The organism is Streptomonospora halophila, assembly GCF_039542725.1.
GTDB classification, from domain to species: Bacteria; Actinomycetota; Actinomycetes; order Streptosporangiales; family Streptosporangiaceae; genus Streptomonospora; species Streptomonospora halophila.
Genome location: NZ_BAABIK010000003.1, coordinates 198,397 through 255,765 on the forward strand (window position 1 = coordinate 198,397; position 57,369 = coordinate 255,765).

The 57,369-nt window shown below is 72.4% G+C and carries 51 protein-coding genes (1 of these 51 only partly in view); 40 read left to right on the forward strand and 11 right to left on the reverse strand.

The genetic code is table 11. From position 1 onward, the window contains the following. Positions 1-97: 97 nt before the first annotated feature. Complete coding sequence (locus tag ABEA15_RS04420; RefSeq protein ID WP_345555595.1) at positions 98-3,502, reverse strand: UvrD-helicase domain-containing protein; 3,405 nt, start codon at positions 3,500-3,502, stop codon at positions 98-100. Between the two features lie 597 nt (positions 3,503-4,099). Here ABEA15_RS04420 and ABEA15_RS04425 point away from each other — a divergent pair. From ABEA15_RS04425 to ABEA15_RS04440, 4 genes are all read left to right on the forward strand, one after another. Beyond that, positions 4,100-4,375, forward strand: a complete 276-nt coding sequence (locus ABEA15_RS04425) for a hypothetical protein (RefSeq protein ID WP_345555596.1) — start codon at positions 4,100-4,102, stop codon at positions 4,373-4,375. Positions 4,376-4,603: 228 nt separating this feature from the next. Then, positions 4,604-4,942, forward strand: a complete 339-nt coding sequence (locus ABEA15_RS04430) for a histone-like nucleoid-structuring protein Lsr2 (protein ID WP_311542977.1) — start codon at positions 4,604-4,606, stop codon at positions 4,940-4,942. Between the two features lie 450 nt (positions 4,943-5,392). Next, positions 5,393-7,903 carry an ATP-dependent Clp protease ATP-binding subunit gene (locus tag ABEA15_RS04435; protein WP_345555597.1) on the forward strand — a complete coding sequence of 837 codons (2,511 nt, stop codon included), beginning with the start codon at positions 5,393-5,395 and terminating at the stop codon, positions 7,901-7,903. Positions 7,904-8,098: 195 nt separating this feature from the next. Further along, the gene (locus ABEA15_RS04440) at positions 8,099-8,956 is read left to right on the forward strand and encodes a thioredoxin-like domain-containing protein (protein WP_345555599.1); all 858 of its coding nucleotides are present in this window, start codon (positions 8,099-8,101) and stop codon (positions 8,954-8,956) included. Positions 8,957-9,002: 46 nt separating this feature from the next. On the opposite strand, the gene ABEA15_RS04445 is transcribed toward ABEA15_RS04440, so the two are convergent. Then, positions 9,003-9,878, reverse strand: coding sequence for an HhH-GPD family protein (locus ABEA15_RS04445; RefSeq protein WP_344141998.1), 876 nt, complete (start codon positions 9,876-9,878; stop codon positions 9,003-9,005). 96 nt (positions 9,879-9,974) lie between these two features. Here ABEA15_RS04445 and ABEA15_RS04450 point away from each other — a divergent pair, with 96 nt between their 5' ends. Continuing rightward, positions 9,975-10,745, forward strand: a complete 771-nt coding sequence (locus tag ABEA15_RS04450; protein WP_345555600.1) for a hypothetical protein — start codon at positions 9,975-9,977, stop codon at positions 10,743-10,745. A gap of 440 nt (positions 10,746-11,185) precedes the next feature. Here ABEA15_RS04450 and radA read toward each other — a convergent pair whose 3' ends face one another. After that, the gene (gene radA / locus ABEA15_RS04455) at positions 11,186-12,547 is read right to left on the reverse strand and encodes a DNA repair protein RadA (RefSeq protein WP_344141995.1); all 1,362 of its coding nucleotides are present in this window, start codon (positions 12,545-12,547) and stop codon (positions 11,186-11,188) included. Between the two features lie 252 nt (positions 12,548-12,799). On the opposite strand from radA, the gene ABEA15_RS04460 reads away from it, so the two are divergent. Beyond that, positions 12,800-13,732, forward strand: a complete 933-nt coding sequence (locus ABEA15_RS04460) for an SGNH/GDSL hydrolase family protein (RefSeq protein WP_345555601.1) — start codon at positions 12,800-12,802, stop codon at positions 13,730-13,732. A 32-nt stretch (positions 13,733-13,764) separates the two neighbouring features. Here ABEA15_RS04460 and ABEA15_RS04465 read toward each other — a convergent pair whose 3' ends face one another. Then, complete coding sequence (locus tag ABEA15_RS04465; RefSeq protein ID WP_345555602.1) at positions 13,765-14,463, reverse strand: class I SAM-dependent methyltransferase; 699 nt, start codon at positions 14,461-14,463, stop codon at positions 13,765-13,767. Positions 14,464-14,613: 150 nt separating this feature from the next. Here ABEA15_RS04465 and ABEA15_RS04470 point away from each other — a divergent pair, with 150 nt between their 5' ends. Continuing rightward, positions 14,614-15,543, forward strand: coding sequence for a sugar phosphate isomerase/epimerase family protein (locus ABEA15_RS04470; protein ID WP_344141992.1), 930 nt, complete (start codon positions 14,614-14,616; stop codon positions 15,541-15,543). A gap of 336 nt (positions 15,544-15,879) precedes the next feature. Here the strand turns inward: ABEA15_RS04470 and ABEA15_RS04475 are convergent, their stop codons facing one another. Then, entirely contained in the window at positions 15,880-16,803 is a 924-nt protein-coding gene (locus ABEA15_RS04475) for a phosphoribosylaminoimidazolesuccinocarboxamide synthase (RefSeq protein ID WP_345555603.1), read from the reverse strand. Between the two features lie 138 nt (positions 16,804-16,941). Here ABEA15_RS04475 and ABEA15_RS04480 point away from each other — a divergent pair, with 138 nt between their 5' ends. The 11 genes from ABEA15_RS04480 (at position 16,942) to ccsB (ending at position 27,875) form a co-directional block, all read left to right on the forward strand. Further along, positions 16,942-17,787: an ABC transporter ATP-binding protein gene (locus tag ABEA15_RS04480; RefSeq protein WP_345555604.1), complete on the forward strand. Its 846-nt coding sequence runs from the start codon at positions 16,942-16,944 to the stop codon at positions 17,785-17,787. After that, positions 17,784-18,512 (forward strand): ABC transporter permease, encoded by a 729-nt coding sequence (locus ABEA15_RS04485; protein WP_345555605.1) that lies wholly within the window; start codon positions 17,784-17,786, stop codon positions 18,510-18,512. The genes ABEA15_RS04480 and ABEA15_RS04485 overlap by 4 nt, the downstream gene beginning before the upstream one ends. Positions 18,513-18,617: 105 nt before the next feature. Beyond that, on the forward strand, positions 18,618-19,553 hold the full coding sequence (locus ABEA15_RS04490; RefSeq protein ID WP_345555606.1) for a proline dehydrogenase family protein: 936 nt from the start codon (positions 18,618-18,620) through the stop codon (positions 19,551-19,553). 105 nt (positions 19,554-19,658) lie between these two features. After that, on the forward strand, positions 19,659-20,453 hold the full coding sequence (proC, locus tag ABEA15_RS04495) for a pyrroline-5-carboxylate reductase (protein WP_345555607.1): 795 nt from the start codon (positions 19,659-19,661) through the stop codon (positions 20,451-20,453). Positions 20,454-20,590: 137 nt separating this feature from the next. Next, positions 20,591-21,772, forward strand: a complete 1,182-nt coding sequence (locus ABEA15_RS04500; RefSeq protein WP_344141986.1) for an acetoin utilization protein AcuC — start codon at positions 20,591-20,593, stop codon at positions 21,770-21,772. Positions 21,773-22,022: 250 nt separating this feature from the next. Next, on the forward strand, positions 22,023-22,820 hold the full coding sequence (locus ABEA15_RS04505; protein WP_345555608.1) for a phosphatase: 798 nt from the start codon (positions 22,023-22,025) through the stop codon (positions 22,818-22,820). Positions 22,821-23,056: 236 nt separating this feature from the next. Further along, entirely contained in the window at positions 23,057-23,260 is a 204-nt protein-coding gene (locus ABEA15_RS04510; RefSeq protein ID WP_156000746.1) for a helix-turn-helix domain-containing protein, read from the forward strand. 441 nt (positions 23,261-23,701) lie between these two features. Continuing rightward, positions 23,702-24,355, forward strand: coding sequence for a TlpA family protein disulfide reductase (locus ABEA15_RS04515; protein WP_345555609.1), 654 nt, complete (start codon positions 23,702-23,704; stop codon positions 24,353-24,355). Continuing rightward, a complete protein-coding gene (locus tag ABEA15_RS04520) occupies positions 24,352-25,176 on the forward strand; it encodes a cytochrome c biogenesis CcdA family protein (protein WP_345555610.1) in 825 nt (274 codons plus the stop codon). The genes ABEA15_RS04515 and ABEA15_RS04520 overlap by 4 nt, the downstream gene beginning before the upstream one ends. Continuing rightward, positions 25,173-26,807 carry a cytochrome c biogenesis protein ResB gene (gene resB, locus ABEA15_RS04525; RefSeq protein WP_386698945.1) on the forward strand — a complete coding sequence of 545 codons (1,635 nt, stop codon included), beginning with the start codon at positions 25,173-25,175 and terminating at the stop codon, positions 26,805-26,807. Before ABEA15_RS04520 ends, resB begins: the two co-directional genes overlap by 4 nt. A 3-nt stretch (positions 26,808-26,810) precedes the next feature. Continuing rightward, positions 26,811-27,875: a c-type cytochrome biogenesis protein CcsB gene (gene ccsB, locus ABEA15_RS04530; RefSeq protein WP_344141981.1), complete on the forward strand. Its 1,065-nt coding sequence runs from the start codon at positions 26,811-26,813 to the stop codon at positions 27,873-27,875. Positions 27,876-28,000: 125 nt separating this feature from the next. On the opposite strand, the gene ABEA15_RS04535 is transcribed toward ccsB, so the two are convergent. Beyond that, entirely contained in the window at positions 28,001-28,351 is a 351-nt protein-coding gene (locus tag ABEA15_RS04535; RefSeq protein ID WP_344141980.1) for a PLD nuclease N-terminal domain-containing protein, read from the reverse strand. A gap of 117 nt (positions 28,352-28,468) precedes the next feature. Beyond that, positions 28,469-28,669 (reverse strand): BldC family transcriptional regulator, encoded by a 201-nt coding sequence (locus ABEA15_RS04540; RefSeq protein WP_040275033.1) that lies wholly within the window; start codon positions 28,667-28,669, stop codon positions 28,469-28,471. A 379-nt stretch (positions 28,670-29,048) separates the two neighbouring features. Here ABEA15_RS04540 and ABEA15_RS04545 point away from each other — a divergent pair, with 379 nt between their 5' ends. Further along, positions 29,049-29,492 carry a DUF4229 domain-containing protein gene (locus ABEA15_RS04545; RefSeq protein WP_345555611.1) on the forward strand — a complete coding sequence of 148 codons (444 nt, stop codon included), beginning with the start codon at positions 29,049-29,051 and terminating at the stop codon, positions 29,490-29,492. Between the two features lie 58 nt (positions 29,493-29,550). Here ABEA15_RS04545 and ABEA15_RS04550 read toward each other — a convergent pair whose 3' ends face one another. Next, positions 29,551-30,807 carry a hypothetical protein gene (locus tag ABEA15_RS04550; RefSeq protein ID WP_345555640.1) on the reverse strand — a complete coding sequence of 419 codons (1,257 nt, stop codon included), beginning with the start codon at positions 30,805-30,807 and terminating at the stop codon, positions 29,551-29,553. A gap of 291 nt (positions 30,808-31,098) precedes the next feature. Here ABEA15_RS04550 and ABEA15_RS04555 point away from each other — a divergent pair, with 291 nt between their 5' ends. The 18 genes from ABEA15_RS04555 to ABEA15_RS04640 all read left to right on the forward strand — a co-directional run bounded on the left by ABEA15_RS04555 (position 31,099) and on the right by ABEA15_RS04640 (position 51,911). After that, the gene (locus ABEA15_RS04555) at positions 31,099-31,809 is read left to right on the forward strand and encodes a demethylmenaquinone methyltransferase (RefSeq protein WP_344141978.1); all 711 of its coding nucleotides are present in this window, start codon (positions 31,099-31,101) and stop codon (positions 31,807-31,809) included. 366 nt (positions 31,810-32,175) lie between these two features. After that, complete coding sequence (locus tag ABEA15_RS04560) at positions 32,176-33,501, forward strand: geranylgeranyl reductase family protein (protein WP_386698870.1); 1,326 nt, start codon at positions 32,176-32,178, stop codon at positions 33,499-33,501. A 150-nt stretch (positions 33,502-33,651) separates the two neighbouring features. Continuing rightward, positions 33,652-34,011: an NADH-quinone oxidoreductase subunit A gene (locus tag ABEA15_RS04565; protein ID WP_344141975.1), complete on the forward strand. Its 360-nt coding sequence runs from the start codon at positions 33,652-33,654 to the stop codon at positions 34,009-34,011. Positions 34,012-34,098: 87 nt separating this feature from the next. Next, positions 34,099-34,659: a NuoB/complex I 20 kDa subunit family protein gene (locus tag ABEA15_RS04570; protein WP_344141973.1), complete on the forward strand. Its 561-nt coding sequence runs from the start codon at positions 34,099-34,101 to the stop codon at positions 34,657-34,659. Then, positions 34,656-35,441, forward strand: a complete 786-nt coding sequence (locus ABEA15_RS04575) for an NADH-quinone oxidoreductase subunit C (RefSeq protein ID WP_345555612.1) — start codon at positions 34,656-34,658, stop codon at positions 35,439-35,441. The genes ABEA15_RS04570 and ABEA15_RS04575 overlap by 4 nt, the downstream gene beginning before the upstream one ends. Then, on the forward strand, positions 35,438-36,736 hold the full coding sequence (locus ABEA15_RS04580) for an NADH-quinone oxidoreductase subunit D (RefSeq protein ID WP_345555613.1): 1,299 nt from the start codon (positions 35,438-35,440) through the stop codon (positions 36,734-36,736). Before ABEA15_RS04575 ends, ABEA15_RS04580 begins: the two co-directional genes overlap by 4 nt. Beyond that, on the forward strand, positions 36,733-37,437 hold the full coding sequence (gene nuoE, locus ABEA15_RS04585) for an NADH-quinone oxidoreductase subunit NuoE (RefSeq protein WP_344141969.1): 705 nt from the start codon (positions 36,733-36,735) through the stop codon (positions 37,435-37,437). Before ABEA15_RS04580 ends, nuoE begins: the two co-directional genes overlap by 4 nt. Beyond that, positions 37,434-38,732, forward strand: a complete 1,299-nt coding sequence (gene nuoF, locus ABEA15_RS04590; protein ID WP_345555614.1) for an NADH-quinone oxidoreductase subunit NuoF — start codon at positions 37,434-37,436, stop codon at positions 38,730-38,732. Before nuoE ends, nuoF begins: the two co-directional genes overlap by 4 nt. Positions 38,733-38,784: 52 nt before the next feature. Next, positions 38,785-41,304, forward strand: a complete 2,520-nt coding sequence (locus tag ABEA15_RS04595) for an NADH-quinone oxidoreductase subunit G (protein ID WP_344141966.1) — start codon at positions 38,785-38,787, stop codon at positions 41,302-41,304. Beyond that, the gene (gene nuoH, locus ABEA15_RS04600; protein ID WP_345555615.1) at positions 41,301-42,665 is read left to right on the forward strand and encodes an NADH-quinone oxidoreductase subunit NuoH; all 1,365 of its coding nucleotides are present in this window, start codon (positions 41,301-41,303) and stop codon (positions 42,663-42,665) included. Before ABEA15_RS04595 ends, nuoH begins: the two co-directional genes overlap by 4 nt. Next, positions 42,658-43,209 carry an NADH-quinone oxidoreductase subunit NuoI gene (nuoI, locus tag ABEA15_RS04605; RefSeq protein ID WP_345555616.1) on the forward strand — a complete coding sequence of 184 codons (552 nt, stop codon included), beginning with the start codon at positions 42,658-42,660 and terminating at the stop codon, positions 43,207-43,209. Before nuoH ends, nuoI begins: the two co-directional genes overlap by 8 nt. After that, positions 43,206-44,162: an NADH-quinone oxidoreductase subunit J gene (locus ABEA15_RS04610; protein ID WP_345555617.1), complete on the forward strand. Its 957-nt coding sequence runs from the start codon at positions 43,206-43,208 to the stop codon at positions 44,160-44,162. The genes nuoI and ABEA15_RS04610 overlap by 4 nt, the downstream gene beginning before the upstream one ends. Then, positions 44,150-44,449 (forward strand): NADH-quinone oxidoreductase subunit NuoK, encoded by a 300-nt coding sequence (gene nuoK / locus ABEA15_RS04615; protein WP_311542944.1) that lies wholly within the window; start codon positions 44,150-44,152, stop codon positions 44,447-44,449. The genes ABEA15_RS04610 and nuoK overlap by 13 nt, the downstream gene beginning before the upstream one ends. A gap of 23 nt (positions 44,450-44,472) precedes the next feature. Next, positions 44,473-46,419 carry an NADH-quinone oxidoreductase subunit L gene (gene nuoL / locus ABEA15_RS04620; RefSeq protein WP_344142039.1) on the forward strand — a complete coding sequence of 649 codons (1,947 nt, stop codon included), beginning with the start codon at positions 44,473-44,475 and terminating at the stop codon, positions 46,417-46,419. After that, entirely contained in the window at positions 46,420-47,988 is a 1,569-nt protein-coding gene (locus ABEA15_RS04625) for an NADH-quinone oxidoreductase subunit M (protein WP_344141959.1), read from the forward strand. 127 nt (positions 47,989-48,115) lie between these two features. Then, entirely contained in the window at positions 48,116-49,759 is a 1,644-nt protein-coding gene (nuoN, locus tag ABEA15_RS04630) for an NADH-quinone oxidoreductase subunit NuoN (protein ID WP_344141958.1), read from the forward strand. Positions 49,760-49,897: 138 nt separating this feature from the next. Next, positions 49,898-50,911 carry a polyprenyl synthetase family protein gene (locus ABEA15_RS04635; RefSeq protein WP_344141957.1) on the forward strand — a complete coding sequence of 338 codons (1,014 nt, stop codon included), beginning with the start codon at positions 49,898-49,900 and terminating at the stop codon, positions 50,909-50,911. 289 nt (positions 50,912-51,200) lie between these two features. Beyond that, the gene (locus ABEA15_RS04640) at positions 51,201-51,911 is read left to right on the forward strand and encodes a PRC-barrel domain-containing protein (RefSeq protein WP_345555618.1); all 711 of its coding nucleotides are present in this window, start codon (positions 51,201-51,203) and stop codon (positions 51,909-51,911) included. Between the two features lie 147 nt (positions 51,912-52,058). Here the strand turns inward: ABEA15_RS04640 and rarD are convergent, their stop codons facing one another. Then, the gene (gene rarD / locus ABEA15_RS04645; RefSeq protein WP_345555619.1) at positions 52,059-53,057 is read right to left on the reverse strand and encodes an EamA family transporter RarD; all 999 of its coding nucleotides are present in this window, start codon (positions 53,055-53,057) and stop codon (positions 52,059-52,061) included. 103 nt (positions 53,058-53,160) lie between these two features. Between rarD and msrA the strand changes: the two genes are divergently transcribed. Together msrA and ABEA15_RS04655 are read left to right on the forward strand one after the other, a co-directional pair. After that, on the forward strand, positions 53,161-53,823 hold the full coding sequence (gene msrA / locus ABEA15_RS04650; RefSeq protein WP_345555620.1) for a peptide-methionine (S)-S-oxide reductase MsrA: 663 nt from the start codon (positions 53,161-53,163) through the stop codon (positions 53,821-53,823). Positions 53,824-53,889: 66 nt separating this feature from the next. Continuing rightward, complete coding sequence (locus ABEA15_RS04655) at positions 53,890-54,645, forward strand: hypothetical protein (RefSeq protein WP_345555621.1); 756 nt, start codon at positions 53,890-53,892, stop codon at positions 54,643-54,645. Between the two features lie 235 nt (positions 54,646-54,880). Here ABEA15_RS04655 and ABEA15_RS04660 read toward each other — a convergent pair whose 3' ends face one another. Together ABEA15_RS04660 and ABEA15_RS04665 are read right to left on the reverse strand one after the other, a co-directional pair. Next, positions 54,881-55,666, reverse strand: a complete 786-nt coding sequence (locus tag ABEA15_RS04660; RefSeq protein ID WP_345555622.1) for an ABC transporter permease — start codon at positions 55,664-55,666, stop codon at positions 54,881-54,883. Further along, positions 55,663-56,628, reverse strand: coding sequence for an ATP-binding cassette domain-containing protein (locus tag ABEA15_RS04665; protein WP_386698880.1), 966 nt, complete (start codon positions 56,626-56,628; stop codon positions 55,663-55,665). Before ABEA15_RS04665 ends, ABEA15_RS04660 begins: the two co-directional genes overlap by 4 nt. Before the next feature lie 85 nt (positions 56,629-56,713). Between ABEA15_RS04665 and ABEA15_RS04670 the strand changes: the two genes are divergently transcribed. Then, positions 56,714-57,369 carry the 5' portion of a TetR/AcrR family transcriptional regulator gene (locus ABEA15_RS04670; RefSeq protein WP_345555623.1) on the forward strand. It continues 130 nt past the right edge of the window, so only the first 656 of its 786 coding nucleotides appear in the window; the start codon lies at positions 56,714-56,716; its stop codon lies off the right edge, out of view.

The following is a 57,369-nucleotide window of genomic DNA, read 5'->3' on the forward strand; positions in this document are numbered from 1 at the left end:
CCTGGGCAACACCCGGATGCTGGTGCACCTCAACGAGCCCGGCACCCCGCGCACGCACTGACGTGCGCGCCGCCCGCGCCGGGGCGGCGCGCACGCCTCACAGCAGGCGCATCTGCTTCTCGCGCGGCCGCCGGCGCGTGGCCGACTCCTCGTCGACCGGCATGGTCAGGCCCGGGTCGATCGCCTCCAGGAACGCCGAAGGTGCCGTGTCGTAGGCGGTGCCCCGCCGGGTGCGGCGCCGTGACCGCGAGAGGTAGAGCCGCTGCCGGGCGCGGGTGAGCCCGACGAAGAACAACCGCCGCTCCTCGTCCTCGCCGGCGGCGCCGCGCGCCTCGCCCGGCAGCCGGAAGGGCAGCAGCCCGTCGTCGCAGCCCACGAGGAACACCACGGGGAACTCCAGGCCCTTGGCCGCGTGCAGGGTCAGCAGCGCCACCCGGTCGGCCCGGGGGTCCAGCGCGTCGACCTCGGCGCCCATGGCCAGCGCCGACAGGAACTCGCCCAGGTCCCGCCCGCACTCGGCGGCCAGCGGGAGCACCAGCTCGCCGGCCGTGCGCAGGTCGGCGCAGCGCTCCTCGGAGTCGGCGTCACCGGCGTGGCGGTCGCACAGCAGCGCCACCGCCGAGCGCACCCGCTCCACCAGCGGCCCGTCGGGATGGCGGGCCAGCTCGTCGGCGAGCATCCGCACGCCCGGCCGCGCCAGCAGCCGGTCGTGCGAGCGCTTCTGGTAAGGCACGCCCGCGGCGTTGAAGGCGCGCATGATCGCCTCGCTCTGGCCGTCGGTGCGGTAGAGGACGCAGAAGTCGCTGAAGGACAGGCCGCCGTCGCCGTCTCCGGTGACCCGGCCGCTGTCCAGCGAGTGCCAGGAGGTGCCGCCCAGCAGCCGGTCGATGGAGCGCGCCACGAACGAGGCCTCCCCCCGCTCGTCGGCAGCCGTGTGCAGGCCGATGCGCGGCGGGTCGGTGAAGTCGCCGACCGCCCGCAGCTCGCGGCCCGGTACCAGCGAGGCGGGGGCGATGGCCTGGACCGCGGCGTCGACGATCGCGGCGTTGGAGCGGTAGTTGCGGCTGAGCCGGACGGTGGCGGCGCCGGGGAAGTCCTCGGTGAAGCGCAGGAAGAAGCCGACGTCGGCGCCGCGGAATCCGTAGATCGCCTGGTCCGGGTCGCCGATGGCGGTCAGGTTCCCGTCGGGCGGGGTGAGCAGGCGCAGCAGCGCGTACTGGCGCTCGTCGACGTCCTGGTACTCGTCGACGCTGATCCAGGGCCAGCGCCGCCGGTACCGGTCGGCCAGCGCGTCGTCGGCGCCGAGCAGGCGCACCGGCAGGGCGACCAGGTCGGTGAAGTCGACCAGGTCGAGCTCGCGCAGCCGGCGCTCGTACGCGGCGTCGACGTCGGACGCGGGAGGCCCGCCCGCGTCCCGGCGGGACAGCAGCCGCCGCCCCTCCTGCTCGGAGCCCGCGGCCTCGGCCGCCACCTCCAGCTGCCGCGCGGTGTCGGCGATGCCGAAGGAGGCCGACAGCCCGGCGCGCTCGTGCTGCTCGCGAAGGATGAGCAGGCCCAGCCGGTGGAACGTGGCGACGGTGAGGTCGCGGGCGCGCTCGCTCAGCAGGTCTTCGAGTCGCTCGGCCAGCTCCTCGGCGGCGCGGCGGGTGAACGTGATGGCCAGGAAGCCGTCGGCGGGGACGTCCCGTTCGGTGACGAGATGGGCGATGCGCCGGGTGAGCGTGCGGGTCTTGCCGGTGCCCGGACCGGCGACGATCAGCAGCGGGCCGCCGAGGGCCTCGGCCGCGGCGCGCTGCTCGGGGTCGAGCCCGTCGAGCAGGCTGCGGGGGGCGGGGGCGGCGTCCGCGTACCCGTCGTCGGGGAACAGCTCGTCGGAATCGGGGCCGTTCGCCTCTAGCGTCGCCGTGGCGCGCGCCGCGGGCGGGGCTGAGGCGGCCGCTGCGGCGCCGGGGGCGGTTGCGGCGGGGGAGGGCGCGGGTTCGGAAACCGTGGCGGCCGTGCCGGTCCCCGAGGCGGCCGCGCGGGGCTCGTCGGAACCCTTCCGCGGGCGGCCGCCGCGGCCGGCGGGACCGCCTGCGCCGCCGCGCGGGCCGGGGCCGTCGCCGCCGTCGGCGCCCCCGCTCCGGTCGGGGCCGGCGCCGTCGCCGCTCGGGTCCGACGGCCGCCGGGGCCCGCGGCGCGGGGCGGTCCGGGAGGGGGAGGGCCCGGCGAGCTCGCCGGCGTCGAACAGCGCGGGCGCGGCGTCGGCGGCGGCCAGCTCCCCGGGCTCGAACATGTGGATCGTGCCGTACTCGCCGTCGTAGCCGGCGTCGCGGACGACCGCCCCCGCGCGCAGCCGGGTGACGGCCTCGCCGAGCAGGGTGCCGCCGACGCGGGCGACCTCGTCGGCGGGCACGGCGGAGAGGATGTCCAGCTCGGCTCCGAGCTCGCCCACCAGCCGGGCGACCTCGCCCTGCACGCGCTTGCTCTTGGGGCCCACGCCGGCGATCTCGCTGACGATCTCGGGCAGCGGCACGAGGCTGGTGAACCCGGCCGCGCCGTCGGGGCGGTGCCCGACCGGGCGGTCGGCCAGTTCGAACACGCGGTGGGAGACCCCCACGGTCAGCGGCTTGGCGCAGACCGGGCAGAGGCCGCCGCGCTCGCGGGTGGCGTCGGGGTCCAGGCGCACCCCGCATTTGCGATGGCCGTCGAGGTGGTATTTGCCTTCCTCGGGGAAGAACTCGACGGTGCCGCGGAATCCGTCGCCGGTCTCCAGAGAGCGGCGTATCGCGTAGTAATCGAGATCGGTGTCGAAGCGCGTGGCCTCGCGGGCGAGCATCGGCGGCGAGTGCGCGTCGGAATTGCTGACCTGCGTATAACCGTCCAGCGAGGAGACGGTCCAGTTCATCTCCGGGTCGCTGGAGAGCCCGGTCTCGACGGCGAAGATGTGCTCGGCGAGGTCGGCGTAGCAGTCCGCGACGGCGTCGAATCCGGATTTCGAGCCGAGAACGGCGAACCAGGGGGTCCACACGTGCGCCGGCACGAGATAGCTTCCCGGGTCGCTGGCGAGGGTGATCTCCAGGAGGTTGCGCGAATCGAGGCCCAGGATGGGGCGCCCGTCGGAGGCGAGATTGCCGATCCGGGCCAAATCCGCGGTGATGGCCTCGGCCGCCTGCATCGTGGGCGCGTAGAGCAAATGGTGTACCTTTCGGGTCCGTTCGCCCCGTTTATAGATGGTGGAGATCTCCACCGACAGCATGAAGCGCGACGGATTCCGACATGCGGGCGGCAGAGTGCGCAGCACCTCGGCTTCGATATCAGGGGCCAGGCGGAACAGGCCCGGCTCGGCCGGGACCAGTTTGGTGCGCAACTCCTCGCGCCAGGCGGGGTGAGTGAAATCACCGGTACCCACCACTCCGACGCCCTTGCGCGCCGCCCACCACGCCAGGTGCTCCAGGTCGCAATCCTTGCTGCAAGCCCGCGAGTACTTGGAGTGAATATGCAGATCTGCGTGGAACTCCACGGTGAGGTCCTCTCAATGCCCACGGTGACCGGACCGCGCGGTGAACGCGCGGAAGTCGCGCCGGCTCCGGACCGCGGATGCCGGACTCGCCCGAGTCAGGGTGCCACGATCCCACAACCGGACGGGACGCTTCGAGGCTTATGCGGGCCGGGGTGGGAGAGGTGTATACGACCGGGTAATGTGTCCAATGCGGTGGAGATCTGCGATGCGCCTGCCAGGGAGTCTTCGCTTCCCCCTCCTCCGCTGGGAGGGCGGCCGACCATATGCCCGACCCGCCGCGGCATCCAATCCCATGCGTGTTCGGCTGCTTCGGCCACAGGAGGCCGTCATTTTTATGGCGATTCGGTTGCGGCCGACTGCCCGCAGGCGGCCGCACGCGTCTCGCTGCGCCCCGAAACCCCTTATGCAGCGGGCTTTCGGGTGAGCGGCTAAAGCTTCCCGCGGTCGGTGTCCGCGCGGGCGCGAAGGATGTCTATGATGACGGTGTCCGCGCCCGTTGTATGAGCGGGCGACTCGGCCCGCCGCCGATCCGACTCGGCGGCACCCCTCCGTGGGGTAATTGCTGCATAAAGTGACACCAAGGAAGGGGTGCGCTCGATGGGCGACGTTTTGTCGGCGCTGCTCCCCCCGGCTGTGGTCGCGGCCGTCTTCTGCACGTTCGTGGTGAAGCTGCTCCGTAAGGAGATGGCTCCCAGAACGTCGGACGGGCGACTCGTGAGCGAGGCGGACACGTCATCCGGCCGCGGAACCGCGAGTGCCGCAACGGCGTCTCAGCCGGAGGCGGAGGGCTTCGCGGCTGAAGGCGGGGCAAAGAGCGCAGAGGCTTCTGGGCCGGAACTTCCAGACGGGGGGCCCGCGCGGGAGGACCGCTAACCGGTTACGCGCGGGAAAGGAGCGGTGCGCGCCTCGCGTTAACGACTCCCACGGCTGGTCCGGGAGGCGCGGCCCGTATCGGGGGCCGGGCCGCGATTTGCTCCGCGCTCGCGGCCCCGGCATAGGCTGGTCCGGTTTTCGGTGGCGTGGAGAATTGTCTTCCGCGTTCTCTCGGGATAGCTTTATATTCAGGTGCCACTGCACCGCTCTGCTGGAAAGGTTCTATCCATGGCACAAAAGGTTCAGGTGCTTCTCGTCGACGATCTGGACGGCGGCGAGGCCGAGGAGACCGTTTCGTTCGGGGTCGACGGTTCCTCCTACGAAATCGACCTCAGCGCCGGCAACGCCACCAAGCTGCGCGAGGCCCTGGCGCCCTACGTCGAGGCCGCTCGCAAGGCACCGTCCAAGACCAGCGGGCGCGGCGGCAAGCGCCAGCAGCGCAACGCCCCCAGTCGCGAGCGCAGCGCCGAGATCCGCGCGTGGGCGAAGGCGGCCGGCAAGCAGGTCAACGAGCGCGGCCGGATCCCTGCGGCCATCGTCGCCGAGTACGAGGCAGCACAGCGCTGAGCCCTCGACCGGCGCCGGCTCGCGAGCGGCGGTTGCGCGGACCTCTCCGGCACCCGGGAGACCCGCGCAAGGCCATTACCCGCCGGACCGGTCGGCGGCCGCCGCTGTTCGCTGAGAGCAAATACGCGCGCGAATGCGTGTCCACGGCCCGTGTGCCCTCGATATACCGGGGTACGCGGGCCGTTCGCTTGCGGCGTAGTCGGAACACTGGGCCCCCGTTAGGTAGTTGGATGAGGATGAACGCCCTATCGTCGGGGAAAGTCTCAGGCATGGAAGGTCGGCAGCGTCCTTCCGTGCAGGATGTGTTCGTCGGGCGGGCCGCGACGCCGGCCGCTTGGTGGACGGGTGCGGCAGCGCCTCCACGGGGCTTTCCCCTGAGGGGCCGAAATGCGGAAAGCGAGGGTCGGAACTTCCGTCCCTGCCTGACCGCTCTGTGAGGAGCGACGAGACATGTTCGAGAGGTTTACCGACCGCGCACGGCGCGTGGTGGTCCTGGCCCAGGAAGAGGCCAGGATGCTCAACCACAACTACATTGGTACAGAGCACATCCTGCTCGGCCTCATCCACGAGGGTGAGGGCGTCGCTGCGAAGGCTCTGGAGAGCCTGGGAATCAGCCTCGAAGCGGTTCGGCAGCAGGTAGAGGAGATCATCGGCCAGGGCCAGCAGGCCCCCTCCGGCCACATCCCCTTTACCCCCCGCGCCAAGAAGGTCCTGGAGCTCTCCCTCAGGGAAGCCCTGCAGCTCGGGCACAACTACATCGGTACGGAGCACATCCTGCTCGGCCTCATCCGCGAGGGCGAGGGCGTGGCCGCCCAGGTGCTGGTCAAGCTCGGCGCCGACCTCAACCGGGTGCGCCAGCAGGTCATCCAGCTCCTGCACGGCTACCAGGGCAAGGAGCCGCAGGCCACGGGTGCCTCCTCCGAGTCCACCCCCTCCACCTCCCTGGTGCTGGACCAGTTCGGGCGCAACCTCACCCAGGCCGCGCGCGAGAGCAACCTGGACCCGGTCATAGGGCGGGATCAGGAGATCGAGCGCGTGATGCAGGTGCTGTCGCGCCGGACCAAGAACAACCCGGTGCTCATCGGTGAGCCCGGTGTCGGCAAGACCGCCGTCGTCGAGGGGCTGGCCCAGAAGATCGTCAAGGGCGAGATCCCCGAGACCCTCAAGGACAAGCAGCTCTACACGCTCGACCTCGGCGCGCTGGTGGCCGGCAGCCGCTACCGCGGCGACTTCGAGGAGCGGCTGAAGAAGGTCCTCAAGGAGATCCGCACCCGCGGCGACATCATCCTCTTCATCGACGAGCTGCACACGCTGGTGGGCGCCGGCGCGGCCGAAGGGGCGATAGACGCGGCGTCGATCCTGAAGCCGATGCTGGCCCGGGGCGAGCTGCAGACGATCGGCGCGACCACGCTGGACGAGTACCGCAAGCACCTGGAGAAGGACGCGGCGCTGGAGCGCCGCTTCCAGCCGATCCAGGTCGACGAGCCCACGATCTCGCACACGATCGAGATCCTGAAGGGCCTGCGGGACCGCTACGAGGCGCACCACCGGGTGTCGATTACCGACAGCGCCCTGGTGGCCTCGGCCCAGCTGGCCGACCGCTACATCAGCGACCGCTTCCTGCCGGACAAGGCGATCGACCTCATCGACGAGGCCGGCTCGCGGATGCGCATCCGCCGCATGACCGCGCCGCCGGACCTGCGCGAGTTCGACGAGAAGATCGCCGACGTCCGCCGCGACAAGGAGTCGGCGATCGACGCCCAGGACTTCGAGAAGGCGGCGTCGCTGCGCGACGACGAGAAGAACCTGCTCACGCAGAAGGCGACGCGGGAGAAGGAGTGGAAGGCCGGCGACATGGACGTGGTCGCCGAGGTGGGCGAGGAGCTCATCGCGGAGGTCCTGGCCACCGCCACCGGCATTCCGGTCTTCAAGCTCACCGAGGAGGAGTCCTCCCGGCTGCTGCGCATGGAGGAGGAGCTGCACAAGCGGGTCATCGGCCAGGAGGACGCCATCAAGGCGCTCTCGCAGGCCATCCGGCGCACCCGCGCCGGTCTGAAGGACCCCAAGCGCCCCGGCGGCTCGTTCATCTTCGCCGGCCCCTCCGGCGTCGGCAAGACCGAGCTGTCCAAGACGCTGGCGGAGTTCCTCTTCGGCGACGAGGAGTCGCTGATCCAGCTCGACATGAGCGAGTTCATGGAGAAGCACACCGTCTCGCGGCTGTTCGGCTCGCCTCCCGGCTACGTCGGCTACGAGGAGGGCGGCCAGCTCACCGAGAAGGTGCGCCGCAAGCCGTTCTCCGTGGTCCTCTTCGACGAGATCGAGAAGGCCCACAACGACATCTTCAACTCGCTGCTGCAGGTCCTGGAGGAAGGGCGCCTCACCGACGCCCAGGGTCGCAACGTCGACTTCAAGAACACGGTCATCATCATGACGACCAACCTCGGCACCCGCGACATCTCCAAGGGCGCGGCGATGGGCTTCGCCAAGGAGGACGACGCCCAGACCAACTACGACCGGATGAAGGCCAAGGTCCAGGAGGAGCTCAAGCAGAACTTCCGGCCCGAGTTCCTCAACCGCGTCGACGACGTCATCGTGTTCCACCAGCTCACCGAGCAGGAGATCATCGACATCGTCGACCTGATGGTCAACGCCCTGGACGAGCGGCTCAAGGACCGCGACATGGGGCTGGAGCTGCGCCCGGCGGCCAAGCAGATGCTGGCCGAGCGCGGTTACGACCCCGTGCTGGGCGCCCGACCGCTGCGCCGGACGATCCAGCGCGAGATCGAGGACGCGCTGTCGGAGAAGATCCTCTTCGGTGACCTCAAGCCCGGCCAGATCGTGGTGATCGACGCCGAGGGCGAGGGGACCGACGGAAAGTTCACCTTCCACGGCGTGCCCAAGCCCGAGTCCGTCCCGGACACTCCCGCTGTGGAGGAGACCGCGGCCGGCAAGGGCGAGTAGCGGCCGGATCCGGTTGAGCCGGATCCCTCCGGCGCCGGTGCGCCGGCGCTGACCAAGGGGGGCGGTCCTTCGGGGCCGCCCCCTCCGCTTTTCGCGGGCGGATCAGGCGCTCCCGGAGTGCTCCCGGGGCTCTGTTCCCGGCGGCGGGCCCGGGCGGGCGTGCCGAGCACCGCGTCCGCTCGATAGGCTTCGGCCGTGGTCCCCCCTGAGAGCAACCCTCCGCACCAGCCTCCGCAGCCCGCCGGCGCGCAGCCGCCACCTGGCGGCGCGGGAGTTCCGGGAGGTCCGGAGCAGCCCTCCGGTCCGCAGCACGCGCACCCGCACGGGGCGCCGCCCGGCCAAGGCGGCTACGGGCCCCCGCACGGATACCCGCAGGGGCCGCCGCCGGGCCCGCCCGGCCGGCCGCCCCACGGATACGGGCCCCCGCCGGGCGGAGGCGGGCAGAAGGGCTCGTCGGGCGCGCTGTGGTGGGTCCTGGGCGGCTGCGCGCTGGTCCTCGTGCTCGTGGTGGTCGGCGGCGGAGTGGCCGGCTACCTCTTCCTGCGCGGGGGCGGCGGCTCCGCCGCGCCCGAGGAGGACCTGCCCGGCAGCCACCGGCCCGGCGACATCGCCGGTGTGCGGACCTTCACCGACGTCCCGCGCGAGCACACCGAGGAACTCGTGTCCTACGAGGTGTATCCGCCGCCCGGCGGCAAGCACCACCCGGTGTGGCAGAACTGCGGCGTCTACCGGAAGGAGCTGAAGCCCGAGCACGCCGTGCACTCCCTGGAGCACGGCGCGGTGTGGGTCAGCTACAAGGACAACCAGCCCGGCGACGTCCGGATGACGCTGGAAGGGCTGTACCGCGAGGGGGACTACCTGCTCGTCAGCCCCGCGCACACCCTCCAGCGCGAGAACATCGTCCTGGTGGCCTGGGGCAAGCGCCTGGTCGTGGACGAACCCGACGACCACCGCATCGCGGAGTTCCTGAACACCTACGTGCAGGGGCCGCAGACCCCCGAGCCCGGTGCGCCCTGCAGCGGCGGCACCGACGAGACGCTGGAGACGGCCTGAGCGGGGCGGCCCCGCGGGGCCGCCCCGGCCCGCCGGCCCGATCGGGTCAGTTCGGCAGCGCGTAGGTGCCGTCGTCCAGCGGGTCCACCAGGCCGTCGGCGACGAGCGCGTCCAGCGCGCGCTCGCGCTGCACCGGCTCCTGCCAGACCACGTCCAGCGCCGACTTCGGCACCGGCGCGGGCGACTCCCGCAGCACCGCCAGCAGCCGCCCCCGCACCTGCCGGTCGGTGCCCGCGTAGGTCTGGCCGCGGCGCGGCGGACCCTCGTATGCGGGCTTGCCGGCCAGCCGCCAGGCGCACTGTGCGGCGATGGGACAGTCGGCGCAGGCGGGGGAGCGGGCCGTGCACACCAGCGCGCCCAGCTCCATCACGGCCACCGCCCAGCGGGCGGCCACCGCCGCGTCCGGCGGCACCAGCGACTCCGCCAGCGCCACCTCCGCCTTGGTCTGCGTCTTGGGCGGGTATTCCGCACCCGTGTGGGCCCGGGCCAGCACCCGCCGCACGTTGGTGTCGAGCACCGCGTGCCGCTGCCCGAAGGCGAAGCTGGCCACCGCGGCCGCGGTGTAGGCGCCCACCCCGGGAAGCGCGAGCAGGTCGGCGTGGGAGGAGGGGACCTCGCCGCCGTGCCGCTCCACGATGGCGCAGGCGGCGGCGTGCAGGTTCAGCGCCCGACGGGGGTAGCCCAACCGGTTCCACATCCGCACCGCCTCGCCGGAGGGCTCCTCGGCGAGGTGCGCCGGACTCGGCCAGCGCCGCATCCACGCCTCCCACGCGGGAAGCACCCGCACGACCGGCGTCTGCTGCAGCATGATCTCGCTGACCAGGATCGACCAGGGGGTGGCGTCGTCGCGCCGCCAGGGCAACTCGCGGGCATTGGTCTCGTACCACGCGAGAACGGCTGTGCTGTAAGGGTTGTCGAACATGTCAATCGATGTGTGGATCGGCGGGTTGAGTAGGTACGGCGGCGGTAAACCCGGAATACTGCGCCCATGGCGTCAAGTGCTGGACAACCGGGGCCGGTGAGTCCCGAGACATATTGGAGAAGGCGAGTCTTCGTTCTGGTGGGGCTCTTCGTCGTCGTGGCGCTGATCACCTACGCCTGCACCAGGCCGTCATCACCCGGCGAAGGCGGCGAGGCCTCCGGCACCGGCGGCGCTCCGAGCCCGACGCCCGAAGAGTCGTCGCCCAGTGTCTCACCTCCCGCGTCCCCGAGCGCCTCGCCCAGCCCTTCCGCCGGCGCCGGCCAGGACGCCGGGGGCGGCGGTGAAGGCGGCGGCGACGGCGGCGGAGACACCGGGAGCGGAGGAGGCGACTCCGGCGACGAGTCGGGCGGCGGATCCGACGGGGGCGGCGGCTCCGGCGGGTCCGAGGGCGTCGCCGCCCCCGAGGCGCCCGGCGACCCCTGCCGGCCGTCCGACGTGGTGGTGACCATCAAGACCGACAAGAGCGACTACGACTGGAACGACAAGCCGAAGTTCAAGCTGACCCTGGTCAACACCGAGGACCAGACCTGCACCGTCGACGTCGGCCCCAAGAGCCTGGAGCTGCGCGTCACCTCCGGCGACGACCGGATCTTCTCCACCGCCGACTGCGCCGGCGGATCCTCCTCCGACAAGCAGAAGCTGCAGCGCGGCGTGCCCTACACCACGACCGTCACCTGGGACCGCAAGCGCTCCTGGAAGGACTGCCCCGACCGCGACGTGACGGCCAAGCGGCCCGGGACCTACGTGGTGCAGCTGCACAGCAGGTACGACCAGAAGGCCGAACCGCAGGTGTTCCGGCTGAACTGAGCGCCGCCTGCTCACCGCCGCCGTCCGGCGGACGAGGGCCGGGTGCTTCGCCGCACGGCGGACCGCCCGGCCCTCGTCCGCACCCGGTCCGCCGGAGAGCGGGCGTCATGCGCCGGCCGGCGCGAACAGCAGGTCGAGGCGGCGGCGCAGGATCGCTCCGGACTCCCACCGCTCGGTGATCCGCCGGGCGGGCGGCGCGCCGGCGCGCCGGGGCTCGCTGGGCTGGTGACCGTCGCCTGAGGCCGCGGCTCGGGAGCGCTCACCGGGGACTGCGTCGGCTCGTTTCCGGTCGTCGCCGCGGTGCCGTCGGGTGTTGCCGCTTCGGTGCGCGCCGCCCGCATCGCGCGGCGGCGCCGCGGGGGACTTTCGTCAGGGGCGAGCGGGACGCGCGAGCGGCCGGCCGCGCCGCGGCGGTGGTCCCCTCCGCCGGCGGGGGCGGGTCAGCTCGGCTGGGGTGCGGGGAAGGCCGAGCGGAGCGCGCCGCCGACGTCGTCGACGCCCACGATCTCGATCCCCTCGACCGGCTCCTCGCTGTGGCGCGGCACGATCGCCCGCGTGAACCCCAGCCGCTGGGCTTCGACGAGCCGCCGCTGCACGCCGGTGACCGCACGCACGTCGCCGGCCAGCCCGACCTCGCCGATGGCGACCACGCCGCGCGGCAGCGGCTCGTCGCGCACCGAACCCGCCACCGCCAGCGCCAGCGCCAGGTCGACCGAGGGCTCGCCCAGCCGCACACCGCCCACGGTGGAGGCGTAGACGTCGGCGCCGGCGATGCGCACCCGGGCGCGGCGCTCCAGCACGGCCATGACCATATTCACCCGCGCGGTGTCGAGCCCGGAGTTGGCCCGGCGGGGCTGGGGCAGGTTGGACGACGCCACCAGCGCCTGGACCTCGGCGATCAGCGGCCGCCGGCCCTCAAGGGTGACGGTGACGCAGGTGCCGGGTACCGGTTCGTTGCGGCGGGTGAGGAACAGGCCGCTGGGGTCGGGCAGGCCGAGGATGCCGGAGTCGGTGAGCTCGAAGCAGCCGATCTCGTCGGTGGGGCCGTAGCGGTTCTTCACGGCGCGCAGCATGCGCAGCTGGGAGTGGCGGTCGCCCTCGAACTGCAGGACGACGTCGACCAGGTGCTCCAGCAGCCGGGGCCCGGCGATGGAGCCGTCCTTGGTGACGTGGCCGACCAGCACCGTGGCGATCCCGCGCTCCTTGGCCAGCCGGATCAGGGCTCCCGCGACCTCGCGGACCTGGGTGACGCCGCCGGGCACGCCCGCGACGTCCGGCGAGCTCATGGTCTGCACCGAGTCGACGATCAGCAGCGAGGGCGCGACCGCGTCGACATGGCTGACCAGCGAGGCCACCGAGTTCTCGGCGGCCAGGAACAGCTTGGGCGAGAGCGCCCCCAGGCGGTCGGCGCGCAGCCGCACCTGGCCGGTGGACTCCTCGCCGGTGACGTAGAGCACCGGGCCGGAGTCGGCGCACAGCGACGCGACCTCCAGCAGCAGCGTGGACTTGCCCACGCCGGGTTCGCCCGCGAGCAGCATGACCCCGCCGGGGACGACCCCGCCGCCCAGGACGCGGTCGAGCTCGTCCAGGCCGGTGGGGGCGGCGTGCGCGGTCTCGACGCTGATCTCGGTGATGGGGCGCGCCGGGGTCGAGACCCGGGCGGGGGCGATCACGGTCGAGGTGGGGGCGCCGGACTCCTCGACGGTGCCCCACGCCTGGCACTCGCCGCAGCGTCCGACCCATTTGAGGGTGGTCCAGCCGCATTCGCTGCAGCGGAAAGTGGTCTTCGCAGCCTTGGCCATGCCCTGCACGGTAGCGGTCGGGGGAGACATCGCGTGCCCCCGCGGGCGCGGTCTGTGGAAAACCGGGCGGGCTGTGACTACGGTCGGTAGCGTAAACGTCGCACAAGGTCGGTGTCCGGGTGTGGTCGGCGGTGTTGACGCAGCGCACTCGGGCGGTGACATTCGGGGTCGACGCACTCGGGCGGCACGTCCGCGCCGTCCACGCCGGCCCGGCCGATCCGCTCGGCGCCCGCAGCCAACCAGGAGCCGCCCGTGTCCGCTGCCCGAGCCGCCCGCCGCGGCACACCCGCCGCCCGCTTCCTCGCCCTGGCCTGCGCGTTCGTCCTCGCCGCCGCCACTGGGGCTTCCGCGGCCGCCGCCACCGGCGGCGCCGCGCCCGGAATCGCCGCCGAGTACGTCGCGCTGGGCGACTCGTTCACCTCCGGCCCGTTCATCCCGCCCCAGTACGGCGACCCCGCGCTGTGCCTGCGCTCCCGCTCCAACTACCCCAACCGCGTCGCCGAGGCGCTGGGCGCCGCCGAGTTCACCGACGCCAGCTGCATCGGCGCCGAGACCGAGCACATGACCCGGCCGCAGAACCTCGCGCTCACCTCCAACCCGCCGCAGCTTGACGCGCTCACGCCCGGCACCACTCTGGTGACCCTGGGCGTCGGCGGCAACGACCTCGGATACGCCGAGATCGCGCTCAAGTGCCTCGCCCTGGCGCCCACCGATCTCGACGGCGACCCGTGCCGCGACCACTACACCGGCCCGGGCGGCGACGAGCTGCGGGAGCGGCTTCCCGGGGTCGGCGAGCGCATCGGCGGCGTGCTTGAGGAGGTGCGCGAGCGCAGTCCGGACGCCGAGGTCGCGGTCGTCGGCTACCTGGAGCTGCTGCCCCGGCACGAGAGCTGCCTGCAGGCCCCCTACGCCGACGGCGACGTCGAGTACCTCTACGGGATCTGGTCGGAGCTGAACACGGTCATCGCCAAGGCGGCCGCCGACGCGGGGGCGGTGTACGTCGACACCTCGGGTCCGGGCCACGACATGTGCGCGGCCCCCGATGAGCGGTGGGTCGAGGGCATCTTCCCCAACCGCCCCGCGGCGCCCGTGCACCCCAACGCGGCCGGAATGGCCGCGGTCGGCCAGCGGGTGCTGGAGGCACTGGGAGCCGAGGAGGTGCGGCAGGACAGCCCGCACCTGTGACCGCCGGCCGCGGCGGCCGCCCGCGGCCCGTGTCAGTACTCGCGCCACCACAGGTTGACGGCGTAGTCGACCTCAAGGCCGGTGTGCTCGGCGACGACCTCGTCGGCCACCTGCGGGGACAGTTCGATGCGCACCACCGCCTCGAAGTCGGCGCGGTCGCGGAACGACCAGCGCATCGTCAGCGGCGTGCGCGAGAACCCCTGCCGGAACCAGAACCGCTCGACCCGCTCGGGGTCGTAGTCGGGCAGGAACCGGCGGAACCAGCCGCCGAACGTGCTGCGGGTGGCGTCGTTGTCGATGACGAAGGCCACCCCGCCGCGCCGCATGACCCTGCGCAGCTCGGCCAGCCCCGGCTCGCAGCCGGGGCCGAGGAAGTACGCCCAGCGGGCGTGGGCCAGGTCGACCGAGGCGTCGGGGACCGGGAGCCGCTGGGCGACCCCGGAGCGCACCTGCACCCCCGGCATGCCGGCCGTGCGTGCCCGGGCCGCCCGGGCGAGCCCGTGGTGCGGCTCGACCCCGGTCGCCCGCGCTGCCTCGCGCGCGAACCGGGCCAGGTGGTAGCCGTCGCCGCAGCCGATGTCGAGCACGTGGGCGCCGGCCGTGCCGCGCACCTCGCGCATGGCCGCGTCGATCACCCCGTCTGGGTCGGCCGCCCGGTTCTCCAGCTCGTAGACGCGCGGGTGGTGCCAGATGTTGGGGCTCGGGACCGCCCCCGCCAGTGCTGCTCTCACCCGACGAAGGATAGGCAGCCCGGGAAGCGCCCGGCGCGGACGCCCGGGGTGCGGAGAGGGCCGACGCCGCGCCGCGCGCCGGTCCCGGCTCCGGCGCGCCCGCGGCCGCCCCCGATCCAGCAGGCCGCGACAGCACATACTCTTGGTTGAGTGAGTTCCGTCCAGGTTCCAGACGCGCCCGTCGTGCTGTCGACGGCGTCGGTCTACCCGGAGAAGACGCCGGCCGCCTTCGAGATCGCCGCCAAGCTCGGCTACGACGGCATCGAGGTCCTCGTATCCACCGACCCGGTCAGCCAGGACGTCGACATGCTCCGCCGGCTGTCCGACTACCACGGCGTGCCCATCCTGGCCGTCCACGCCCCCTGCCTGATCTTCACCCAGTGGGTGTGGGGCCGCGACCCCTGGGGCAAGCTGGTCAAGTCCAAGGACATGGCCGAGGCGCTGGGCGCGCGCACCATCGTCGTGCACCCCGCGTTCCGCTGGCAGCGCGAGTACGCCCGCGAGTTCGAGACCGGCATCGAGCGCATGCAGGAGGAGACCGACGTCGCCTTCGCGGTCGAGAACATGTACCCGGTGCGGATGCAGAACCGCGAGGTCGTGCCCTACGCCCCCAGTTGGAACCCGATCGAGCGCGACTACCCCGATGTCACGCTCGACCTGTCCCACTCGGCCATGTCGCACTCCGACGGCCTCGAAATGGCCAAGCAGCTCGGCGACCGGCTGTCGCACGTGCACCTCGCCGACGGCACCGGCACCCAGAACTTCGACGAGCACCTGATCCCCGGCCGGGGCACCCAGCCCTGCTCCGCCGTGCTGGAGCACCTGGCCACCACCGGCTACAACGGCCAGATCGTGCTCGAGGTCAACACGCGCAAGGCCGCCGACTCCGAGACCAGGCACCTGGAGCTCGCCGAGGCGCTGGCCTTCACCCGGCTGCACTTCGCCGGTGTCAGCACCGACCCCGCCAGCGACGGCCCTCAGCACCGGCAGCGCGCGACGCTGCTGCGCGAGCCCGCCGAGACCGCGCCGCCGCGGACTTTCGCGGTGTCCTCGGAAGGGACGGTCGACCTCACGGGCTGAGGTCGACCCGGAACCCGGCCCGCCTCCGCCGTCCGGCGTCCGTCGGCAGTCCGGCGCGGGCGCGGCACGGACCTTCCGGCGCGCGAACCAGGGGTGAGCCCGCGATCCTCCGAGGTCGGCGCTGCGATGGTGTTGTGCGGTTGTGATCTCCATGGGTGTCCGAATCGCTTTCTGCGGCCGGGTTCACCCGAGTAGCTCCCGTCGCCCCCGCTGCCGCCGCGGGCGGCGACGCTCAGGCGCCGGCTGCGCGGGGGCTGAGACGAAGGGGGCGGGCACCGCGCGGTGCCCGCCCCCTTCGTCGTGTCCGGCCCTCTCCGGGCGGGCGCCCGAGCGGGCCTACCTCCAGCGGCGGCCGGTGATGCGCTCGTAGCACTCCACGTAGCGGGCGCGGGTCGCCTCGACGATGTCCTCGGGGACCTCCGGGCCGGGCGGTGTGCGGTCCCACTCGGCGATCGTGCTGCTCCAGTCCCGCAGGAACTGCTTGTCCAGCGAGTTCTGGGGCCGGCCGGGGCGCCACTGGTCCGCGGGCCAAAAGCGCGACGAGTCGGGGGTGAGGACCTCGTCGGCCAGGACGAGTGTGCCGTCGGGGGCGCGGCCGAACTCCACCTTGGTGTCGGCGATGACGATTCCGCGCTCGGCGGCCAGCTCGGCGCCGCGGGAGTAGATCCGCAGCGTGGCGTCGCGCAGGCGCTCGGCGGTTTCGGCGCCGATCAGACCGACGACGTCGTCGTAGGTGATCGGCTCGTCGTGGCCCTCCGCGGCCTTGGTGGTGGGGGTGAACACCGGTTCCGGCAGCCGCGACGCCTCGACCAGGCCGCCGGGCAGCGGGTTGCCGGAGAGCGACTTGTGCTTGCGGTACTCCGCCAGAGCCGACCCGGCGAGGTAGCCGCGCGCGACGAACTCCACCGGCATCATCTCCAGCCGCCGGCAGCGGATCGCGCGGCCCGCCCACTCGGCCGGGACGTCGCTGGCGGAGACGACGTGGTTGGGCATGATGTCGGCGAGGCGCTCGAACCACCACAGCGACAGCTGGGTGAGGACCCGCCCCTTGTCGGGGATGGGGGTGGGCAGGACCACGTCGTAGACGCTGACACGGTCTGAGGCGACGAGGACCAGGTCGTCGCCGTCCGCGTAGACGTCGCGGACCTTGCCGGAGTGGACGGGTTCCATGGCTTGTCTGCTGTCCTTGCTGTGGGTCGGTGTGCGCCCGGATACCGCCGCGGCCCGCGGCCCGGTCGCCGCTCGGCGGCACGACGACATGACCCTACTCCATCGCCTTGTGCGCCTTTCAGGAGGTCGTCGAGGCGCCGGCGGCCGCGTGCGCACCGCCGGCGCCGCGCCCTGCGCGCGCCGCCGGGGGCCGTTGTGCGCCGGCGCGCCGCGGGCTACGTTCGACGCATGGACGGTTCCGCGCCGGTGATCGACGCGCAGGGTCTGCGTGTCGTCCGCGGCGGGCGCGAGGCGGTGCGCGGTGTCGACTTCGGCATCCCGCCGGGCGAGGTCACCGGCCTGCTCGGGCCGAGCGGCTGCGGCAAGTCCTCGCTGATGCGCGCGATCATGGGCGTGCAGGTGGTCGCCGGGGGCACGGTGACCGTGCTGGGGCGGCCGGCGGGCCACCCCGGGCTGCGGCGCAGGGTCGGCTACGCCGCGCAGACCCCCTCGGTCTATGCCGACCTCACGGTCGCGGAGAACCTGCGGTACTTCGCCGCGGTCCTGCGCGCGCCCCGCTCCGACGCCGAGCGGGTGCTGGCCGAGACCGGGCTCGCCGAGTCCCGCAAGCAGCAGGTCGGCCGGCTCTCGGGAGGCCAGCGCGCCCGCGCGAGTCTCGCCGTCGCGCTGCTCGGTTCGCCCGAGCTGCTCGTGCTCGACGAGCCCACCGTCGGCCTCGACCCCGTCCTGCGTGAGGAGCTGTGGCAGATGTTCCACACGCTGCGCCGAAGCGGCACGTCCCTGCTGGTCTCCAGCCACGTCATGGACGAGGCCGGGCGCTGCGACCGACTCCTGCTGATGCGCGAGGGCCGCGTCGTCGCCGCGGAGACCCCCGACGCGTTGCGCGAGCGCACCGGCACACCCGATCTGGAGCAGGCGTTCCTGCGGCTGGTCCGCGGCGGCGAGTCGGCCGGGGCCGCCGGGCCGAGCGCCGCACCCCGCACGCCTGGGCCGGGCACCGGCGGCCCTACCGGCGGCCATGGGCGCCACGAGCGGCCCGGCGGCGGCTCCGCTGACACCGGAGCCCGGTCGTGAGCCCGGCCGCCGCCGCCACCGCCGCACGCATCCTGCGCCAGCTCAGGCACGACCCGCGCACCGTCGTCCTGCTGGTCGCGGTGCCGGCGGTGCTGTTGGCCCTGCTGCGCTACGTCTTCGACGACGAGCGGTTCTTCGACCGCCTCGCCCCGCAGCTGGTGGCCGTCTTCCCGTTCGTCGTCCTGTTCCTGGTGACCTCCATGGCCACCCTGCGCGAGCGGCAGAGCGGCACCCTGGAGCGGCTGATGACGCTGCCGGTCGGCAAGCTCGACCTGCTGTTCGGCTACGCGGCGGCTTTCGGGCTGGTGGCCGTGGTCCAGGTGACTGTCGTGGTGGCCGCGGCGCTGGGCCTGGGCATGGAGATCGAGGGAGGGCTGTGGGTTCTCGGCGCCATCGCCCTGGCCGACGCGCTGCTGGGTATCGCGCTGGGCCTGTTCGCCAGCGCGTTCGCGCGCACCGAGTTCCAGGTCGTGCAGTTCATGCCCGCGTTCGTGATGCCGCAGATCCTGCTGTGCGGCCTGTTCGCGCCGCGCGAGGACATGCAGGCGATCCTGGAGGCGCTGTCGTATGCGATGCCGCTGTCCTATGCGGTGGAGGCCATCGGCGACGCCGCCTCCTCCACCGACGTGACCGGCGACCTGATGGCCAACACCGGCGTCGTGCTGGGATGCGCGGTCCTGGCCCTGGTCCTCGGTGCCGCCACGCTGCGGCGCCGCACGCCGTGACCGGCGCCGGGGCCGCACGGCGGCGGTCGCGGACGCCCCGGCCGGGCGCCACTAGGCTCGGAGGCGGCGCGGCACGAGGCGAGTCCGGCGAGTGAGGAGATCGGGATGGTTCTGCGGCAGACACTACTGGCGGCCGCGCGCAGCGACCGGTTGCGGGCGCTCGCCTCGGGCACCCGGCTCACCCGCGGCGTCGTCGACCGCTTCGTGGCGGGCGAGCACGCCGAGGACGCGGTGCGCGCAGCGGGGGAGCTCGCCGAAAAGGGCATCCTGTCCTCGATCGACCACCTCGGCGAAGACACCGAGCACCCCTCCCAGGCCGAGGAGATCACCAAGGGCTACCTGCACCTGCTCCACCGGCTCAGCGAGGCCGGGCTGACCGACTCGGCCGAGGTGTCGGTGAAGCCGACCGCCGTCGGCCTGGCGCTGGGCGGCGAGGGGCCGCGGCTGGCCGCCGACAACCTCGCCCGGATCTGCGCCGCGGCCGCCGAGGCCGGAACCACCGTGACCGTCGACATGGAGGCCGAGCGCCACGTCGCCCCCACGCTGCGGCTGGTGGCCTCGCTGCGCCCGGAGCACCCCTGGCTGGGGTGTGTGCTGCAGGCCTACCTGCACCGGACCGAGGGCGACACCGCCGCCGTCGTCTCCGAGCCCGGGGCGCGGGTGCGGCTGTGCAAGGGGGCCTACGCGCCCGACCCCGTCACCGGCCACACCGCGCGCCGCGACGTCGACGCCGCCTACGTGCGGTCGCTGCGACGGCTGATGGACAGCGAGGCCTATCCGATGGTGGCCACGCACGACCCGCGGCTGATCGACATCGCGACCACCCTGGCCCGCCGATTCGGCCGCACCTACGACGGCTTCGAGTACCAGATGCTCTACGGCGCGCGCCCCGACGAACAGCGCCGCCTCGCCGACCTGGGAGCCCGCATGCGCGTCTACATCCCCTACGGCGCCGACTGGTACGGCTACCTCGTGCGGCGCATGGCCGAGCGCCCCGCCAACGCGGCCTTCGCCGCGCGCTCCGTACTGCGCCGCCGGTGAGCGCGCCGCCCGCGGACGGCCGTCCCCAGGCAGGGGCCTGCGGGTGCGCCGCGGACCCGCGCCTCGGTAGCGTTGAGGAAAAGGCGGACGCTATGGGGTGAGGTCATGATCGCGATCATCGGCGGCGGCAAGATGGGCGAAGCTCTGCTCGCCGGGCTGCTGGCCACCGGGCACGAGCCGAGCGGGGTCCTGGTCACCGAGCCCGACCCGGCGCGGAGCGAGGCGCTGCGGCAGCGCTACGGCGTCGCCGCCGTCTCCTCGGCCGAGTCCGCCGACCGGGCCGACGCGCTCATCCTCGCGGTCAAGCCGCAGGACATGGTCGACCTGCTCGACCAGCTCGACGGCGCGATCGGCCCCGACACCCTGGTCATCTCCATCGCGGCGGGCATCACCACGTCGCTGCTGGAGAAGCACCTCTCCGGCGAGGTCGCCGTGGTGCGCGCGATGCCCAACACCCCCGCGCTGGTGGGCCGCGGCATGACCGCCGTCGCCGGCGGCGCACACACGAGTGCGGACCAGCTCGACCACGCCGAGTCCCTGCTGCGTTCGGTGGGCGAGGTCGTGCGGGTCGCCGAACGGCACATGGACACCGTCACCGCCATCTCCGGCAGCGGCCCGGCCTACTTCTACTTCATTGCCGAGACCATGATCGAGGCCGGCGTGGCCATGGGCATGACCCGCGAGGCGGCCAAGAAGCTGGTCACCCAGACCATCGGCGGCGCCGCCGCGATGCTCGACGACCCCGGCGCGCACCCCGTGGTGCTGCGCGAGGCCGTCACCTCGCCCGGCGGCACCACCGCCGCGGCGGTGCGCGAGCTCGAGCGCCACAGCGTGCGCACCGCCTTCACCGACGCGATCGAGGCCGCCCGCGAACGCAGCCGCGAACTCTCCGAGGGGTGAGGGCACCGGCCTCCAGGCCGGCGGCCGGGCAGGGCGCCCCGCTGGCGGCCGCCCCCGCGGGCGTTGACTAGGCTGGGACGAGGCGGGTGACTCCCCACACACCCGCGCAGACGCTATCCGCTCGGCGGGAGGGGCACATGGCCTGTTCGCTGCACGTCGCCTGGGATGACGGGCTGACCTCCTACAACTTCGGTCCGCAGCATCCGCTGGCGCCGGTCCGGGTGGAGCTGACGATGGCCCTGAGCCGCGAGTACGGGGTGTTCGACCGGCCCAATGTGGCGCTGCGCCCGATCGAGAAGCCCGCCTCCGACGACCTGCTCGGCCTCGTCCACGACTCCGACTACATCGAGGCGGTCAAGCGGGCGGGCACGACCCTGGAGCCCGACGACCGGTACTGCCTGGGCACGTCGGACAACCCGGTCTTCCCCGACATGCACGACGCCTCGGCCCTGGTCGCGGGCGCCTCGGTGCAGGCGGCCTCGGCCGTGTGGAACGGCGAGTCCGAGCACGCCGCCAACATCGCCGGCGGGCTGCACCACGCCATGCCGGCCGGCGCCTGGGGCTTCTGCGTGTACAACGACGCCGCCCTGGCCATCGCCTGGCTGCTGGAACAGGGCGCCAAGCGCGTCGCCTACGTCGACGTCGACGTCCACCACGGCGACGGCGTGCAGGCCATGTTCTACGACGACCCGCGGGTGCTGACGATCAGCCTGCACGAGTCGCCGATGACCCTGTTCCCCGGCACCGGGCGGCCGTCCGAGACCGGCGGCCCCGGCGCCGAGGGCTACGCGGTCAACGTCGCCCTTCCCGCCGGAACCAATGACTCCCGCTGGCTGCGGGCGTTCGAGGCCGTCGTCCCGCCGCTGCTGCGCGAGTTCCAGCCGGAGGTGCTGGTCACCCAGCAGGGCGCCGACACCCATGCGCTGGACCCGCTCGCCAACCTGATGCTCAGCCTCGACGGCCAGCGCCGCACCTACAGCGCGCTGCACCGCCTGGCCAAGGAGACCGCCGGCGGGCGCTGGGTCGTGCTCGGGGGCGGAGGCTACGAGCTGGTGCAGGTCGTGCCGCGGGCCTGGACCCACCTGCTGGCCGAGGCCTCCGGCGCCGGGATCGACCCGGACTTGGAGACCCCGCAGAGCTGGCGCGACCTCGTCCGCGAACGGACCGGCGAGGTCCCCCCGCTGTACATGACCGACGGCCGCACGGTCGAGGTCACGCCGTTCGAGGCCGGGTTCGACCCCGAGGACCGCGTGGACCAGGCCATTCAGGCCACCAGGCGCGAGGTCTTCCCCAGCCACGGGATGGACCCCAGCCTTTAGCGGCCGCGGCCGAGCGGAGGGCCCGGCGGGATCCGGACACCCGCGCACGCCGGTCGGGCCGGGCCGAAACCCGGTCGGCGCCGCGCCGCCCACCCCGGAGCACCGGCGGAACGCAAAGTTGAACATGTCATGAAAGGGGTATGACGCCTCGTTAGACCGTGTGCCCTCCCCTTGCACGGGCGGGGCGGGCACCCACCGGGCCGCCGGACGCCGGGTCGCAGACGCCGGTCATTAGGGAAGGGGATCGCTGGTGACGCCGCCTTCGCGCGCAGAGCTCGTCGCCTATCTCGTGCGCACCGGAATCGCCGGGCACGTCGACACACCCAGGCAGAACAATCTGCGGCACTACCGGCGGCTGTGCCACAAGGACCCCTATTACCAGTTCGGGTTGACCTTCGAGCACGAGTGGCAGTTCGACGAGGTGCTCGCGCTGATGTCCAAGCGCTGCGGCGTGGTCGCCGACGAGGCCCATCAATGGGGCATCGACACCATCGACCCCGACCGCACCGTCGACGCGCTCGACGGCACGGCCGACCGCCTGGCCCAGGCCGCGCGCCGCCGCGAGCGCGTCATGTTCGCCACCGGCCACCCCAAGAACCTCGCCGAGACCTACCGCACCTGGAAGGCCGCCCTGGAGTCCCGCGGCTGCGAGGTCGTCACCGCGGCGGCCGGCTACTCCTACGAGGTCGCCACCGAGCACCCGCCCAACCGCCGCGTGCTGGTGTGGAAGGACGGCGTCGGCTTCGTAATGGACGGCGGCAGCCCGCGGCACAGCCACCACCCTTTCGCCATGCGCGCCGCGCTGCAGGCCATGGCCGACGACGGTCGGCAGTGGCCGCAGTTGGTCATCGCCGACCACGGGTTCGCGGGTGCGGCGGGTGAGGCCGGTGTGCCGACCATCGGGTTTGCGGATTGCAATGATCCCGCTTTGTTCCTGGCCGAATACGAGGGAAAACTGCTGACCACGGTGCCCCTGGACGACGGCTACGCGCCACCCGAGTACCGGCCGCTGGCGGCATACGTGCTGGAGAGGGCGGGACTGGCCTGAGCGGCGCCGGGAGGGCCCGAGGGCTTACCCACTCCTAAACCTCACGTGACCCCCGACTCTCATGTAGCTGCAGAGACAGCAAACCCGACCTTTCAATGCCGTGCCCACGGATCTACCCTGAAATCGGACGTGCCAGCAGTTACCGAACGACACGCCGGCGGGGCGATGGCTCCGCACCGCCGGATGTAAGAGGCAGGGACATCCACGCTCACGTCCGGAAGTGAGGGCGTCGGAAGATGAACGGGAGTAAGGCTCCTCTCGACGAGGTCCGGTTCCTGACCGTGGCGGAGGTCGCCTCGGTCATGCGAGTGTCCAAGATGACGGTCTACCGAATGGTCCATTCGGGCGCGCTCCCCGCGATCCGCGTGGGGCGCTCCTACCGCGTACCCGAACGTGCCGTGCAGGACTACCTCCGCGAGGCGTTCGTCGAAGCGGGCTAGGGCGCCTTCGACGGGCTCGCCGCAGCGAGCGGCGCGCTCGGGTGCGCCCTGCGCCCGATGTGCGAAGTGCCGCTGCGGTGCGGGGCGCCGCGACAGCCCCTACTCGGCGGGCTCCGCCGGTGTCGCCGAGCGGGGGCTGTGCCGCTCTCGTGAGGCCGAGGAGGGAGGCAGGGCGGCCCCCTGCCGACCGACGGGAACGCAGCGAGAGCGGTGCCGGGGCGTCGCGCGATAGGACGGCGATCCATCAGAACGCCGTGAGCAGCCTGCGGCGTCGCCCGCCGGGGGCGGTGTTATCCGCCATCGCCCCGCGGGTGGGCGCACGCGCCCGGACGGCGGACCGGGCGGGATGGGTCGGGGGGCCCGAAGGGGTGCCGGAGCGTCTACTACACTTTGTCGTTGATGCACCTGTCACCCTGCCTCCTCCCCGACTGAGGTCCGCCGATGCCCAGGAAGACCCGCGTCCGGGTACTCGCCGCAGCGGCCGCCGCGGTGTCCCTCGCCGCAGGCTGCGCCCAGAGCGGGACCGCGCAGAGCTCGGGAGGCGGCGGCGAGTCCCAGGAGGACCGCTACGTCGCCGGCGACGGCTCCAGCACCGCATTCGCGCCCGGCGACCGCGAGCCCGCCCCCGAGGTCTCCGGCGAGACCCTCGGCGGTGAGGCGGTCAGCCTCGCCGACTACCGCGGCGACGTCCTGGTCCTGAACTTCTGGGCCAGCTGGTGCGGGCCCTGCCGTTCCGAAGTCCCCGTCCTCAACGAGGTCCACGCCGAGAACAAGGACGCCGGCGTCGCCTTCCTCGGTGTGAACATCAAGGACGACCGCGCCGCGGCCCAGGCCTTCGAGGAGAACCAGGACGTCGAGTACCCCAGCCTCTACGACCAGCCCGGCAAGGTCGCCCAGGCCTTCCGCGACACGGTGCCGCCGGCCGCCATCCCCAGCACCCTGGTCGTCGACCGGCAGGGCCGCATCGCCGCCCGGGTGATCGGCGAGACCAGCTACAACGAGCTGAGCGAACTGGTCGAGCCCGTCGCCGCCGAGGAGGGCGGAGCGGCGGCCGGCGCCTCCGGCGGCAGTCCCGGCACCCCGGACCCGGCATGATCGCCGAGACGGTCCAGCACGGCTCCCTGCTGCTCGCCGCCCCGCTGGCGCTGGCCGCGGGGCTGGTGTCGTTCCTGTCGCCGTGCGTGCTGCCGCTGGTACCCGGCTACCTCTCCTACGTCACCGGGCTCAGCGGGGCCGACATCGCCGCCCGGCGCCGCGCCCGCGCGGCGGCCCGAACCGCCGGCGGCGACCCCGCCGCCGAGCCGGAGGCCGAGCCGGTCGACGCGGTGCTCCAGCGCCGCCGCGGCACCATGCTCGCGGGCAGCCTGCTGTTCATCGCCGGATTCAGCGCCGTCTTCGTGGCCGTGGGCGTCTTCGTCGGCGGCGTCGGCGGCCTGCTGCTCGACTACGCCGAGCCGATCACCCGCGTCCTGGGCGCCGTGACCGTCCTGCTCGGCCTGATGTTCATGGGCGCGGTGCCCGGACTCAACCGCGAGATCCGCATCCACCGCGTCCCCGGCGCAGGCCTGGCCGGGGCCCCGCTGCTGGGCGTGGTCTTCGGGCTGGGCTGGACGCCCTGCATCGGGCCGACCCTGGCGGCGGTGCAGACCCTCGCCTTCACCGAAGGCAGCGCCGGCCGCGGCGCGCTGCTCTCTCTCGTCTACTGCCTGGGCCTGGGACTGCCGTTCGTGGCCGCCTCCCTGCTCTACCGGCGCGCCCTGGGGGCCTTCGAGCGCGTCAAGCGCCACTACCGGGCCATCACCGTCGCCGGCGGCGCGATGCTCGTGGCGGTGGGGCTCCTTCTGGCCACCGGGCTGTGGACCGACATCACCGCGTTCATGCAGCGGTGGGTGGCCGACTACACGACGGTGATATAGCAGTGGCCTTCGAACCGACCTCCGCATCCGAGCCGGCCGCCGCCGAGACCGGCCGCCCCGCCGACCCGCAGCCTCCCGTGCCGGGCGCGCTGTCCGTGCTGGGCTGGGCGCGCTGGACGTGGCGCACGCTCACCTCGATGCGCACGGCGCTGATCCTGCTGTTCCTGCTGGCGGTGGGTGCCATCCCGGGGTCGATGCTGCCCCAGCGCGGCGTCAGCGTCGAGCAGGTGAACAACTACTTCACCGAGCACCCCGACCTCGCGCCCTGGCTGGACCGCCTCTACCTCTTCGACGTCTACTCCTCGCCCTGGTACGCGGCGATCTACCTGCTGCTGTTCGTGTCGCTGACCGGGTGCGTGCTGCCGCGCGCGCTGGCCCACTACCGCGCGATGCGCGCCCCGCCGCCCCGCACTCCCCGCAACCTGGGCAGGATGCCCTACTCGGCGTCCTTTACGACCGCGGCCGGCCCCGAGCAGGTGCTCGCCGGGGCACGCGGCCTGCTGACGCGCCACCGCATCCGCACCGAGACCGACGGCCGCACCGGAGCGCGGTCGGTCTCGGCCGAGACCGGCTACCTGCGCGAGACCGGCAACGTGCTGTTCCACCTGGCGCTGCTGGCCCTGCTCGCGGCGCTGGCGACCGGGTCCTTCCTCAGCTACCGCGGGAACATGCTGGTCGTCGAGGGCGACGGGTTCGCCAACACCGTCACCTCCTACGACTCCTACTTCCCGGGTACCGCCGTGGACCAGGAGGACCTCCAGCCGTTCTCGTTCACCGTGGAGGACTTCGACGTCTCCTACGTGCAGGAGGGGGAGATGAGCGGGCAGGCCGCCTCCTACACCGCGGACCTGTCCTACCGGTCCTCGCCCGAGGCGCCCGAGCGCGACCACCGGCTGGAGGTCAACCACCCGCTCTCGGTCGACGGCGCTCAGGTCTACCTGCTCGGGCACGGCTACGCGCCCGAGTTCGAGGTGAAGAACAGCGAGGGCGAGGTGGTGTTCGACCAGCCGGTGCCGTTCATCGCCCGCCAGGAGCGCACCTTCACCTCCGACGGAGTGGTCAAGGTGCCCGACGCCGGCGAGCAGCAGCTGGGGTTCACCTCGGTCTTCCTGCCCTCTGCCGCGAAGGGCCCCGGCGGCGACCTCGTCTCCGACTTCCCCGCCGCGCGCGACCCGGTGGTCACCCTCACCGGCTACCGGGGCGACCTGGGCCTGGACAGCGGCGCCTCGCAGTCGGTGTACCAGCTGAACACCGAGGACATGAACCGGCTCGGCGAGTCGCCCGAGCTGCGGCCGGGCGACTCCTGGAAGCTGCCCGACGGCGCCGGCACGGTCACGTTCACCGGCTACAGCGACTACATCAGCATGCAGGTGAACAGCAACCCCGCCCGGCTTCCGGCGCTGGCCGCGGCATCGACGGCGGTGCTCGGACTGCTGGCGACGCTGTTCGTGCGCCCGCGCCGGGTGTGGGTGCGGGCCCGGGCGCGCGAGGACGGGCGTACCGTCGTCGAGGTGGCAGGCCTGGGCAAGAGCGAGAACGCGGCGCTGACCGCGGACTTCCACAGCTTCGCCACCTCGCTGAGAGACCGGCTGCGGGAGGGTCCCGCTACCGAGACAGGCACGAAGGAGTAGCCGGTGGTGCACACGCTCGCCGCGGACACGGCGATGGACAGCCGGATGTCCTCGATCAGCGACGGACTGATCATCGCGATGATCGTGGTCTACGCGATCGCGCTGTTCCTCTTCGCCATCGAGGCCGCATACGGGCGCCGGCGCAAGCTGCGCGCCAACCGCCTGATGCCGGCCGCCGCCGGCGCGGCCGCCGCGCCGGGCGGAGCGACGGCCTCCGCCGGCGGAGGCCCGGTGGAGCTGGACCTCGACGCGGACGGGAGCGGCACCGACGACATGTCGGTCAGCGTGCGCCGCGAGGAGCCCGAGGCCAGCGCGGCCCAGCACGTCGTGGGCAGCGTGGCGGTGGTCGTCACGGCACTGGGATTCCTGCTCAACGCGGCCCAGATCACCACCCGCGGCCTGGCGGCCGACCGGTGGCCGTGGGGCAACATGTTCGAGTTCGTGGTGGCGATCTGCCTGTGCAGCGTGGCCGCGTTCCTGTTCGCGGTCGTGCGCTACCAGGCCCGCTTCCTGGGCACCTTCGTGCTGGTCCCGGTGGTGCTGCTGCTGGGGATCGCCGCGCGGTGGCTCTACAACGAGGCCGGTCCGGTGATCCCGGCGCTGCACTCCTACTGGATCGCGATCCACGTCTCGGCGGCGATCGTCGCCACCGGCGGGTTCATGGTGGCGGGCGCCGCAGCGGTCGCCCATCTGCTGGCCAACCGCGCCGAGCTCCAGCGCGCCGCGGGGCAGCGGGTCGCGGGCGTCGCCGCCAAGCTGCCGGCGGCCGAGCTGCTGGACCGGGTGTCGCACCGCTTCATCGTGCTGGCGTTCCCGCTGTGGACGTTCGCGATCATCGCCGGCGCGATCTGGGCGGACGAGGCCTGGGGCCGCTTCTGGGGCTGGGACCCCAAGGAGGTGTGGTCCTTCATCACCTGGGTGGTGTACGCGGCCTACCTGCACGCCCGCGCGACCGCGGGCTGGCGCGGCTCCACGGCCACCTGGATCGGGCTGGCCGGCTTCGCCTGCCTGCTGTTCAACTTCTTCGCCGTGAACTTCGTCTTCAGCGGCCTGCACAGCTACGCCTGACCCGCGGGCTCAGCGACGCCCCCGCGCTCCGGCCGCACGTCCTGTGCGCCGTGCCGCCGGAGCGGGAACCGGCGGAGCGTGCGGCGCGCCCGGTCGGGCGTTCCGCACGCTCTTTCGGTGCAGCGCTACTCCTCGGGGTTGATGCGCCGGTTCAGCTTGCGCAGGAACTCCGGGTCGTCGTCCGGGCCGAGCGGTCGATCACGGTCGGACGACTGGTTGAAGTCCGCGGGATCGAGGTGGTCCAGCGAAGCGGTCTGGGCGGTCGGCGCCGCGGGTTCGGGCGCATCCGACTCCCGAGGGCGGCCCAGGAACAGCCAGAGCAAGGGGCCGACGGGCGTGAACAGCGCGATGATGATCAGCCAGAGGATCTTGGGCAGATTGCGTACTTCCGCTGCGGGACTGGTGAGCGCGTCGAAGAACGCGTATACCCAGACCACGATCGTGAGCAGCGTGATTAGGCCAGCGAGCCACACCATGGTTTCAGCCTATCCGGGATCGTCCGAGGACGCTCCGCACGAACGCGGGAGCCCGGTGGTGGCGGGAGCGGGGCCGCCTGATGGGCTCCGACGCGCATGCGGCGGTGCGGACGGCGGTCAGGGCGTGGACTCTGTCGGTTCTCCGTGCAGCAGGGCGCGGACTTCGGACTCCCGGAACCTGCGATGGCCTCCGGGGGTGCGGATGCTGCTGATCCGCCCCGATGCGGCCCACCGAGTCACGGTCTTCGGATCGACTCGGAAGAGGGAGGCCACCTCTCCAGGGGTCAGCAAGCGTTCGCTTCCTCTTTCCACCTTCACAATCCCCCTTCGGGCCCGCCAGTCGACTTGGGGGGAGGCGGGCGTTTGATCCCCTAGTGTGCATGAGTTAGTCCGTTTCCTCCCTAGTTTTCGTAAAAACAGAGAGGAACTGGGGTCGGGCACCCGATATGTGACCGGAACGTAACCTCCAATTCGGAAGGCCGGATCGCATCGATCCCATGACCGGTTCCGTGTCGCCCGAGGCGCCGCGGGCGACCCCCGCACCGGGGGTGCGCGCGTCCGCCGGTGTCAGGGCCGTACCCTGGCAATGAGCCGAACCGCCGGCACGCGCGCACGGCCTGCGCGGGTGCTCGGCGCCCCCGGCCGTATCGCCCGGTCCTCAATCTATTGCCGAATGATCCGTTGTGAGGCGGTTTTCATGCGTAGCGTCCTCGCTTACACCGCGGCGCGCCTGCTGCTGTTCGCGGTGACCTTCGCGATCCTCTACCTGCTGGGCGCCCGAGGGCTGCTCGCCGCGGCGATGGCGGTGCTGATCAGCGGGCTGGTGAGCTTCGTGCTGCTGTCACGGCAGCGCGACGCGGTGTCCGGCGCCGTCGCCGGCGGAATCGGCCGCCTGCGCGGGATGGGGCGCCGTCTTGAGGCGGGCGCCGCCAAGGAGGACGAGGTGCGGAGCGAAGAGGCGGCGGAAGCCGCCGCGGACGGTGCGGCCGCCGAGCGTGACGGCGGCGAGGGCGAAGCGCGTTCCTGGGCCGGGACCGCCGACGCGGACGCCGGACAGCCGCACGAGCCGGAGGCCGGCGGGACCGCCGGGGGAGCCCCCGAGCCGGCTCCCCGGACGGACACCCGCCAGGAGGCGGGCTGAGCGCCGGCGGCCCCCCGCGGCCCCGTCCCGTAGCGCCCTGTACCGCGGCCCGCCCGGGTCACAGCGGGAACATCCCCAGCCTGCCCCGGTAGGCGCCCGCAAGCCCGGTGGTGTCGCTGCCGACATAGAGCCCCTCGGGCGCCGAGGTGAGCGCCTCGACACCGTGGCCGCGCGGCCTGCGGCCCGGGTTCCACGGCAGCGCCCGCCCAGTGCGCGCGTCGACGGCCGCGATCCCGCTGCGCTGCACCGCGCCCGGGCCGGCGTCGTGGTCGCCCTCGGGGTTGTCCATCCAGCGCTGGTGCCCGCCGACATAGACCGCCGCGCCGGTGGCCTCCACCGCGTACAGCGAGTCGCCGCCGGTGTGGTTGACCCAGGTCGGCTCCGCTCCGGGGCCGGCGCCGGTCTCCCAGCGCGCCGCGGTCTTGCACAGGCCCGGCTTGCGCTCGGGCCCGCCCGCGGTCACAACCGCGAAGTAGGAGCCGTCCGGAGCGAAGTCGATCTGGCGCATGTAGGTGTGCATGCGGCTGTAGTCGCAGGGCTCGGCGTAGGCGTCGGTGGACCAGTCGGCGAGCGCGGCCGGGCGTGCGGCGGTGTCGATGACGGCTATCTGGTGGCGGTTCCTGCCTTCGGCCCGCGTAAAAGTGCCTGCGACCACCAGCCGGTCCCCGCGCGGGCTCAGTGCCAGCTCCTGCACGCGCAGGCCGCCGCGACGGGGGTCGGAGAGCGCGATGTCGAACGAGGGGTCGACCGCGCCGGTCCGGGCGTCGACCCGCGCGAGGCCGCGGCGCCTCTCCCCGCCGACGGTGTCGAAGGCGCCGCCGAGGTAGAGTTCCCCGCCGCGGGCGTCGATGCGATAGACCGAGCCGCCCGCCACCCCGGCGTCGAAGGACCCCGCAGGCTCGCCTTCGTCGGTGGACAGCAGGGCGACGCCCGGCAGGTCCTGGCCCTCGACCCGGTCGAAGCTGCCGCCGATGTAGACGCTGGCGCCGGGCCCGGGCACCAGGCTGGTGACCGTGCCGTCGACCTCGGGCGCGAAGTGGTCGCTGATGGCGCCGGTGCCGCGCTCGAAGGCGAAGATGTTGTGCCGCTCGACGGTGTCGCCGTGGTCGGGGGCGGCCACCCGGTCGAACCGCCCGGCGACCACCACGAGGTCGCCGACCGGCGCGACCGCCTTGACCCGGCCGTCCAGGACGTGCGGGGTCCAGGCGACCGGGCGCTCGCCGACGACGCCGGAGTGGCGCAGGCCCGCCAGGGCGGCGGGTGGGGCCAGGGTCGGCGGTGCGGCGAGTGCTGCGGCCGCGAGCGCGGCGGTCAGCGCGGCGCAGGCCCGGCGGGAGGGGCCTGTGCTGCCGCGGCGGGCGCGGTCGGGTGCGGGGCCGTCGGCGCGGCGGTCTGTGGGCACGGGAGACCTCCGGGTTCGGTTGCGTGAGCGGGGTGCTGCGATGGCATGCGGACGCGGGCGGGTGCGCCGCAGCGGATCGGCGCGTCGGCCAGCAGACACGAAAAGGATTCGATTAACGACACAGAGTAACTACTTGGGGCGGTTCGCGCACGGCAGGCCGTTTACGCGGCGCCGCCCACTCCGCGGCGGCTCTAGAGTGGACGCATGACCCGCGCTGAGCTCGACAAGCGGCCCGCCGACGTCGCGAGCATGTTCGACGGCATCGCCGACCGCTACGACCTCGTCAACGACGTCATCTCGCTGGGCCAGGACCGCCTGTGGCGGCGCGCAACGGTGCAGGCCGTCGACGCCTACAGCGGCGAACTGGTCCTGGACCTGGCCGCGGGCACCGGCACGTCCTCGGAGTCCTTCACCCGCAAGGGCGCGCGCGTCGTCGCCTGCGACTTCTCGCAGGGGATGCTCCGGGTCGGCGCCCGCCGCCGCGGCGGCGCCTCGCGCCGCGGGGTCACCTTCGTCGCCGGCGACGCCCTCTCGCTGCCCTTCGCCGACGAGACCTTCGACGCGGTCACCGTCTCCTTCGGGCTGCGCAACACCAACGACTGCGACCGGGCCCTGCGCGAGCTGCGCCGGGTGACCAAGGTCGGCGGCCGCCTGGTGGTCTGCGAGTTCAGCCACCTGCCGGTCGGCGCGCTGGACCGCGTCTACGGCACCTACCTGATGGGTGCCCTGCCCAAGATCGCGCGGCTGGCGACCGACCGGACGGAGGCCTATGAGTACCTCTCCGAATCGATCATGGACTGGCCCGACCAGCGCGCGCTCGCCCAGCGGCTGATCGGCGCCGGCTGGGAGTCGGTGGCCTGGCGCAACCTCACGTTCGGCGTGGTGGCGCTGCACCGGGGCCACCGCCGCCGCTGAACCGGCCCACCGCGACCGCCCTACCGCGCCCCGGGAACCTCTCCAGCGCCGCGAACGCCGTGTTCGCGGCGCGTTGCCGTATTTCGGTGCTTCCGGGGTAAACCATGATAAATCGGACGTAGGTTTGCCTTACTTTTCCTGCTGGTGAGTCGAACGCCGCTTTTGTCGGCGAAAGCGGCGAAACAAGATGAATGCGCCTTGGGGGTCGCCCCAGCAGGACGAAAGGTCTAGACTCTGGATCACAGGGGCTTGTGAAGCCCTTCACAAACAGACGAGTCGTACATAGCACCCCGGCTCCGCCGGAAACCCAGCCGCAAACCAGCCGCGAAGCGCCGTGCGCGCACCCCCGAGGCGCACCACCGCGCCATGCACGCCAAGGACCAACTCGTGACCGAGACAGCACCCGCCCCCCTGTCCGTCCGGGGCCGGCCTGAGGCCGAGGCCGACGTCATCATCGTCGGAGCCGGGCCCGCCGGATCCACGGCCGCCTACTACCTCGCACAGTCCGGGCTCGACGTCCTCCTGCTGGAGAAGACGGCGTTTCCGCGGGAGAAGGTCTGCGGAGACGGCCTGACGCCCCGCGCCGTCAAGCAGCTCACCGCGATGGGCGTCTCGCTGGAGGACAAGGGCTGGATCCGCAACCACGGGTTGCGCATCATCGGCGGCGGCGTGCGGATCGAGCTTCCCTGGCCCGACCTCGCGGAGTACCCCGGCTTCGGCCTGGTGCGCACCCGCGAGGACTTCGACGAGATCCTCGCCGAGCGCGCGGTCTCGGCCGGCGCCCGCCTGCTGCAGCGTACGAACGTCACCGGTCCGGTGATCGACCCGCGCAGCAACCGCATCGTCGGCGTCACCGCCAAGAACGCCGACCGCGAGCCCGTCACCTACCGCGCACCCCTGGTGGTCGCAGCGGACGGCAACTCCTCGCGGCTCTCGGTGGCCATGGGCATCCGCAAGCGCGACGACCGCCCCATGGGCGTCGCCGTGCGCACCTACTTCACCAGCCCCCGGCACGAGGACGACTACCTGGAGTCCTGGCTGGAGCTGTGGGACAACAGCGAGGGGCGCGAGGTCCTGCTGCCCGGATACGGCTGGGTGTTCGGCGTCGGCGACGGCCGGAGCAACGTCGGGCTGGGCATCCTCAACTCCACCTCCTCCTTCCAGGACGTCGACTACCGCTCGCTGCTGCGGCGCTGGACCGCCGGCATGCCCGCCGAGTGGGGGTTCACCGAGGAGAACCAGGACGGCAAGATCCGCGGCGCCGCGCTGCCCATGGGCTTCAACCGCGTGCCCCACTACACGCGCGGGCTGATGCTCGTCGGCGACGCCGGCGGCATGATCAACCCGTTCAACGGCGAGGGCATCGCCTACGCGATGGAGGCCGGCCGCATCGCCGCCGACGTCGTCGTCCAGGCGCACGCCCGGCCCACCCAGCAGGCCCGCGAGCGCACGCTGCTGAGCTACCCGCGGATCCTGTCGGAGACCTACGGCGGCTACTACACCCTGGGCCGCTGCTTCGTGAAGATGATCGGCAACCCGGAACTGATGAAGTACGCCACCAAGTACGGGCTGCCGCAGCGCACCCTGATGCGGTTCGCGCTGAAGATGCTCGCGAACCTCACCGAGCCCAGCCGCGGCGACGCCATGGACCGCGTGATCAACGGTCTGTCCAAGATGGCGCCGGCGGCCTGAGGCGAAAGGCGGAGACATGCACACCGTCGAGCCATCGCACCGTTCGCGCGAGTACGTGAACGCATTCACAAGCGAGCGTGCAAACGCCGCGCCCGCGTGCCGGGCGCCGGAGTCGGCACGCCCCGCGGGCATTGAGGGGAACGCCTAGCCATGGAGCTGTACGCACCGGTATTCGTCCTCGCCGCCATCGGAGCCGCGTTCGTCGGGGTCTCGATGGTCGCCGGCGCCGTCGCCGGGCCCAAGCGCTACAACCGCGCCAAGATGCAGGCCTACGAGTGCGGCATCGAGCCCACGCCCCAGCCTGCCGGCGGCGGCCGCTTCACGATCAAGTACTACCTCACGGCGATGCTGTTCATCGTCTTCGACATCGAGATCATCTTCCTCTACCCGTGGGCCGTGCACTTCGACGAGCTCGGTGTCTTCGGGCTGATCGCGATGGTGCTGTTCCTCGTGAACGTGTCGATCGCCTACGCCTACGAATGGCGGCGCGGCGGACTGGAGTGGGAGTGAGCACCCGGGCGCGCCGAGCGGCGCCCCGACACCGCGAGGCCGCGGACCGACGCACGCAGACGACGCACCAGAAAGGGGGTTCGCCGGATGGGGCTTGAGGAGAAACTGCCCAGCGGCATCATGCTGACGACGGTCGAGCAGATCGCCGGGCTGGTGCGCAAGAGCTCGATGTGGCCGGCCACGTTCGGACTGGCCTGCTGCGCCATCGAGATGATGTCGGCGGGCGGACCGCACTACGACATCGCCAGGTACGGGATGGAGAAGTTCGGCGCCACGCCGCGCCAGGCCGACCTGATGGTCGTGGCGGGCCGGGTCAGCCAGAAGATGGCCCCCGTCCTGCGCCAGATCTACGACCAGATGCCCGAGCCCAAGTGGGTCATCGCCATGGGCGTGTGCGCTTCCAGCGGCGGCATGTTCAACAACTACGCGATCGTGCAGGGCGTCGACCACGTCGTGCCGGTCGACATGTACCTGCCCGGATGCCCGCCGCGGCCCGAGATGCTCTTCGACGCCGTGCTCAAGCTGCACGACAAGGTGCAGAACGAGAAGCTCGGCGCGCACCGCAAGGCCGAGATCGAGGAAGAGGAGGAGCGCCGGCTGCGCCGGGAGCTCCCCCTGCTGAACCCGAGCGAGGTGGCGGGACGGTGAGTCTCAACGGCAACGGCAACGGCAACGGCAGCCGCCCCGACCGCGACGAGGAGCACGCCGAGCAGGAGGAGAACCTCCCGGCGCGCGCCGGTGAGGAGCGCCTCAATGCGCCCGTCGCCCGCACCGGGATGTTCGGCGCCAAGACCACCGGCGACACCTCCGGCTACGGCGGGCTGCTGGTGCGCAAGACGCCCCGCGCCTCCTCCCGGCGCCCCTTCACCGACCCCGACGACCCGCGCACGGCGTCCTTCGACGGGATCGCCGACGCCCTGGAGCGGGCGCTGGGCGCCGAGGGCGCACCGGGCACCCGGGCGGTCGAGCGGGTCCTGGTCGACCGCGGCGAGATCACCTTCCACGTGCGCCGGGAGAACCTGCGCGAGGTCGCCCGCCTGCTGCGCGACGACCCCGACCTGCGGTTCGAGCTGTGCACCGGTGTCAGCGGAGTGCACTTCCCCGACGACACCGGGCGCGAGCTGCACGCGGTCTACCACCTGCGCTCGCTGACCCACAACAACGAGATCCGCGTCGAGACGGCCTGCCCCGACGCCGACCCGCACGTCCCCTCGGTCGTCGAGGTCTACCCGGCCAACGACTGGCACGAGCGCGAGGCCTTCGACTTCTTCGGGATCGTCTTCGACGGGCACCCGGCGCTCACCCGCATCGAGATGCCCGACGACTGGCACGGCCACCCCCAACGCAAGGACTACCCGCTCGGCGGGATCCCGGTCGAATACCGCGGTGCAACCATTCCGCCGCCGGACGAGCGGAGGTCATACCAATGACGAACGTCACAGAGGACTACATCGATGCCTCCGGCGGCGACTGGGACGAGGTCATCGCCAAGGCGCAGGGCAGCGACGCCGAGCGCCTCGTGGTCAACATGGGCCCGCAGCACCCCTCCACCCACGGAGTGCTCCGGCTCATCCTCACCCTGGACGGCGAGACCTGCACCGAGGCGCGGGTGGGCATCGGCTACCTGCACACCGGCATCGAGAAGAACATGGAGTTCCGGACGTGGACGCAGGGCACCACGTTCGTGACCCGCATGGACTACCTCACGCCGATCTTCAACGAGGTCGCGTACTGCCTGGCGGTCGAGCGGCTGCTGGGCATCACCGACCGCATCCCCGAGCGGGCCGACGTCATCCGGGTGCTGATGATGGAGCTCAACCGGATGTCCTCGCACTTCGTGGCGATGGCGACCTTCGGTATGGAGCTGGGCGCCACCACGGTCATGACCAACGGGTTCCGCGAGCGCGAGATGGTGCTCGACATCTTCGAGCTCATCACCGGCCTGCGGATGAACCACGCCTACATCCGCCCCGGCGGCGTCGCCCAGGACCTGCCCGACGGGGCCGTCGCCAAGATCCGCGAGCTGCTGAAGGAGATGCCCAAGCGCATCACCGCGATGCGCAAGCTCCTCGACGCCAACCCGCTCTACCTGGCCCGCACCCGCGACGTCGCGCACCTGGACCTGTCCGGGTGCATGGCGCTGGGCGTGACCGGCCCGCTGCTGCGCGCCTCGGGGCTCGCCTGGGACCTGCGCAAGGCCAAGCCCTACTGCGGATACGAGAACTACGAGTTCGACATCCCGGTCTCCGACGGCGGCGACGTCTACGCCCGCTACCGCGTGCGCATGGCCGAACTGGACCAGAGCCTGCGCATCGTCGAGCAGTGCCTCGACCGGCTGCGCCCGGGCCCGATCATGATCGACGACGCCAAGATCGGCTGGCCTGCCCGGCTGGAGCTGGGCGACGACGGCCTGGGCAACTCGCCCGACCACATCGCCCACATCATGGGCGGCTCGATGGAGGCCCTCATCCACCACTTCAAGCTCGTCACCGAGGGCTTCCGGGTCCCGGCCGGGCAGGCATACGCCGCAGTGGAGAGCGCCAAGGGCGAGCTGGGCTGCCACGCCGTCAGCGACGGCGGCACACGCCCCTACCGCGTGCACTTCCGCGACCCCTCGTTCAACCACCTGCAGTCGGTCGCGGCCATGTGCGAGGGCGGATCCGTGGCCGACGTGATCGCCGCGGTGGCCAGTATCGACCCCGTGATGGGAGGGGTGGACAGGTGAGCAGCACCTTTACCGACGAGGTCCGCGGGCGGCTGGAGGTCGACGCCAAGGAGGTCGTCGCCCGCTACCCGCGCGAGCGCTCGGCCCTGCTGCCGCTGCTGCACCTGGTGCAGGCCGAGGAGGGCTACGTCTCCCAGGCCGGCATCCGGTTCTGCGCCGAGCAGCTGGGCCTGACCACCGCCGAGGTCACCGCCGTGGCGACGTTCTACACGATGTACAAGCGCCGCCCCACGGGCGAGTACCACGTCGGGGTGTGCACCAACACGCTGTGCGCGGTCATGGGCGGCGACGAGATCCTCGCCGGCCTGAAGGAGCACCTGGGCGTGGGCAACGACGAGGCCACCGAGGACGGCCGCGTCTCCGTCGAGCACGTCGAGTGCAACGCCGCCTGCGACTTCGCGCCGGTGGTGATGGTCAACTGGGAGTTCTTCGACAACCAGACCCCCGAGTCGGCCAAGCGGCTGGTGGACGACCTGCGGTTGGGCGAGGACGTGCGGCCCACCCGCGGACCCGAGCGGCTGTGCACCTTCAAGGAGGCCAGCCGCCTGCTCGCCGGGTTCTCCGACGGCCGCGCCGACGAGGGCACCCAGGCCGGCGAACCCTCCCTCCAGGGGCTGAGGCTCGCGCGCGAGCGCGGCTGGAGCGCCCCCGAGCCCGGCGCCGCGGGCGCCCCGACCGGAGACGAAGGGAGCGCCACGTGACCACCCTTACGCCGGTCCTCTCGGCCAACTGGGACCGCCCCGACTCCTTCACCCTGCAGGGCTACCGCGACGGCGGCGGCTACGAGGCGCTGCGCACCGCGCTGACCATGGAGCCCGACACGATCGTGGACCTGGTCAAGGCCTCCGGCCTGCGCGGCCGCGGCGGCGCCGGGTTCCCGACCGGGATGAAGTGGGGCTTCCTGCCCAAGGACAACCCCAACCCGCGCTACCTGGTCGTCAACGCCGACGAGTCCGAGCCCGGCACCTGCAAGGACGTGCCGCTGATGCTGGCCAACCCGCACGCCCTCATCGAGGGTGTCGCGATCTCGGCCTACGCCATCCGCAGCAGCCAGGCGTTCATCTACGTGCGCGGCGAGGTCCTGCACGTCATCCGCCGCCTCAAGCGGGCCGTCGAGGAGGCCCGCGAGGCCAACCTGATCGGCCCCGACGTCCTGGGCAGCGGGTTCGACCTGGACGTGGTCGTGCACGCGGGCGCCGGCGCCTACATCTGCGGCGAGGAGACCGCGCTGCTGGACTCCCTGGAGGGCTACCGCGGCCAGCCCCGGCTCAAGCCGCCGTTCCCCGCCGTGGCCGGGCTCTACGCCTCGCCCACCGTGGTCAACAACGTCGAGTCCATCGCCAGCGTCCCCGGCATCGTCGGCAACGGCGCCGAGTGGTTCACCTCCATGGGCACCGAGAAGTCCGCCGGGTTCGGCTTCTTCTCCCTCTCGGGCCACGTGCGCCGGCCCGGCCAGTACGAGGCGCCGCTGGGCATCACGCTGCGCGAGCTGCTGGACATGGCGGGCGGCGTGCGCGAAGGCCACGAGCTGAAGTTCTGGACTCCCGGCGGGTCCTCCACCCCGATCTTCACCGACGAGCACCTCGACACCCCGCTCGACTTCGAGTCCGTCGGTGCGGCCGGGTCCATGCTGGGCACCCGCGCCCTGCAGATCTTCGACGAGACCACCTGCGTCGTCCGCGCCGTCGGCCGCTGGATCGAGTTCTACGCGCACGAGTCCTGCGGCAAGTGCACCCCGTGCCGCGAAGGCAATTACTGGATGGTGCAGGTGCTCGACCGCCTCGAACGGGGCGAAGGCACCGAGGCCGACCTGGAGAAGCTGCTGGACATCTGCGACAACCTGCTGGGCCGCTCCTTCTGCGCGCTCGGCGACGGCGCCGCCAGCCCGGTGATGAGCTCCATCAAGTACTTCCGCAAGGAGTACATCGACCACGTCACCCGGGGCGGCTGCCCGTTCGACCACCGCAAGTCGACGGTGTGGGGAGGCACGGCATGACCGCGGCGCCCGCGCCCGCAGCGCCGGCGGCGCCGGCAGGAGAGGAGGAGCAGTGACCGTCACGACCAACAGCGCCTCGGGCGGCACTCCGCCCGCGCAGCCGGAGGACCTGGTCACCGTCACCATCGACGGCTTCCAGATCCAGGTGCCCAAGGGAACCCTGGTCATCAGGGCCGCCGAGCTGCTGGGCATCCAGATCCCGCGCTTCTGCGACCACCCACTGCTCGACCCGGTGGGCGCATGCCGCCAGTGCCTCGTGGAGATCCCCGACGCCGGCAACGGGCGCGCCATGCCCAAGCCGCAGGCCTCCTGCACCATCGCCGTCATGGAGGGCATGGTCGTCAAGACCCAGCTCACCTCTGATGTGGCGGAGAAGGCCCAGCGCGGGATCATGGAGTTCCTGCTGATCAACCACCCGCTGGACTGCCCGGTCTGCGACAAGGGCGGCGAGTGCCCGCTGCAGAACCAGGCCATGGCCAACGGCGGCGGCGAGACCCGCTTCCTGGACGTCAAGCGGACGTTCCCCAAGCCGATCCCGCTGTCGACGCAGGTGCTGCTGGACCGCGAGCGCTGCATCCAGTGCGCCCGCTGCACCCGGTTCTCCGCGCAGATCGCCGGCGACCCCTTCATCGAGCTGCTGGAGCGCGGCGCCGACGAGCAGGTGGGCATCGCCGAAGGCGAGCCGTTCCAGTCCTACTTCTCCGGCAACACCGTGCAGATCTGCCCGGTGGGCGCGCTCACCGGCGCCGCCTACCGGTTCCGGTCCCGGCCGTTCGACCTCGTCAGCACCCCCAGCGTGTGCGAGCACTGCGCCGCCGGGTGCGCCCAGCGCACCGACCACCGGCGCGGCAAGGTCACCCGGCGCCTGGCAGGCGACGACCCGCAGGTCAACGAGGAGTGGAACTGCGACAAGGGCCGGTGGGCGTTCAAGTACGCCAGCCAGCCCGACCGCCTCACCCACCCCCTGGTGCGCGACGAGGAGAGCCGCGCCCTGGAGACCGCCTCCTGGCCGGAGGCCGTGACCACCGCCGCGCAGGGCCTGGCCCGGGCGCGCGACCGCGGCGGCCGCGTCGGCGTGATCACCGGCGGACGGCTCACACTGGAGGACGCCTACGCCTACGCCAAGTTCGCGCGCGTAGCGCTGCGCACCAACAGCGTCGACATGCGGTCCCGCCCGCACTCCGAGGAGGAGGCCGACTTCCTGGCCGCCCGGGTGGCGGGCACCGGGCTCGGGGTCTCCTACGAGGACCTGGAGACCGCCCCGGCGGTGCTGCTGGCGGGGTTCGAGCCCGAGGACGAGTCGCCGGTGGTGTTCCTGCGGCTGCGCAAGGCGCACCGCAAGCACGGCACCCGCGTCTTCGCCGCCGCCCCCTACGCCACCCGCGGGCTGACCAAGGCGGGCGGCCGGCTGATCCCCACGGCGCCCGGCGCCGAGCCCGACGTGCTGGGCGAGCTGGGCGACGCCGACTCCGAGGCGCTTGAGGCGCTGCGCCGGACCGGCTCGGTCATCCTCGTCGGCGAGCGGCTGGGCGCGATCCCCGGTGCGCTCTCGGCGGCCGCGCGGCTGGCCGACCGCACCGGCGCCCGCCTGGCCTGGGTGCCGCGCCGCGCCGGTGAGCGCGGCGGCGCCGACGCCGGCGCGCTGCCCAACCTGCTGCCCGGCGGGCGGCCGGTCTCCGACGCCACCGCCCGCGCCGAGGTCGCCCGCACCTGGAGCGTCGGCTCCCTGCCCGACCGCGAGGGCCGCTCCACGGCCGAGATCATCGAGGCCGCCGCGTCGGGCGAGCTGGAGGCGCTGCTGATCGCCGGCGTCGACCTCGACGATTTGCCCGACCCCGCCGCCGCCCGCGCCGCCCTGGCGCGCGTGCCGTTCATCGTGAGCGTCGAGATGCGCGCGAGCAACGTCACCGACCGGGCCGACGTGGTGCTGCCGGTGGCGGCCGTGGCCGAGAAGAGCGGCACGTTCGTCGACTGGGAGGGCCGCCGCCGCCCCTTCGGCGACACGCTGAAGAAGCCCGGCCTGCTGTCGGACCTGCGCGTGCTGTCGGCCGTCGCCGACGAGATGGACGTGCACCTGGGCCTGCCCGACGACGCCACCGCGCTGCGCGAGCTCGACCGGCTCGGCGCGTGGTCCGGCGAGCGCGTGCCCGACCCGCTGACCCGCGCGGCCGAGCGGCCCCGGCCCGGCAAGGGCGAGGCCGTGCTGTCGACCTGGCGCCAGCTGCTGGGCAACGGCCGCATGGAGGACGGGGAGCCCTACCTGGCCGGGACGGCGCGCCCGGCCCTGGCCCGCGTCTCCGCAGCCACCGCCGCCGAGGTCGGACTGGCCGACGGCGGCCGGCTGCGTGTCAGCGGCCCGGCGGGCGCGGTCAGCGTTCCCGCCGTCGTCGCACCCATGCCCGACCGGGTCGTGTGGCTGCCGGAGAACGCCCGCGACTGCGACGTCCACCGCGACCTGGGCGCCGCGGGCGGGGCCGTCGTCGCCGTCTCCGCCGAGAGCGGCGAGCAGGGCGAGGGCCATGCCGACCTCCAAGCCAGGATGTCCGCGACGAGTGCGGGGAGCGACCTGTGACTACGACAGCGCAGGCCGGCGCGGCCCTACCGGTGGCCGCCGAGGCCCAGCTGGACGCCTTCGGCACCGATCCCTGGTGGATCACGCTGATCAAGGCGCTGGTGATCTTCGTCTTCCTGATGGTCTGCGTGCTGATGATGATCATGGCCGACCGCAAGGTCATGGGCCGCATGCAGCAGCGCCACGGACCCAACCGGCTCGGCCCGCTGGGGCTGCTGCAGTCCCTGGCCGACGGGGTCAAGCTGTCGCTCAAGGAGGACCTGATCCCGCGCGGCGTGGACCGGACCGTCTACATCGCGGCCCCCGTGATCGCCGCCGTGCCCGCCTTCATCGCCTTCTCGGTGATCCCGATCGGGCCCGAGGTGACCATGTTCGGGGTGCAGACCCCGCTGCAGCTCACCGACCTGCCCATCGCCGCGCTCGTGGTGCTGGCCACCGCGGCGGTCGGGGTCTACGGGATCGTGCTCGGCGGCTGGGCCTCGCAGTCCCCCTACGCGCTGCTGGGCGGGCTGCGCGCCTCGGCCCAGGTCATCAGCTACGAGATCGCGATGGGCCTGTCGTTCGTCGCGGTGTTCATGTACTCCGGCACACTGACCACCTCCGGCATCGTCGAGGCGCAGCGGCCGGTGTGGTTCGCGCTGATCCTGCTCCCGTCGTTCCTCATCTACATCGTCACGATGATCGGCGAGACCAACCGCCTGCCCTTCGACCTCGCCGAGGGCGAAGGCGAGCTGGTCGGCGGGTTCATGACCGAGTACGGGTCGATGAAGTTCACCATGTTCTTCCTCGCCGAGTACGTGAACATGGTGACCGTCGCCGCCGTGTCGGTGACCTTCTTCCTCGGCGGCTACCTCGCGCCGCCGCCGCTGACCATGTTCTGGGCGGGCGCGAACGACGGCTGGTGGCCCGCCCTGTGGTGGCTGCTGAAGTTCCTGCTCATGATGTTCCTGTTCATCTGGGTGCGCGGATCGGTGCCGCGGATCCGCTACGACCAGCTGATGCAGCTCGGTTGGAAGGTCCTCATCCCGGTCCAGCTGGTGTGGATCACCGCCGTGGCGTTCGTGCGCATCCTCGTCAACGAGGGGGCGCCCACCGGTGTGGTGGCCGCCGTCGTGGCCGGGTTCGCCGCCGCCACCGTCGCCTTCCTCGTCGCCTGGGCGCGTGCGGCGCGGCGCAGGCGCCGGGCCGAGGCCGCCGAGCGCCGGGAGGAGCTGCGGCTCATGCGCGAAGACCCCGCCTACGGAGGATTCCCCGTGCCACCGCCGAGCGCACCCCACTACGGCAGCAGCGTGCCGGCCGAGGGACCGCGATACGCCCCTCGTGCCCCCGACGACAAGCGTGAGGAGGTAACCGGTGCTTGACTGGCTCAACCCCGTCAAGGGGTTCGGCGTCACCTTCCACACCATGTTCACGAAGGTGCCGACCACCAACTACCCCGAGGTCAAGCGCGCGACCGCGCCCCGCTTCCACGGTCGGCACCAGCTCAACCGCTGGGCCGACGGACTGGAGAAGTGCATCGGGTGCGAGCTGTGCGCCTGGGCCTGCCCGGCCGACGCCATCTACGTGGAGGGCGGCGACAACACCGAGGAGGAGCGCTACTCCCCGGGTGAGCGCTACGGCCGCGTCTACCAGATCAACTACCTGCGCTGCATCCTGTGCGGACTCTGCGTCGAGGCCTGCCCCACCCGGGCGCTGACCATGACCAACGAGTACGAGATCGCCGACGACGAGCGCGAGAGCCTGATCTGGACCAAGGAGCAGCTCCTCGCGCCGCTGCTGGAGGACATGGAGGCGCCGCCGCACCCCATGCGCCTGGGCGAGACCGAGGAGGAGTACTACCGCAGCGGCGCCACCCCGGCCGAGGCCGCGGTGGCGCCCCGGCCCGAGGGTGAGGCGAACACGTGAACGCCGACGTCCTCACCGGCGCCTCCGCGGCGCCGGGCAGCCCCATCGGCGGCGTCGAGGCGGCCGTCTTCTGGATCCTGGCCGCGGTGGTCGTCGTCGGCGCCCTCGGCGTGGTCTTCAGCCGCAAGGCGGTGCACTCGGCGCTGATGATGGCCATGGTCATGCTCGGGCTGGCCGCCTTCTACGGCATGAACCAGGCGCCGTTCCTGATGGTCGTGCAGATCGTCGTCTATACCGGCGCGGTCCTGATGCTGTTCCTGTTCGTGCTGATGCTGGTCGGCGTCAGCTCGGCGGACTCCCTGGTCGAGACGCTGCGCGGGCAGCGGGTGCTCACCGCGGTGGTCGCGGTGTGCTTCCTCGGCGCGCTGACGCTGGGCCTGAGCCGCATCACCGCCGCCGAGCCCGCGGGGCTCGCCGCGGGCATCGCCGCCGCCGGCGGCAGCGTCCCCTGGATCGCCGGCGAGGTGATCTACCGCTACATCATCGCCTTCGAGGCCACCGGCGCGCTGCTGATCACCGCGGTGCTGGGCGCGCTCGTGCTCGCCCACGTCAACCGGATCAAGAAGCGGCGCACGCAGCGGGAACTGGCCCGCGAGCGCATCCGCGGCGACCACCCCACACCGCTGCCGGGCCCCGGCACCTACGCGCGGCACAACGCCATCGACATGCCCGCGCTGCTGCCCGACGGATCGGTCTCGGAGCTGTCGCTGAACCCCGTGCTCACCGCCCGCGACCCCGGGCTCCAGTCGGGCGTGCCCAAGGACTTCCAGCTGGGGTCGATCCCCGAAGCGGGCGGCGCCTCCGACTCCGCCGCCTCCAAGGAGGCCGACCCCCTCGGCGCCGCCGACGGCGACGCCGCAACCGCCTCCGCCTCCGCCTCCGATCCCGGGGACGGCGGCAGCGGCGACGGCGACGCCAACGGACAGGAGGCCGAGCACACATGGACCCGATGAACTACATCGTGCTGGCCGCGGTCGTGTTCACGATCGGCGCCATCGGCGTGCTGGTGCGGCGCAACGCCATCATCGTGTTCATGTGCGTCGAGCTGATGCTCAACGCCTGCAACCTGGCGTTCGTCGCCTTCGCCCGCATGCTCGGCGACATCGAGGGCCAGGTCATCGCGTTCTTCGTGATGATCGTGGCCGCGGCCGAGGTCGTGGTGGGCCTGGCGATCATCATGCAGATCTTCCGGACCCGCAGGTCGGCGTCGCTCGACGACGCCAACCTGCTCAAGCACTAGAAGGCGACGTGGCTGTGTCTGAGATAACCCTCGCCGCCGAGCAGCACGCGACCGCTGTCACCTCCCAGGCCAGCGGGGCGATCCTGGCCAACGCCTGGCTTCTGATCGCGTTTCCGCTGGTCGGCGCCGCGATTCTGCTGCTGGGAGGCCGGCGCACCGACAGCTGGGGACACTGGCTGGGCACCGCCCTTCCCCTGGCGAGCTTCGGCTGGGCGGTGGCGGCCCTGTTCGAGATCCTGGCCGCGGCGCCCGAGGAGCGCAGCTTCGCGGTCCCCGTCTACACCTGGTTCAGCGCGGGCGGCTTCGACGCCGAGGTCGGCCTGCTGCTGGACCCGCTCTCCATCAGCTTCGCGCTACTGATCACCGGCGTCGGCTCGCTCATCCACATCTACTCGGTGGGCTACATGGCCCACGACGAGCGGCGCCGCCGGTTCTTCGCCTACCTGAACCTGTTCGTCGCGGCGATGCTGGTGCTGGTGCTCGCCGACAACTTCGTGCTGCTGTTCCTGGGCTGGGAGGGCGTCGGCCTGGCGTCCTACCTCCTGATCGGGTTCTGGCAGCACAAGGACTCGGCCGCAGTCGCGGCGAAGAAGGCGTTCCTGGTCAACCGGGTCGGCGACATGGGTCTGCTGATCGCGGTCATGATCATGTTCTCCGCCTTCGGCACCGTCGCCTTCTCCGGCGTCTTCGGCGCCGTCGAGCAGGCGGGCGCGGGGCTGACGACAGCGCTCGGCCTGCTGCTGCTCCTGGGTGCCTGCGGCAAGTCCGCTCAGCTTCCCCTGCAGTCGTGGCTGCTGGACGCCATGGAGGGCCCCACCCCGGTCTCCGCGCTGATCCACGCCGCGACCATGGTCACCGCCGGCGTCTACCTGATCGTGCGCGCCGGTCCGGTCTTCGAGGCCGCGCCCGCCGCCCAGACGACGGTCGCCGTCGTGGGCGCCGCGACGCTGCTCGCCGGTGCCGTGATCGGGTGCGCCAAGGACGACATCAAGAAGGCGCTGGCCGGCTCCACCATGAGCCAGATCGGCTACATGACCCTGGCGGCCGGGCTCGGCCCCGTCGGCTACGCCGCCGCCATCGCCCACCTGATCACGCACGGCTTCTTCAAGGCCGGGCTGTTCCTGGGCGCCGGATCGGTCATGCACGGCATGAACGACGAGGTCGACATGCGCCGCTACGGCGGCCTGCGCAAGGCGATGCCCATCACCTTCGCCACCTTCGGCCTGGGATACCTGGCCATCATCGGGTTCCCGCTGCTGTCGGGCTGGTGGACCAAGGAGGGCATCATCGAGGCCGCGTTCGCCTCCGGCGGCGCGACGGGCACCGGCCTGGGCGTGGCCGCGCTCGTCGGCGCCGGGCTGACCGCGTTCTACATGACGCGGGTGATGATCCTGACGTTCTTCGGCGAGCGCCGCTGGGCCGAGGACGCGCACCCGCATGAGTCGCCCGCCTCCATGACCGCGCCGATGATCGTGCTGGCCGCCGGGTCGGTGTTCCTCGGCGCCGTCCTGGTGTTCGGCTACCGCTTCGCGCACTTCCTGGAGCCGGCGGTCGGCGCCCCCGAGGAGGCCCACGAGTTCCACCTGGCGGCCATGTTCACCAGCGTCCCGAGCCTGGCGGCGCTGGGGCTGATGGTGGCCGGTGCGGCCATGGCCTGGTTCATGTACGGCCGCCGCGAGGTTCCCGTCGTGGCGCCGCGGCCCGGCCCGGTCACCGCCTTCGCCCGCAACGAGCTCTACGGCAACGCCCTCAACGAAGGGCTGCTCATGCGCCCGGGGCAGGCCGTCGCCGCGGCGCTGTCGGCCTTCGACGCCAAGGTGGTCGACGGCCTGGTCAACGGGGTCGGCACGAGCGTGCGCGACAGCTCCCGGGGCCTGCGCGGCGCGCAGACGGGCTTCGCCCGCACCTACGCGCTGACGATGCTGTTCGGCGCCGCCATCGTCGTCGCAACGCTGGCTGTGAGGATCTAGATGACCGACTTCCCCTGGCTCACCCTCGCCATCGCGCTGCCCGCACTGGGCGCCGCCGCGGTGGCGCTGCTCCCGTCCGACCGGGTCGAGACGGCCAAGCGTGCGACCCTGGGCGTCACCGTGGCGACCCTGCTGGTGGTCGCAGGGATGGCCGCGCAGTTCGCCCCCGCGGGCGGGGAGAGGCTGCAGTTCACCGAGGTCTACCCGTGGATCCCGCGCTTCGGGGTCAACTACGCGGTCGGGGTCGACGGCATCGCGCTGGTGCTGATCCTGATGTCGGCGGTGCTGGTGCCGCTCGTGGTCCTTGCGGCCTGGCGGGAGAACGACGACGCCCCCGACGGAGGCAAGGGCTACTTCGCGCTGATCCTCGCCCTTGAGGCGATGATGATCGGGGTGTTCGCCGCCACCGACGTCTTCCTGTTCTACGTGTTCTTCGAGGCCATGCTGATCCCGGTCTACTTCATGATCGGGCGCTACGGCCGCGGGGACGAGCGCCGCGCCGCGGCGGTCAAGTTCCTGCTCTACAGCCTGCTGGGCGGGCTGCTGATGCTGGTGGCCGTCATCGGCGTCTACGTCTACGGCGGCACGTTCCTGTGGAGCGAGCTGGCGGGCCCCGGGGGAGCGCTGGCCGGCGTCGACCCCGCGGCCGCGCGCTGGCTCTTCCTCGGCTTCTTCGTCGCCTTCGCCATCAAGGCGCCGATGTGGCCGGTGCACACCTGGCTGCCTTCGGCGGCCGGGTCCTCCCGGCCGGGCACGGCGGTGCTGCTGGTCGGCGTGCTGGACAAGGTCGGCACCTACGGCATGCTGCGCTACTGCCTGGAGATGTTCCCGGGCGCGGCCACGTGGTTCGTGTGGCCGGTGGTGGTCCTCAGCCTGGTCAGCATCGTCTACGGCGCGGTGCTGGCGATCGCGCAGAGCGACATGATGCGGCTGATCGCCTACACCTCCGTGTCGCACTTCGGGTTCATCACCCTGGGCGTGTTCGTCATGACCTCCCAGGGCCAGTCGGGCGCGGCGCTGTACATGGTCAACCACGGCTTCGCCACGGGAGCGCTGTTCCTGGTGGTCGGTTTCCTCATCGCCCGCCGGGGCTCTTCGGCGATCGCCGACTACCGCGGCGTGCAGAGCAGGGCGCCGGTGCTGGCCGGGGTGTTCCTCGTCGCGGGGCTGGCCGGGCTCGCGCTGCCGGGGCTGTCGCCGTTCGTCAGCGAGTTCCTCGTCTTCATCGGCACCTACGCCTTCCACCCGGTCCCGGCGATCATCGCCTCGGTCGGGGTGGTGCTGGCGGCGCTCTACATCCTGTGGATGTACCAGCGCACCATGACCGGGCCGCTGCCCGAGGGACTGGCGCGGCTGCGCGACCTGTCCCGCCGGGAGACCCTGGCCGTGGCGCCGCTGGTCGCGCTGCTGATCGTCTTCGGCGTCTACCCGCAGCCGCTGCTGGACGTCGTCAACCCCGCCGTCGAGGCGACCATGGAGTCCGTCGGCGCCACCGACCCCGAGCCGGCGATCGGCCACGCGGAGGCGACCGGCGAGGGCGGGTCCGGGCACGAAGGAGGAGGCCACTGATGGGGGAGGAGCGGAGCGGCCGCCGAGCAGCCCGTGCCCGGGCGCGCTGTGCGGGCCCGGAGCCGACCGGGGCGACCACCGGGATGACTGAGACGACCGAGACGACGACACCGGAGAGGGAGCACGCATGATGGCGCCTGTGCAGCTGATGGCGGCTCCGGTCATCACGGAGAACCCGCCCGAGATCGACTACTGGCTGCTGTCGCCGATGCTCGTGGTCTTCGGCGCCGCGGTCGCGGGCGTGCTGATCGAGGCGTTCGTGCCGGCGGCCCGGCGCCGCCCCCTGCAGCTGGGGCTCGCCCTCGCCGCGGTCGGCGCGGCGTTCGTGCTCACCATCCTGGTCACCGGTTCGCTGCCCTCCGGCGAGGCCGGCGTGGGAATCGCGTTCGGCAGCATCGCCGTCGACCGCGTCGCGGTGTTCCTCCAGGGCACGGTGCTGGTGCTGGGGTTCATCAGCCTCCTGCTGATCGCCGAGAACCGCCGCGGCGAAAGCGCCTTCGCGGCGCAGGCGGCGGCGGTCCCCGGCAGCGAGGAGGAGCGCGAGCACGTGATGGCGGGCTCCCAGCACACCGAGGTCTACCCGCTGGTGCTGTTCGCCCTGCTGGGCATGCAGCTCTTCCCCGCAGCCGGCGACTTCCTGACGATGTTCGTCGCGCTGGAGGTGATGAGCCTCCCGCTCTACCTGCTGTGCGGGCTGGCACGCCGGCGCCGGCTGTTCTCCCAGGAGGCGGCCGTGAAGTACTTCCTGCTCGGCGCGTTCTCCTCGGCGTTCTTCCTGTTCGGGATCGCCATGGTCTACGGCTACGCCGGTTCGGTGAACTTCGCCGAGGTGGCCTCGGCCGTCGAGCAGGGCGGCGGGCCGCTCTTCCCCGACGGCGGCGGGCGGCCGCTGCTGCTCCTCGGGATCGGGCTCGTCGCGGTCGGCCTGCTGTTCAAGGTCGGCGCCGTTCCCTTCCACAACTGGAAGCCCGACGTCTACCAGGGTGCGCCCACGCCCATCACGGCGCTGATGGCCTCCTGCACTCTGGTGGCCGCCTTCGGCGCGCTGCTGCGGGTGTTCTACGTCCCCTTCGGCCCCTCGTCCGCGGACTGGGCACCCATGCTGTGGGTCGTGGCCGTACTGACCATGGTGCTGGCGGCGGTGATCGCCGTGACCCAGCGCGACATCAAGCGGCTGTTCGCCTACTCCTCGGTCGTCCACGCCGGGTTCGTGCTGACGGCGGTCGTCGCGGCCAGCCCCGAGGGCCTGGCCGGCGCGATGTTCTACCTGGCCGCCTACGGGTTCACCACGATCGGCGCGTTCGCGGTGGTGACCCTGGTGCGCACGCACGAGAACGGGCCGGAGGCCAACGAGCTGTCGCAGTGGGCGGGGCTGGGCCGTACGTCGCCGATGCTGGCGGGTGCGCTGGCGCTCTTCTTGCTCGCTTTCGCCGGTATCCCGCTGACCAGCGGGTTCATCGGCAAGTTCGCGGTGTTCGAGGCCGCCATGGCGGCGGGGGCGACCCCGCTGGTGGTGGTCGGCGTGCTCAGCAGCGCGGTGACGGCGTTCTTCTACGTGCGCATCATCGTGCTGATGTTCTTCGCCGAGCCGGCCGGGGGCGGCCCGACGGTCGTGCGGGCGGGCGCCTTCACCGGTTCGGCGATCGCGATCGGCGTGGCGGCCACGTTCCTGCTCGGCGTCTTCCCCTCGCCGGTGCTGGACAACCTGGTCCCCCAGCCGGGGCAGGAACAGGGCGAGTCGCTTCTGGCGACGGACGGGGGCGCTCGGTAGCCGGGGTCACTCGGTGGGTGGCTTTGGCAGCCGAATCCGGGTCAGATAACTTGGCTAGTCGGTTTTGTTCATCCCGAGAGCGCGCGATACGTCCGTTTTTGGAGGTGTCGCGCGCCTGCTGACGTGTGGAGCTTCCAGGTGAGCGGTGCTGTCCCGAGCGATTTCCTCGCTCTGCCGAGTATCGACGCGGGCCTCGCCAAGGAGGTCCAGGAAGCTCTGGACGAGGTCGAGAACCTGCTGCGCGAGTCCGTCTCCGCCAGCGACCCGCTGCTGACCGAAGCGGCCTCGCACCTGCTCTCGGCCGGGGGCAAGCGGTTCCGCGCCACGCTGGTGCTGCTCGCCTCGCACTTCGGCGACCCCACGGCGCCCGAGCTGGTTCGCGCCGCCGCCGTGGTGGAGCTGACCCACGTCGCCACGCTCTATCACGACGACGTGATGGACGAGGCGGACCTGCGCCGCGGCGAGCCCAGCGCCAATCAGCGGTGGGGCAACAGCGTGGCGATTCTCACGGGCGACTACGTGTTCGCCCGCGCCTCAGAGATCCTGGCCGACCTCGGCACCGACGCGGTGCGGATGCAGGCGCGCACCTTCGGGCGCCTGGTACAGGGCCAGATCCTGGAGACCTCGGGGCCTCAGGGCGGCACCGACCCCCTGGAGCACTACCTGCGGGTGATCTCCGACAAGACCGCCTCGCTGATCGCGTCCTCCGCGGAGTTCGGCGCGATGTTCTCCGGTGCCGGGCCGCAGGTCACCAGCACCATCACCCGTGCATGCGACGCGCTGGGCATGGCCTTCCAGCTGGCCGACGACATCCTGGACGTCGCGGGCGAGTCCAGTGAGTCGGGCAAGGTGCCCGGCACCGACCTGCGCGAGGGGGTGCTGACCCTGCCGATGCTCTACGCGCTGCGACCGGCCCCGTCGGGCGGCGCCGACGATGCGCGGCTGCGCGAGCTGCTCGGCCGCCCGCTGAGCGAGGCCGAGACCGAGGAGGCGCTCGGGCTGCTGCGCTCGCACACCGCCATCGAGGAGGCGCGCGCCACCACCCGCGAGTGGGCCGACCGGGCGCGCGGGGAGCTGGCCACCCTGCCGTCGGGCCGCACGCGCGAGGCCTTCGAGGCTTTGTGCGACTACGCCGTGCTCCGCTCGGGCTGATCCCCCCGCCCAGCCCGCTCCCGCGCTCCGCCCGCGACACGGACTGAGGCCGGCGGCCCTCGCATCGGGCGCGGGCCCGACCGACCGTTCGCCCGGCGCACAGCCGGGCGGGCGCTGCGCGGGGCGCAAAGTGCGGGTACCGAATCGGTCATCTGTCGGCAATGTCCCTTCCTGTCCTTGCATGTCCCCTTCACCTGCGGGAATCTGCCGACTGGCGGCCCCGGTGCGCAGCCGCGCGCTGCGCTGGGCCGAGCACGCTCGCAGGCGATACGGGGGGAAGTGAGTCGCCGTGGCACCGCAGGGGACCCAGCGTTTGATCGGGCACCGCCTGGTCGACAAGGACGGCGCGGCAGTGGGCAAGATCGGGCAGGTCTTCTATGACGACCAGACCGACGCGGCCAAGTGGATCACCGTGCGCACGGGCCTGTTCGGCTCGCGCGAGAATCTCGTGCCGTTGTCCGGCGCCGAGATGGTCTACGACGCGTTGCAGGTGCCCTGGTCGCGCAGCAGGATCAAGAGCGCGCCGAGCTTCGACGTCGACCAGCACATATCGGTGGAGCAGGAGGACCAGGTCTACGCGCATTACGGGCTGAGCCCGGAGATCCCGGGACAGCGCGTTCCCGAGCAGTACGAGCGTCCGCGCGGCAGGCACGCGCGGCCCGAACCCGCTGAGCGGTCCAGGACGCCGGCCGACAGGCCCGGCCCGCCGACCGGGAGGCCCGGTCCACCGCCGGAGAGGACCGGCCCTCCGCCGGAGAGGCCGGGTCCGCCGGCTGAGAGGCCCGGGCCCGACGCCGTTCCCGTTCGCGGAGTCCCGAGCGGGGCGCGGCAGCCGGATGAGGAGCAGCGGCCGATGTGGGAGCCGAGCGGTCGGAGTGCGCCCACACCGCGCCTCGGGGACGAGTGGGGCTGGGACGCCGATCCGCGTTCGCTGCCCGGGGACGAGTGGGGCCGGGACACGGCTCCGCGCTCGCGGCCCCAGCAGGGCACCGGAGCCTGACACCGGGTTCCCGGCCCGGGGCCGCGGCCGGCGCTCCCGCCCGCCGGCCGCGGCCCCGGGGCGCACGGGGGGTCGCCTGTCCCGGTCCGGGGGCGCCGCTGCCGGCCCGTCGGTGCCGCGCTCGCCGAGGGATGAGCGGAGCGGCGTTCAGTCGGTCTCGCCGACGGGTTCGCCCGCGGGCGCGGTCCCCTCCGCTGCGGGGGTTCGCCTGCGGCCGCTCCGGGGAGCGGCGGGCCGGGCCTCCGGCTCGGCGTCGCGGCGTGCGCGGGAGGTGCGGGCGTTGTGCCGGAGCATGTCGGTGACGAAGACGGCGAGCGCGCACCACACGATCGCGAACCCGACCCAGCGGCTGGGCGGCATCTCCTCGGCGAAGAGCAGCCAGGCGAACAGGAACTGCATCACCGGGACGATGAACTGCAGCAGCCCGAGCATGCTCAGCGGGATCCGGCGGGCGGCCGCGCCGAAGGCCAGCAGGGGCAGCGCGGTGACGACCCCCGAGCCCACCAGTGCGACGCTGTGCCAGGGCGAGGCGCCGGTGAAGGTTCCGGAGCCGGTGGCCTGCAGGAACACGATGTAGCCGACGGCGGGCAGGAACAGCAGCAGCGTCTCCGCGGCCAGGCTCTCCACCCCGTCCATCCCGGCCAGCTTCTTCAGAGCGCCGTAGGTGGCGAAGGAGAACGCCATGCCCAGCGAAAGCCACGGCACGCCGCCGTAGGCCACGCTCAGCACCGCCACGGCCACCGCGCCCAGCGCCACCGCGGCCGCCTGGGCACGGCGCAGCCGCTCGGCGAAGAACACCACCCCCACCAGCACGCTTACCAGCGGGTTGATGAAGTACCCCAGTGCGGCCTGGCTCGTCTGCCCGCTGTTGACCGTGTAGACGAACAGCCCCCAGTTCACCGAGATCACCGCGGCGGCCCCGGCGAGCATCGCCAGGCGGTCGGGGCGGCGGAGCAGGGCGGCCAGCCACCGCCAGTGCGCGCGCAGCGCCAGCAGCACCAGCACGGTCAGCAGGGACCACACCATCCGGTGGGCGATCACCTCGGTGGCTCCGGCCGCGGAGACCAACGGCCAGTAGAGCGTGGACAGGCCCCACATCAGATAGGCGCCGGCCCCGAGAAGTACACCGCGATTGGAATCAGGCACGCTGGCAAGCCTAGGCCAGAATTCATCCCATGAGCGTCCGAATACGCTCCGATCGGGCGGCCTCCGACCGGCCGCACGCGCGGCCCCCGGGTAGCCTGGAGGCATGTTCGGCAAGCAGATGACCATGGTCACTCCGGAGCAGGCCCTGCCCGGCAGGGACGCCGCGATGCCGGTTCCCGAGCGCCACGAGGTGCTCGGCACCCCACTGGCCCCGCCCTACCCCGAGGGCAGCGAGATCGCCGAGTTCGGAATGGGCTGCTTCTGGGGCGCCGAGCGCGCCTTCTGGGAGATCGGCGCCGGCAACGGCATCATCACCACGGCCGTGGGCTACGCCGGCGGCTACACCCCCAACCCCACCTACGAAGAGGTGTGCAGCGGCCGCACCGGCCACACCGAGGCCGTCCGCGTGGTCTTCGACCCCCGCGCCATCTCCTACACGGACCTGCTCAAGGTCTTCTGGGAGGGCCACGACCCCACCCAGGGCATGCGCCAGGGCAACGACCTGGGCACCCAGTACCGCTCCGCGATCCTCTACCGCGGCGACGACCAGAAGGCCGCCGCCGAGTCCTCGCGCGAGGCCTTCCAGGGGGTGCTGACCGGGTCCGGCCACGGCGCGATCACCACCGAGATCGCCGCCGCAGGCCCGTTCTACTTCGCCGAGGGCTACCACCAGCAGTACCTCTCCGACGCCAAGAACCCCAACGGCTACTGCGGCCTCGGCGGAACCGGCGCCACCTGCCCCGTGGGAGTCGCCCGCACGCAGTGACGGGAGGCGTCCCGGGCGCCGGCGGCGGCGCGGCCGGGACGCCGCTCCGTGGTCTACGCTCGTCGCATGCCCCACCGCGAGCACGACGCCGGCCTCGTCTGGAACCGGTTGTCCGCGCCCCGTATGGCTCCCTACCTGGAGAAGGCGGGCGGAGACAAGGGCGATGCGCTCGCGCTCTACGAGTGGAGCACGCGCACCGCTGCTGCGGCCTTCGAGGACGTCGGCCACTTCGAGGTGCTGCTGCGCAACGCCGTCGACTCCTGCCTCCGGCGCCACTTCCGCGAGGACGAGCGCAAAATCCCGTGGTTCCTGCTGCCGCTGCCGGGCGGCGAGGGTGCCGCCGCACCGGTGCGGTCGGTGCGTGAGCGCTTGCGGGAGGAGGGCAAGGAGTCCCGGGACCAGATCGTCGCCGGGCTCACCTTCGGATACTGGTCGGGGTTGCTCGGGCCCGAGTACGCGGAGCTGTGGCGGGACGGGCTGCACAAAGCGTTTCCGAACGCGCCGGGGCGGCGCCGCAGGGTGTTCGCTGCGCTGGACGGCATCCGCGTGTTCCGCAACCGCCTCGCCCACCACGACTCCATGCTCGGCGTGGACGTCCCCTTCGAGGCGCGGAGGGTCTTCGCGGCCGCCCGCTGGATCGACGAGGACGCGGCTGCCTGGTTGGAGCGCCGCAGCCGGGTGCTGGAGCTGTGCCGGCTGTGCCCGACCGGCGCGGGGGACACGGCCGCCGACCGCGCCCGGGAGCGCCGCAAGCCCCTGCGAGCGGTGCTGCGCAGCGCCGCGGGCCTGCGGGCCGCCGCACGCAGCCGACCGCGCACCTGAGCGGCGTATTCGGCCCGGGTCCGATGAGCACCACCGCAGGCGGCGCGACCACGCGGCCGGGGGCGTTCGGCCGCGTGGTCCCTCGCGTCAGCGCTGCCAGCGCCGCTCCGGCGCGCGGACGGCGAACGCCCGTGGCGTCCGCTCCGCCCTGCCGGGCGAGAGCGCAGGACACCCCGCCCCTCACCGAAACCGCTCGGGCGCCGGCGGCGGCGACAGGCTCGTTCTTGCAGGTTGTTCAGCGGGAGAGGTTGCGGTAGGCCCGGGCGGAGAGCGGGACGAACACCGCCAGCAGGAGCGCGGGCCAGGCGAACGCCAGCGCCACCGCATGCTCGGCGAGAACCCCGCCCGTGGTGCCGAGCGGGTTGCCGAACAGCTCCCGGCACGCGGCGGCGGTCGCCGACACCGGGTTCCAGCCGGCGAGGAAGCCGAGCCAGCCCGGCATCGTCTCGGGGGCCACGAAGATGTTGGACAGGAATCCGAACGGCCACACCAGCACCTGGACCGCAATCAGCGCACCCTCGCTGCGGATCGCCAGACCGAGGTAGACCCCCACCCAGAGCACGGCCAGGCGCAGCCACAGCAGCAGCGCCGCCGCGAGGAGCGCCGAACCGATCGACCCGTCGACGCGCCAGCCGATGGCCAGTCCGCCCGCCATCAGCACGGCGAGCTGGACGACGGAGTTCATCAGGTCGGCGGCCGTGCGGCCGAGCGGGACACCGACGGCGGAGATCGGCATGGAGCGCAACCGGTCGGTGATCCCGCGCTTGGTGTCCTCGGTGATCGCGCCCATCGTGCTTTCGATGCCGAAGAGCATGGTCAGGGTGAACATGCCGGGCAGCAGGTAGGGGAGGTAACCGCCGCCCCCGGGCAGGTCGATCGCGCCGCCGAACAGGTAGCCGAACACCAGCAGCAGCATGACCGAGAAGGCGATCCCGATGACCGGGGCCCACGGTTCGCGCTGCCAGTGCTTGAGGTCCCGCACGGTCAGGACCCAGCCGTGGCGGAGAGTCTGGAGGGTCATCGCAGGGCTCCTTCGTGCTCGGCGGCCTCGCCGTCGGCGGTGAGGTGGAGGAAGACCTCGTCGAGGGTCGGGCGGCGCAGGACGGCGTCGTCGACGCCGATGGACGCGGCGTCGAGAGCGCGGACCGCCGCCACCAGGGCGGCGGTGCCGCCGGACGGCCCGGCCTCGACGGTGACACGCAGCGCCTCGGCGTCCGGTGTTCCGCCGAGCACTTCGGCGGTGCGATGCAGCTCGCCGGGGTCGCGCGGGGTGATGATGACCCGGTCGCCGCCGAGGGAGCCCTTGAGCTGCGAGGAGGTGCCCTCTGCGATCACCCGGCCGGCGCCGAGGACCGTGAGCCGGTCGGCGAGCTGGTCGGCCTCGTCCAGGTACTGCGTCGTGAGCAGCACCGTGGTTCCCTCGCCGACCACCCGCCTCAGGGTCGTCCAGACGTCGTTGCGCCCGCGCGGGTCGAGACCGCTGGTCGGCTCGTCGAGGAAGAGCAGCCGCGGCCGTGTCACCAGGGCGACGGCGATGTCCAGCCGGCGGCGCATGCCGCCCGAGTATGTCGAGACCTTGCGGTCGGCCGCGGCGGAGAGTCCGAAGGCGTCGAGCAGCTCGCCGGCGCGGGCGCGGGCGGCCGCCTTCGCGAGGTTGTGCAGCCGGCTGAACATGACCAGGTTCTCCCGGCCGTGGAGCTTCTCGTCCAGTGCGCTGGTCTGGCCGACCAGGCCGATGGCCGCGCGCACGTCGCGGGGCGAGCGGCCCACGTCGTGTCCGGCGACGCGGGCCTCGCCGGAGTCGGGGCGGGTGAGGGTGGTGAAGATGTTGACCGCGGTGCTCTTGCCGGCGCCGTTCGGGCCGAGCAGGGCGTGCACGGTGCCGGGCGCGACCTCCAGGTCGAGGCCGTCGAGGGCCCGGGTAGGACCGTAGCGCTTGTGTAACCCGCGGGCGAGCAAAGGCGTGGCGGCGGTCATGGGCATCCTAACTTTGTACGGCGTACGGAGAATAAGATGCTGAGTGTAGCATGAACTCTGTACGCCGTACGAAGAAGTAGGATGGGATGCCGTGACCCGCGACCCCGATCCCTCGCTGCGCCTGCTCTGGCGCCACGCGGCACCCGGGCAGGAGCCCCAGCGCCGCCGCGGACCCAAGCAGCGGCTCTCGGTCGACGAGGTGGTGGACGCGGCGATCGGCCTCGCCGACGCCGAGGGCCTGGACGCCGTCACCATGCGCGGGCTCGCCGGGCGGCTCGGACTGGCTCCGATGACGCTCTACACCTACGTGCCCAGCCGCCAGGACCTGATCGTGCTGATGGTCGACCAGGCGCTCGGCCGCACCCACCTGCCCGAGCTTCCCGACGACGCGCGGCTGCGGCTCGAACTCGTCGCCCGGGTGCAGCACGACGACTGCCGCGCCCACCCCTGGCTGCTCGACGTCACCGGTGTGCGGGCGTGGCTCGGTCCCCACGCGGCCGACCGGTACGAGTGGCAGCTCGCGGCGGTGGACGGGCTCGGACTCGGCGACATCGAGATGGACCAGACGGTCGCGCTGCTGGTCGGGTTCGCCGGCAGCATCGTCCACGCCGAACACCGGGTCCGGCGCGCCGAGCAGGAGTCCGGGGTGAGCGACCGCGAATGGTGGGACGCCAACGCCCCGGCGCTCGGCGAGCTGATGGCGGGCCGGTCCTACCCGCTGGCCGGCAGGGTCGGGCTGACGGTTGG

What these genes read in the sequence shown, in the direction of transcription:
- ABEA15_RS04660 (WP_345555622.1), bottom strand. Translation starts at nt 55,666, where the DNA reads ATGACCCTCCAGACTCTCCGCCACGGCTGGGTCCTGACCGTGCGGGAC.
- ABEA15_RS04430 (WP_311542977.1), top strand. Translation starts at nt 4,604, where the DNA reads ATGGCACAAAAGGTTCAGGTGCTTCTCGTCGACGATCTGGACGGCGGC.
- ABEA15_RS04475 (WP_345555603.1), bottom strand. Translation starts at nt 16,803, where the DNA reads ATGTCGTCGTGCCGCCGAGCGGCGACCGGGCCGCGGGCCGCGGCGGTA.
- ABEA15_RS04480 (WP_345555604.1), top strand. Translation starts at nt 16,942, where the DNA reads ATGGACGGTTCCGCGCCGGTGATCGACGCGCAGGGTCTGCGTGTCGTC.
- proC (WP_345555607.1), top strand. Translation starts at nt 19,659, where the DNA reads ATGATCGCGATCATCGGCGGCGGCAAGATGGGCGAAGCTCTGCTCGCC.
- ABEA15_RS04500 (WP_344141986.1), top strand. Translation starts at nt 20,591, where the DNA reads ATGGCCTGTTCGCTGCACGTCGCCTGGGATGACGGGCTGACCTCCTAC.
- nuoN (WP_344141958.1), top strand. Translation starts at nt 48,116, where the DNA reads ATGATGGCGCCTGTGCAGCTGATGGCGGCTCCGGTCATCACGGAGAAC.
- ABEA15_RS04445 (WP_344141998.1), bottom strand. Translation starts at nt 9,878, where the DNA reads ATGTTCGACAACCCTTACAGCACAGCCGTTCTCGCGTGGTACGAGACC.
- ABEA15_RS04425 (WP_345555596.1), top strand. Translation starts at nt 4,100, where the DNA reads ATGGGCGACGTTTTGTCGGCGCTGCTCCCCCCGGCTGTGGTCGCGGCC.
- ABEA15_RS04515 (WP_345555609.1), top strand. Translation starts at nt 23,702, where the DNA reads ATGCCCAGGAAGACCCGCGTCCGGGTACTCGCCGCAGCGGCCGCCGCG.
- nuoK (WP_311542944.1), top strand. Translation starts at nt 44,150, where the DNA reads ATGGACCCGATGAACTACATCGTGCTGGCCGCGGTCGTGTTCACGATC.
- ABEA15_RS04560 (WP_386698870.1), top strand. Translation starts at nt 32,176, where the DNA reads ATGCACGCCAAGGACCAACTCGTGACCGAGACAGCACCCGCCCCCCTG.
- ABEA15_RS04565 (WP_344141975.1), top strand. Translation starts at nt 33,652, where the DNA reads ATGGAGCTGTACGCACCGGTATTCGTCCTCGCCGCCATCGGAGCCGCG.
- ABEA15_RS04510 (WP_156000746.1), top strand. Translation starts at nt 23,057, where the DNA reads ATGAACGGGAGTAAGGCTCCTCTCGACGAGGTCCGGTTCCTGACCGTG.
- ABEA15_RS04655 (WP_345555621.1), top strand. Translation starts at nt 53,890, where the DNA reads ATGCCCCACCGCGAGCACGACGCCGGCCTCGTCTGGAACCGGTTGTCC.
- ABEA15_RS04490 (WP_345555606.1), top strand. Translation starts at nt 18,618, where the DNA reads ATGGTTCTGCGGCAGACACTACTGGCGGCCGCGCGCAGCGACCGGTTG.
- ABEA15_RS04580 (WP_345555613.1), top strand. Translation starts at nt 35,438, where the DNA reads ATGACGAACGTCACAGAGGACTACATCGATGCCTCCGGCGGCGACTGG.
- ABEA15_RS04665 (WP_386698880.1), bottom strand. Translation starts at nt 56,628, where the DNA reads ATGCCCATGACCGCCGCCACGCCTTTGCTCGCCCGCGGGTTACACAAG.
- ABEA15_RS04555 (WP_344141978.1), top strand. Translation starts at nt 31,099, where the DNA reads ATGACCCGCGCTGAGCTCGACAAGCGGCCCGCCGACGTCGCGAGCATG.
- ABEA15_RS04535 (WP_344141980.1), bottom strand. Translation starts at nt 28,351, where the DNA reads ATGGTGTGGCTCGCTGGCCTAATCACGCTGCTCACGATCGTGGTCTGG.
- ABEA15_RS04625 (WP_344141959.1), top strand. Translation starts at nt 46,420, where the DNA reads ATGACCGACTTCCCCTGGCTCACCCTCGCCATCGCGCTGCCCGCACTG.
- radA (WP_344141995.1), bottom strand. Translation starts at nt 12,547, where the DNA reads ATGGCCAAGGCTGCGAAGACCACTTTCCGCTGCAGCGAATGCGGCTGG.
- ABEA15_RS04545 (WP_345555611.1), top strand. Translation starts at nt 29,049, where the DNA reads ATGCGTAGCGTCCTCGCTTACACCGCGGCGCGCCTGCTGCTGTTCGCG.
- ABEA15_RS04435 (WP_345555597.1), top strand. Translation starts at nt 5,393, where the DNA reads ATGTTCGAGAGGTTTACCGACCGCGCACGGCGCGTGGTGGTCCTGGCC.
- ABEA15_RS04520 (WP_345555610.1), top strand. Translation starts at nt 24,352, where the DNA reads ATGATCGCCGAGACGGTCCAGCACGGCTCCCTGCTGCTCGCCGCCCCG.
- msrA (WP_345555620.1), top strand. Translation starts at nt 53,161, where the DNA reads ATGTTCGGCAAGCAGATGACCATGGTCACTCCGGAGCAGGCCCTGCCC.
- ABEA15_RS04570 (WP_344141973.1), top strand. Translation starts at nt 34,099, where the DNA reads ATGGGGCTTGAGGAGAAACTGCCCAGCGGCATCATGCTGACGACGGTC.